The sequence below is a fragment of the Leisingera sp. NJS204 genome, assembly GCF_004123675.1.
Classification (GTDB): Bacteria; Pseudomonadota; Alphaproteobacteria; order Rhodobacterales; family Rhodobacteraceae; genus Leisingera.
Window position 1 is genome coordinate 4,103,482 of sequence record NZ_CP035417.1, and the last position, 55,453, is coordinate 4,158,934.

Annotated in this window: 54 protein-coding genes, 3 tRNA genes and 1 pseudogene (2 of these 58 running past the window's edge); 23 read left to right on the forward strand and 35 right to left on the reverse strand. The window is 59.1% G+C overall.

The genetic code is table 11. From position 1 onward, the window contains the following. The 5 genes from rsmG to ETW24_RS19965 all read right to left on the reverse strand — a co-directional run. A protein-coding gene (gene rsmG / locus ETW24_RS19945) for a 16S rRNA (guanine(527)-N(7))-methyltransferase RsmG (RefSeq protein WP_129372660.1) crosses the window boundary here: on the reverse strand, positions 1-125 show its beginning. The gene continues 493 nt to the left of window position 1, outside the view; only the first 125 of its 618 coding nucleotides appear in the window; its start codon is at positions 123-125; its stop codon lies off the left edge, out of view. Then, complete coding sequence (mnmG, locus tag ETW24_RS19950) at positions 122-1,996, reverse strand: tRNA uridine-5-carboxymethylaminomethyl(34) synthesis enzyme MnmG (protein WP_129372661.1); 1,875 nt, start codon at positions 1,994-1,996, stop codon at positions 122-124. The genes rsmG and mnmG overlap by 4 nt, the downstream gene beginning before the upstream one ends. A gap of 13 nt (positions 1,997-2,009) precedes the next feature. Continuing rightward, positions 2,010-3,296 carry a tRNA uridine-5-carboxymethylaminomethyl(34) synthesis GTPase MnmE gene (gene mnmE, locus ETW24_RS19955; RefSeq protein WP_129372662.1) on the reverse strand — a complete coding sequence of 429 codons (1,287 nt, stop codon included), beginning with the start codon at positions 3,294-3,296 and terminating at the stop codon, positions 2,010-2,012. Positions 3,297-3,327: 31 nt separating this feature from the next. Further along, a complete protein-coding gene (rho, locus tag ETW24_RS19960; protein WP_129372663.1) occupies positions 3,328-4,599 on the reverse strand; it encodes a transcription termination factor Rho in 1,272 nt (423 codons plus the stop codon). A gap of 174 nt (positions 4,600-4,773) precedes the next feature. Continuing rightward, positions 4,774-5,229, reverse strand: coding sequence for a CopD family protein (locus ETW24_RS19965; protein WP_129372664.1), 456 nt, complete (start codon positions 5,227-5,229; stop codon positions 4,774-4,776). Between the two features lie 409 nt (positions 5,230-5,638). Here ETW24_RS19965 and ETW24_RS19970 point away from each other — a divergent pair, with 409 nt between their 5' ends. Genes ETW24_RS19970 through dnaQ form a run of 4 tightly spaced genes read left to right on the forward strand, consistent with a single transcriptional unit; the run spans position 5,639 to position 8,376 of the window. Next, positions 5,639-6,238 carry a Maf family protein gene (locus ETW24_RS19970; RefSeq protein ID WP_129372665.1) on the forward strand — a complete coding sequence of 200 codons (600 nt, stop codon included), beginning with the start codon at positions 5,639-5,641 and terminating at the stop codon, positions 6,236-6,238. Beyond that, a complete protein-coding gene (locus tag ETW24_RS19975; protein ID WP_129372666.1) occupies positions 6,235-7,068 on the forward strand; it encodes a shikimate dehydrogenase in 834 nt (277 codons plus the stop codon). Before ETW24_RS19970 ends, ETW24_RS19975 begins: the two co-directional genes overlap by 4 nt. Continuing rightward, on the forward strand, positions 7,065-7,658 hold the full coding sequence (gene coaE / locus ETW24_RS19980; RefSeq protein WP_129372667.1) for a dephospho-CoA kinase: 594 nt from the start codon (positions 7,065-7,067) through the stop codon (positions 7,656-7,658). The genes ETW24_RS19975 and coaE overlap by 4 nt, the downstream gene beginning before the upstream one ends. Then, positions 7,651-8,376, forward strand: a complete 726-nt coding sequence (gene dnaQ / locus ETW24_RS19985; RefSeq protein WP_129372668.1) for a DNA polymerase III subunit epsilon — start codon at positions 7,651-7,653, stop codon at positions 8,374-8,376. Before coaE ends, dnaQ begins: the two co-directional genes overlap by 8 nt. A 72-nt stretch (positions 8,377-8,448) precedes the next feature. Here the strand turns inward: dnaQ and secB are convergent, their stop codons facing one another. Continuing rightward, positions 8,449-8,937: a protein-export chaperone SecB gene (gene secB, locus ETW24_RS19990; RefSeq protein ID WP_129372669.1), complete on the reverse strand. Its 489-nt coding sequence runs from the start codon at positions 8,935-8,937 to the stop codon at positions 8,449-8,451. 56 nt (positions 8,938-8,993) lie between these two features. Further along, positions 8,994-9,494, reverse strand: a complete 501-nt coding sequence (locus tag ETW24_RS19995; protein WP_129372670.1) for an FxsA family protein — start codon at positions 9,492-9,494, stop codon at positions 8,994-8,996. Positions 9,495-9,609: 115 nt separating this feature from the next. On the opposite strand from ETW24_RS19995, the gene ETW24_RS20000 reads away from it, so the two are divergent. From ETW24_RS20000 to ETW24_RS20010, 3 genes are read left to right on the forward strand one after another with little or no spacing between them, the layout of a single operon-like run. Beyond that, positions 9,610-10,266 carry a Tim44/TimA family putative adaptor protein gene (locus ETW24_RS20000; protein WP_129372671.1) on the forward strand — a complete coding sequence of 219 codons (657 nt, stop codon included), beginning with the start codon at positions 9,610-9,612 and terminating at the stop codon, positions 10,264-10,266. Next, positions 10,263-11,315: a murein transglycosylase A gene (mltA, locus tag ETW24_RS20005; RefSeq protein ID WP_129372672.1), complete on the forward strand. Its 1,053-nt coding sequence runs from the start codon at positions 10,263-10,265 to the stop codon at positions 11,313-11,315. The genes ETW24_RS20000 and mltA overlap by 4 nt, the downstream gene beginning before the upstream one ends. Continuing rightward, positions 11,316-11,903 carry a Smr/MutS family protein gene (locus ETW24_RS20010; RefSeq protein WP_129372673.1) on the forward strand — a complete coding sequence of 196 codons (588 nt, stop codon included), beginning with the start codon at positions 11,316-11,318 and terminating at the stop codon, positions 11,901-11,903. 6 nt (positions 11,904-11,909) lie between these two features. Here the strand turns inward: ETW24_RS20010 and ETW24_RS20015 are convergent, their stop codons facing one another. The 4 genes from ETW24_RS20015 to hslV all read right to left on the reverse strand — a co-directional run bounded on the left by ETW24_RS20015 (position 11,910) and on the right by hslV (position 16,063). Continuing rightward, the gene (locus tag ETW24_RS20015; protein WP_129372992.1) at positions 11,910-13,025 is read right to left on the reverse strand and encodes an alpha/beta hydrolase; all 1,116 of its coding nucleotides are present in this window, start codon (positions 13,023-13,025) and stop codon (positions 11,910-11,912) included. A gap of 78 nt (positions 13,026-13,103) precedes the next feature. Next, the gene (gene hslU, locus ETW24_RS20020; RefSeq protein WP_129372674.1) at positions 13,104-14,414 is read right to left on the reverse strand and encodes an ATP-dependent protease ATPase subunit HslU; all 1,311 of its coding nucleotides are present in this window, start codon (positions 14,412-14,414) and stop codon (positions 13,104-13,106) included. A gap of 13 nt (positions 14,415-14,427) precedes the next feature. Next, positions 14,428-15,498, reverse strand: coding sequence for a hypothetical protein (locus ETW24_RS20025; protein ID WP_129372675.1), 1,071 nt, complete (start codon positions 15,496-15,498; stop codon positions 14,428-14,430). 1 nt (position 15,499) lies between these two features. Next, positions 15,500-16,063 carry an ATP-dependent protease subunit HslV gene (gene hslV / locus ETW24_RS20030; RefSeq protein ID WP_129372676.1) on the reverse strand — a complete coding sequence of 188 codons (564 nt, stop codon included), beginning with the start codon at positions 16,061-16,063 and terminating at the stop codon, positions 15,500-15,502. Between the two features lie 220 nt (positions 16,064-16,283). Here hslV and ETW24_RS20035 point away from each other — a divergent pair, with 220 nt between their 5' ends. Continuing rightward, positions 16,284-16,475: a DUF1127 domain-containing protein gene (locus tag ETW24_RS20035; RefSeq protein ID WP_129372677.1), complete on the forward strand. Its 192-nt coding sequence runs from the start codon at positions 16,284-16,286 to the stop codon at positions 16,473-16,475. 52 nt (positions 16,476-16,527) lie between these two features. Here ETW24_RS20035 and ETW24_RS20040 read toward each other — a convergent pair whose 3' ends face one another. The 10 genes from ETW24_RS20040 to regB form a co-directional block, all read right to left on the reverse strand. After that, positions 16,528-16,899 carry a Lin0512 family protein gene (locus ETW24_RS20040; RefSeq protein WP_129372678.1) on the reverse strand — a complete coding sequence of 124 codons (372 nt, stop codon included), beginning with the start codon at positions 16,897-16,899 and terminating at the stop codon, positions 16,528-16,530. After that, a complete protein-coding gene (locus ETW24_RS20045) occupies positions 16,896-17,243 on the reverse strand; it encodes a Lin0512 family protein (protein ID WP_129372679.1) in 348 nt (115 codons plus the stop codon). The genes ETW24_RS20040 and ETW24_RS20045 overlap by 4 nt, the downstream gene beginning before the upstream one ends. A gap of 157 nt (positions 17,244-17,400) precedes the next feature. Then, positions 17,401-17,721, reverse strand: a complete 321-nt coding sequence (trxA, locus tag ETW24_RS20050) for a thioredoxin (RefSeq protein ID WP_027256960.1) — start codon at positions 17,719-17,721, stop codon at positions 17,401-17,403. A 62-nt stretch (positions 17,722-17,783) separates the two neighbouring features. Next, entirely contained in the window at positions 17,784-21,137 is a 3,354-nt protein-coding gene (gene addA, locus ETW24_RS20055; protein ID WP_129372680.1) for a double-strand break repair helicase AddA, read from the reverse strand. Next, positions 21,134-24,067: a double-strand break repair protein AddB gene (gene addB, locus ETW24_RS20060; protein ID WP_205877306.1), complete on the reverse strand. Its 2,934-nt coding sequence runs from the start codon at positions 24,065-24,067 to the stop codon at positions 21,134-21,136. The genes addA and addB overlap by 4 nt, the downstream gene beginning before the upstream one ends. Then, positions 24,057-24,749: a nucleotidyltransferase family protein gene (locus ETW24_RS20065; RefSeq protein WP_129372682.1), complete on the reverse strand. Its 693-nt coding sequence runs from the start codon at positions 24,747-24,749 to the stop codon at positions 24,057-24,059. The genes addB and ETW24_RS20065 overlap by 11 nt, the downstream gene beginning before the upstream one ends. Then, entirely contained in the window at positions 24,749-25,747 is a 999-nt protein-coding gene (locus ETW24_RS20070) for an aminoglycoside phosphotransferase family protein (protein ID WP_129372683.1), read from the reverse strand. Before ETW24_RS20070 ends, ETW24_RS20065 begins: the two co-directional genes overlap by 1 nt. Next, positions 25,744-26,220, reverse strand: a complete 477-nt coding sequence (gene tsaE / locus ETW24_RS20075) for a tRNA (adenosine(37)-N6)-threonylcarbamoyltransferase complex ATPase subunit type 1 TsaE (RefSeq protein ID WP_129372684.1) — start codon at positions 26,218-26,220, stop codon at positions 25,744-25,746. Before tsaE ends, ETW24_RS20070 begins: the two co-directional genes overlap by 4 nt. Before the next feature lie 49 nt (positions 26,221-26,269). Further along, positions 26,270-27,817: a PAS-domain containing protein gene (locus tag ETW24_RS20080; RefSeq protein WP_129372685.1), complete on the reverse strand. Its 1,548-nt coding sequence runs from the start codon at positions 27,815-27,817 to the stop codon at positions 26,270-26,272. An 89-nt stretch (positions 27,818-27,906) separates the two neighbouring features. After that, a complete protein-coding gene (regB, locus tag ETW24_RS20085) occupies positions 27,907-29,301 on the reverse strand; it encodes a sensor histidine kinase RegB (RefSeq protein ID WP_129372686.1) in 1,395 nt (464 codons plus the stop codon). 116 nt (positions 29,302-29,417) lie between these two features. Between regB and ETW24_RS20090 the strand changes: the two genes are divergently transcribed. Next, the gene (locus ETW24_RS20090) at positions 29,418-30,038 is read left to right on the forward strand and encodes an SCO family protein (RefSeq protein ID WP_129372687.1); all 621 of its coding nucleotides are present in this window, start codon (positions 29,418-29,420) and stop codon (positions 30,036-30,038) included. Between the two features lie 80 nt (positions 30,039-30,118). Next, on the forward strand, positions 30,119-30,673 hold the full coding sequence (locus ETW24_RS20095) for an ActR/PrrA/RegA family redox response regulator transcription factor (RefSeq protein ID WP_129372688.1): 555 nt from the start codon (positions 30,119-30,121) through the stop codon (positions 30,671-30,673). Positions 30,674-30,676: 3 nt separating this feature from the next. Here the strand turns inward: ETW24_RS20095 and ETW24_RS20100 are convergent, their stop codons facing one another. After that, a complete protein-coding gene (locus ETW24_RS20100; RefSeq protein ID WP_129372689.1) occupies positions 30,677-31,273 on the reverse strand; it encodes an HD domain-containing protein in 597 nt (198 codons plus the stop codon). 234 nt (positions 31,274-31,507) lie between these two features. Here ETW24_RS20100 and ETW24_RS20105 point away from each other — a divergent pair, with 234 nt between their 5' ends. Together ETW24_RS20105 and ahcY are read left to right on the forward strand one after the other, a co-directional pair. After that, positions 31,508-31,822 (forward strand): hypothetical protein, encoded by a 315-nt coding sequence (locus tag ETW24_RS20105; RefSeq protein WP_129372690.1) that lies wholly within the window; start codon positions 31,508-31,510, stop codon positions 31,820-31,822. 151 nt (positions 31,823-31,973) lie between these two features. Beyond that, entirely contained in the window at positions 31,974-33,362 is a 1,389-nt protein-coding gene (ahcY, locus tag ETW24_RS20110; protein ID WP_129372691.1) for an adenosylhomocysteinase, read from the forward strand. 74 nt (positions 33,363-33,436) lie between these two features. Here ahcY and ETW24_RS20115 read toward each other — a convergent pair whose 3' ends face one another. The 6 genes from ETW24_RS20115 to tsaD form a co-directional block, all read right to left on the reverse strand. Then, complete coding sequence (locus ETW24_RS20115) at positions 33,437-34,084, reverse strand: DUF899 family protein (RefSeq protein WP_129372692.1); 648 nt, start codon at positions 34,082-34,084, stop codon at positions 33,437-33,439. Positions 34,085-34,387: 303 nt separating this feature from the next. Continuing rightward, positions 34,388-34,783, reverse strand: a complete 396-nt coding sequence (locus tag ETW24_RS20120) for a DUF1761 domain-containing protein (RefSeq protein WP_129372693.1) — start codon at positions 34,781-34,783, stop codon at positions 34,388-34,390. A gap of 46 nt (positions 34,784-34,829) precedes the next feature. After that, a complete protein-coding gene (locus ETW24_RS20125; protein ID WP_129372694.1) occupies positions 34,830-35,252 on the reverse strand; it encodes an EVE domain-containing protein in 423 nt (140 codons plus the stop codon). After that, the gene (locus ETW24_RS20130) at positions 35,252-35,524 is read right to left on the reverse strand and encodes a YciI family protein (protein WP_027256944.1); all 273 of its coding nucleotides are present in this window, start codon (positions 35,522-35,524) and stop codon (positions 35,252-35,254) included. Before ETW24_RS20130 ends, ETW24_RS20125 begins: the two co-directional genes overlap by 1 nt. Before the next feature lies 1 nt (position 35,525). Continuing rightward, a complete protein-coding gene (locus tag ETW24_RS20135) occupies positions 35,526-36,488 on the reverse strand; it encodes an NAD(P)H-dependent glycerol-3-phosphate dehydrogenase (protein ID WP_129372695.1) in 963 nt (320 codons plus the stop codon). Further along, positions 36,485-37,582, reverse strand: coding sequence for a tRNA (adenosine(37)-N6)-threonylcarbamoyltransferase complex transferase subunit TsaD (gene tsaD / locus ETW24_RS20140; protein WP_129372696.1), 1,098 nt, complete (start codon positions 37,580-37,582; stop codon positions 36,485-36,487). The genes ETW24_RS20135 and tsaD overlap by 4 nt, the downstream gene beginning before the upstream one ends. 88 nt (positions 37,583-37,670) lie before the next feature. On the opposite strand from tsaD, the gene ETW24_RS20145 reads away from it, so the two are divergent. Genes ETW24_RS20145 through ETW24_RS20155 form a run of 3 tightly spaced genes read left to right on the forward strand, consistent with a single transcriptional unit; the run spans position 37,671 to position 41,238 of the window. Continuing rightward, on the forward strand, positions 37,671-38,381 hold the full coding sequence (locus ETW24_RS20145; RefSeq protein WP_254695657.1) for a uroporphyrinogen-III synthase: 711 nt from the start codon (positions 37,671-37,673) through the stop codon (positions 38,379-38,381). A gap of 51 nt (positions 38,382-38,432) precedes the next feature. Beyond that, positions 38,433-39,752 (forward strand): hypothetical protein, encoded by a 1,320-nt coding sequence (locus ETW24_RS20150; protein WP_129372698.1) that lies wholly within the window; start codon positions 38,433-38,435, stop codon positions 39,750-39,752. 10 nt (positions 39,753-39,762) lie between these two features. After that, the gene (locus ETW24_RS20155; protein WP_129372699.1) at positions 39,763-41,238 is read left to right on the forward strand and encodes a heme biosynthesis protein HemY; all 1,476 of its coding nucleotides are present in this window, start codon (positions 39,763-39,765) and stop codon (positions 41,236-41,238) included. A 142-nt stretch (positions 41,239-41,380) separates the two neighbouring features. Here ETW24_RS20155 and ETW24_RS20160 read toward each other — a convergent pair. Both ETW24_RS20160 and ETW24_RS20170 read right to left on the reverse strand, forming a co-directional pair. Then, positions 41,381-41,467 (reverse strand) — tRNA-Leu (locus tag ETW24_RS20160). A 579-nt stretch (positions 41,468-42,046) separates the two neighbouring features. Then, positions 42,047-43,066: an IS110 family transposase gene (locus ETW24_RS20170; protein WP_129372700.1), complete on the reverse strand. Its 1,020-nt coding sequence runs from the start codon at positions 43,064-43,066 to the stop codon at positions 42,047-42,049. A gap of 173 nt (positions 43,067-43,239) precedes the next feature. Between ETW24_RS20170 and ETW24_RS20175 the strand changes: the two are divergent. Next, positions 43,240-43,824, forward strand: a pseudogene (locus ETW24_RS20175) (transposase); the annotation flags it as partial. A gap of 68 nt (positions 43,825-43,892) precedes the next feature. On the opposite strand, the gene ETW24_RS20180 reads toward ETW24_RS20175, so the two are convergent. Beyond that, positions 43,893-43,968 (reverse strand) — tRNA-Thr (locus tag ETW24_RS20180). 38 nt (positions 43,969-44,006) lie between these two features. Further along, on the reverse strand, positions 44,007-45,059 hold the full coding sequence (locus tag ETW24_RS20185; RefSeq protein WP_129372701.1) for an AraC family transcriptional regulator: 1,053 nt from the start codon (positions 45,057-45,059) through the stop codon (positions 44,007-44,009). Positions 45,060-45,184: 125 nt separating this feature from the next. On the opposite strand from ETW24_RS20185, the gene ETW24_RS20190 reads away from it, so the two are divergent. After that, complete coding sequence (locus tag ETW24_RS20190) at positions 45,185-45,628, forward strand: cupin domain-containing protein (protein ID WP_129372702.1); 444 nt, start codon at positions 45,185-45,187, stop codon at positions 45,626-45,628. Positions 45,629-45,639: 11 nt separating this feature from the next. Beyond that, complete coding sequence (locus ETW24_RS20195) at positions 45,640-47,127, forward strand: flavin-containing monooxygenase (RefSeq protein ID WP_129372703.1); 1,488 nt, start codon at positions 45,640-45,642, stop codon at positions 47,125-47,127. Positions 47,128-47,223: 96 nt separating this feature from the next. Here the strand turns inward: ETW24_RS20195 and ETW24_RS20200 are convergent. Next, positions 47,224-47,310: transfer RNA gene (locus tag ETW24_RS20200), tRNA-Leu, on the reverse strand. A gap of 217 nt (positions 47,311-47,527) precedes the next feature. Between ETW24_RS20200 and hemN the strand changes: the two genes are divergently transcribed. Then, a complete protein-coding gene (gene hemN, locus ETW24_RS20205; RefSeq protein ID WP_129372704.1) occupies positions 47,528-48,883 on the forward strand; it encodes an oxygen-independent coproporphyrinogen III oxidase in 1,356 nt (451 codons plus the stop codon). Between the two features lie 325 nt (positions 48,884-49,208). On the opposite strand, the gene ETW24_RS20210 is transcribed toward hemN, so the two are convergent. Beyond that, the gene (locus ETW24_RS20210; protein ID WP_129372705.1) at positions 49,209-50,000 is read right to left on the reverse strand and encodes a formylglycine-generating enzyme family protein; all 792 of its coding nucleotides are present in this window, start codon (positions 49,998-50,000) and stop codon (positions 49,209-49,211) included. Positions 50,001-50,077: 77 nt separating this feature from the next. After that, positions 50,078-51,202, reverse strand: a complete 1,125-nt coding sequence (nirK, locus tag ETW24_RS20215; protein WP_129372706.1) for a copper-containing nitrite reductase — start codon at positions 51,200-51,202, stop codon at positions 50,078-50,080. A 305-nt stretch (positions 51,203-51,507) separates the two neighbouring features. Here nirK and ETW24_RS20220 point away from each other — a divergent pair, with 305 nt between their 5' ends. The 4 genes from ETW24_RS20220 to ETW24_RS20235 form a co-directional block, all read left to right on the forward strand. Next, positions 51,508-52,344 carry a flagellar motor protein MotB gene (locus tag ETW24_RS20220; protein ID WP_129372707.1) on the forward strand — a complete coding sequence of 279 codons (837 nt, stop codon included), beginning with the start codon at positions 51,508-51,510 and terminating at the stop codon, positions 52,342-52,344. Positions 52,345-52,468: 124 nt separating this feature from the next. Further along, a complete protein-coding gene (locus ETW24_RS20225) occupies positions 52,469-53,776 on the forward strand; it encodes a flagellar hook protein FlgE (protein ID WP_129372708.1) in 1,308 nt (435 codons plus the stop codon). Positions 53,777-53,822: 46 nt separating this feature from the next. After that, a complete protein-coding gene (gene flgK, locus ETW24_RS20230; RefSeq protein WP_129372709.1) occupies positions 53,823-55,271 on the forward strand; it encodes a flagellar hook-associated protein FlgK in 1,449 nt (482 codons plus the stop codon). 3 nt (positions 55,272-55,274) lie between these two features. Then, positions 55,275-55,453, forward strand: partial view of a flagellin gene (locus ETW24_RS20235; RefSeq protein ID WP_129372710.1) — the 5' end (the start) only. The gene runs 826 nt beyond the window's last position; only the first 179 of its 1,005 coding nucleotides appear in the window; it begins with the start codon at positions 55,275-55,277; the stop codon falls past the right edge of the window.

A 55,453-nucleotide genomic window follows, 5' to 3' on the forward strand; every position in this document is an offset into this window, starting at 1 on the left:
AAGCTCGATTTCGAAACAAGATTTATTTTCGGATTCCACTTTTGTATAACCTGTTCAAAGGCTTCAAGCCTCTGCAATGTTTCACGTGAAACATCAAGTCCTTGAGGAAGTATCCCATTTTTCACGCGGATTTCCCCTCTCTTGGAAGGCCACGACGCAAACGTGCGAGCAAAAGCGCAAGCGCAGCCGGAGTTATTCCGTCAATGCGGGCGGCTTGCGCCAGGGTTTCCGGTCTGGACTGAGACAACTTACTTTGCAATTCCTTGGAAAGACCGTCAATTCCTTCAAATGAAAATTCGGCAGGGAAACGATATCCCTCATCCTTCTTCATCGCAGTGACTTCCCGTTCTTGGCGTGCAATATAGTTGGCGTAGAGAGCATCGCGCTCCAACTGCCGACGATTTTCCATCTTTACACCTGCCAAATCCGGCATCAGTGGAATGACGTCTTCAAAGGAGACTTCAGGAAACGCAAGAACGTCCATTCCGCTACGGCGGTTTCCATCTTGGTTAACCCGTATTCCGGCTGAGGACACCTCCTTGGGTGTGAATTTATGTGTCTCCAAGATGTTCCGACCCGACATTAGACCGTCATTTTTCTCCTGAAACGCAACCCGCCGGCCATCGCCAACACAACCCAGTTCTATAGCCATGGGCGTTAGCCTTTGGTCCGCGTTATCTGCCCGTAAGGACAGGCGAAACTCAGCACGGGATGTGAACATCCGGTAGGGCTCAGTGACACCGTTTGTGGTGAGATCATCGATCATTACTCCGATGTAGCTGCTTGACCGGCCAAACGTAACAGGCTCTTCTTCCCGCGCCATGCGCGCAGCGTTCAAGCCGGCAACCAATCCCTGTGCTGCCGCTTCCTCGTACCCGGTTGTCCCATTTATCTGCCCGGCCAAGTACAAACCTGGAATGTCCTTCAGGGACAGGTCCAGCTTCAATACGCGTGGGTCTACATAGTCATACTCAATGGCATAGCCGGGCTGAAGGATAGTTGCTCTCTCAAGTCCCTTGATAGACCGGACATACGCCTCCTGAACGTCTTGCGGCAAGCTTGTAGAGATGCCATTGGGGTAGACTTTGTGATCCGAAACACCCTCTGGTTCCAGAAAGATCTGATGCGATTCCTTGTCAGAGAAACGGACAATCTTGTCTTCTATCGACGGACAGTATCGTGGACCAACACCTTCGATATGGCCGCCGTACATTGCTGACCGCTCCAGGTTTTTCCGGATGATGTCATGTGTCTGTGTATTGGTGTGAGTAATTCCGCAGGAAACTTGCTTAGCGCTTATTGCTCTTGTCATAAATGAGAAGAAGACAGGATCATCGTCCCCTGGCTGGGCTTCCAGACTATCCCACTCGATTGTACGTCCGTCCAGTCGGGGCGGTGTACCCGTTTTCAGCCGGCCTAGCGGCAGTTCAAAGCTGTCCAGGCGTTCCGCTAGCCGTACGGAAGGCCTGTCACCAATCCGGCCTCCAGGTTTGGAGATGTCTCCGATGTGGATGACGCCTCGCAGGAATGTTCCGGAGGTGAGAATAACTGCCTTTGCTGGAACTTCACTTCCGTCAGCCAGCACAGCCCCGGTCACGGCTTTTCCCGACATGAGAAAATCAGTTACTTCACCTTCGAGAATATCAAGGTTCGGTTGCGCTTCGGTTAGCCTCAGGATTTCTTGACGGTAGATTGTTCGGTCTGATTGCGCTCTTGGCCCTTGAACCGCTGGTCCTTTTCGACGATTCAGGAGACGGAATTGTATCCCAGCTAGATCAGCAACACGGCCCATTACACCGTCAAAGGCATCAATTTCCCGGACAAGATGCCCCTTACCCAACCCGCCAATAGCAGGATTGCAAGACATCACACCAATTCCACTACGGCTCAGTGTGATCAGTACCGTTTTCGCACCCATTCGTGCGGCAGCGTGAGCGGCTTCCGTGCCGGCATGGCCACCACCAACGACAATCACATCATACTTCGAATGTTTCACGTGAAACACTCCTTCACTTTCCCAGGCAGAAGCTCGAGAAAATCTCATCCAGGAGATTTTCCACTCCGATCCGGCCCACTAGCGTCTCCAGCGCTCGGATCGCCGAGCGCATTTCTTCGGCGGCAATATCATAGAATTCCGAACCACGCGACAGGATAACCTGTGCTTCGGCCAAACTAACCAACGCTGAAAGCATAGCATCCCGGTGTCGGGCGCGAGTCGCAATTCCGGCCTGAGTTGAGCGCTCTTTAAGAACCGATGAAATGTGTTCGACAAGCCTGTCGATACCCTGACCAGACCTGCCTGAGATCGCATCTGCCGCGTTTTCGCGGAGGTCAGCCTTTGGGAGAAGACGGATATCACCATTCTCCATCTCGACGTCTAAAATGTCATCATCTTCCGCCAAAAATACGCGCATATCCGCATCTTCCGCGCGTTTCCGCGCTAATGCGATGCCAATACCCTCAACGTGATCGTCGGTATCCCGCAAACCTGCAGTGTCCAGTAAAGTGACTGGTAAGCCGGCCAGATCCATACGCACTTCGATAATATCGCGGGTGGTTCCGGCAAACTCAGACGTGATCGCCGCCTCGCGGCCGGCCAACGCATTCAACAGTGTGGATTTTCCGACATTGGGTGCGCCGATAATGGCCACTTCGAACCCGCTGCGGATTCGCTCTGCAATTTTCACCCCATCTGTCTCTCTTTCGAGGCCGGCCTGAACATTAGACAGCAGCGCAGAGACTTCCGGCGTTACATCAACCGGCACTTCTTCGTCAGCGAAATCAATAGTTACCTCGATCAAGGAAGCCGCGCGAATCAGACTGCTGCGCCAGGTTTCAGCCAATTTTCCAAGCCCGCCGGCAAGAACAACCTGTGCCTGCTTGCGCTGTGCCTCGGTTTCCGCGTCAATCAGATCCGCGAGCCCCTCAACCTGAGCCAAGTCCAGGTTACCGTTTTCCAAAGCGCGCCGGGTGAATTCGCCCGGATCAGCCATCCGCAAACCAGTAAAGCGGCCTAGGTTTTCCAGCACCGCTGATACAACAGCTGTACTTCCATGCACTTGAAACTCAACAGTATTTTCCCCAGTGAAACTCTTGGGAGCCGTAAAGCTAAGCACCAAAGCTTCATCCAAGCGCTCACCTGAGTCGTCGTGTAAAACACGCAGGCTTTTGTCCCGCGCCGGCAAAACGCCTCCGCAAAGCTGCGCGCCGGCTTCATGCGCCAAAGGACCTGAGATGCGTATTACCGCGACTCCGGCCTTCCCTTGTGCGGAGGCCAGCGCAAAGATCGTGTCCATGGGATGGCCCTTTTTTACTCGCCCGCCCCGATCAGGTGTTCATCGAGTCGAAGAACTCGGTGTTCGACTTTGTCTGCTTCAGCTTGGACAGCAGGAACTCAATCGCATCTGTGGTTCCCATCGGGTTCAGAATGCGGCGCAGCACAAAGGTTTTGGCCAAATCGATCTTGTCGACCAAAAGCTCCTCTTTCCGGGTACCGGACTTGAGGATGTCGATGGCAGGGAACACCCGCTTATCCGCAATCTTACGGTCCAGAACGATTTCCGAGTTACCGGTGCCTTTGAATTCTTCGAAAATCACTTCGTCCATACGCGAGCCGGTATCGATCAGCGCGGTGGCGATGATGGTCAGCGAGCCACCCTCTTCGATGTTCCGGGCAGCGCCAAAGAACCGCTTGGGCCGCTGCAGGGCGTTTGCATCAACACCACCGGTCAGAACCTTGCCTGACGAAGGCACAACAGTGTTAAAGGCCCTACCAAGTCTTGTGATTGAATCCAGAAGGATAACAACATCTCGTTTGTGCTCTACAAGACGTTTGGCTTTTTCGATAACCATTTCGGACACCGCTACATGGCGTGTGGCAGGTTCATCAAAGGTGGAAGACACTACTTCGCCCTTCACCGAACGCTGCATGTCCGTCACCTCTTCCGGGCGCTCGTCGATCAGCAATACGATCAGATAACACTCAGGATGGTTCTTCTCGATCGAATGCGCGATGTTCTGCAGGATCACCGTTTTACCGGTCCGCGGCGGCGCCACGATCAGCGACCGCTGGCCTTTGCCGATCGGTGCCACCAGGTCGATCACCCGCGCCGAGCGATCCTTGATGGTGGGATCCTCGACTTCCATCTTCAGCCGTTCATCCGGATACAGCGGCGTGAGGTTGTCAAAGGCGATTTTGTGGCGTGCCTTCTCAGGCTCTTGAAAGTTGATCGAGGTAACGTTGGTCAGCGCGAAGTAGCGCTCTGTCTCCAGCGGCGCCTTGATTTGGCCGTCAACAGTGTCGCCGGTACGAAGAGAGTATTGGCGGATCATGTCGGGTGACACGTAAATGTCGTCCGGTCCCGGCAAATAGTTAGCCTCAGGCGACCGCAGGAAACCAAAACCGTCCTGCAACACTTCGAGCACGCCGTCACCGCTTATATCCCAGCCCTCATCCGCGCGTTCACGCAGGATCTGGAACATCATCTCGCCCTTGCGCATTGTCGAGGCGTTTTCGATCTCCAGCTCCTCAGCCATAGCCAGCAGAGACTTGGGGCTTTTTGCCTTGAGATCAGACAGATTCAGGGATTGCACGGTCATATAGATACGGCCTCTACTCCCCCGCTTACTCAGGGGTTGGTCACACGACAGGATTGGAAAACACGGTGGCCCGGACGGGCCCGTTGAGTGCCATACATAGGGACTCGTTTCAGATGAGTCAAACGCCGGCTGCAGGCGTTCCGGGGTTGCCAGGCCCCTTGCCGCGCCTCTGCGTTAAAATTTGAAGATCACCGAGACAATAATCACCACCATCAGGACGGTTGGCACTTCGTTCATCATTCGGAACTGCCGGCCCGACAGTCTGTTTTTCCCTGCAGAAAAGTCGCGATAGCGGAACAGCAGCCAATGGTGGAACCACGTCATGGCGATCACGGACACGCCCTTGCTCCACGGCCAAACATAGCTCCAGTCAACAATCCCTGGAGTCAGCACGATAAACAGCCCTGCGGCCCAAGATACGTACATTGCAGGGCGCATGATGATCCGGAGGAGCTTCTCTTCCATTTGCAGAAAGATCGGCACTGTGTCCTGGACCTTCTCTGCCTGCTCCACGTGATACACGAACAAACGGGGGAGATAGAATAGCCCTGCCATCCAGCTGAGCACAGCCATGATGTGCAGTGATTTGGCATACGGGTAGAGCGTGAACATCAGGTCGCTCAGGTCCATGGGCAGTTCTCCCCGGTCAGATCTGATCACCCTAATAATTAAAGATATATTAGAAGGATGATGTTTTTGTAGTGTGCATGGATTCCGGTGGATAAGTGAATCCTCCTCCGCTTATCCCCAGCAGGGATAAGATTCCAGATGGGACGGGACAGGAGGCATGAAGTTTTTTTAACGCCTTAGAAATAAGGTGCATTCATGCTGTGTTCGTTCTTCGATGCTTGGGGATAACGCCGGGATGATCCGGGGAGAGCCGGCATATCCACGAAAATAAAGTTATCCTGCCCCACAAAGGACGACTCAGCGAATTGAATCCCGGAATTTGCGTCAAGCCCTGGAGTCTTTACTTAACCGCGGAAAACCATACAAAACGTCCTGAAACCGTCTGCTTCTTTCCCACGGGGTTTTCCACATGACTGCCCACATAGTGCTGGCTTCAGGTTCCGAAATCCGGGCGCAACTGCTGCGTCAGGCCGGGATAGAATTTGAAACCGATGTCCCGCGTCTGGACGAGCAGGCGATCAAGTCCGCGCTCTTGGCCGAAAAGGCACTTCCGCGCGATGTCGCCGATGCACTGGCAGAAGCCAAGGCACGCAAGATCAGCGGCAAGCGTCCCGGAAAGCTTGTGTTGGGATGTGATCAGGTTCTTGATTTCGAAGGAAGGCTTCTTTCGAAACCTGTCAGTGCCGATGAAGCGGTGGCTCAGTTGAAGGAGATGCGGGGCAAACGGCACATGTTGTTGTCTGCCGCCGTGATTTACCGCGACGGTGAGCCCATCTGGCGCCATGTCGGACAAGTCCGTCTGGTCATGCGGAAATGCACCGATGCATATCTCGAGGATTATGTCGCCCGGAACTGGCAAAGCATCCGCCATGCGGTGGGTGCATACAAGCTGGAGGAAGAAGGTGTGCGGCTGTTTGCCAGCATTGACGGCAGCTACTTTAATGTCTTGGGCTTGCCGCTGATGGAGCTTATCAGTTACTTGGGTTTGCAAGGGGTAATCGAGCAATGACAATAGCAAAAGTCCCGCTCGCCGGCGTGATCGGCTGTCCGGTTGGACACTCCAAGTCCCCGCAGCTGCACCGTCACTGGCTGAACACCTATGGTATTTCCGGCCACTATGTGCCGATGCATGTGGAACCTGATGATCTGGCCGAGACCGTCCGGCTGATGCCTAAAATGGGGTTTGTTGGTGCAAATGTCACCATTCCGCACAAAGAAGCGGTAATGGAGATTGCGGACAAGGTCACAGACCGGGCTAAATTGATCGGCGCTGCTAACACGCTGATCTTTCGCAGGGATGGAACAATCCTGGCTGACAACACTGACGGCTACGGCTTCATCACCAATCTGCATCAGGGAGCGCCGGATTGGGACCCGCAATCCGGCCCAGCAGTTCTGTTGGGTGCTGGCGGCGCCTGCCGCGCGGTTGTTGCCTCACTGCTGGAAGCCGGAGTGCCGGAGATCCTGCTGACCAACCGCACCCGCGGCCGGGCTGACCAGTTGCATTCGGACTTCGGCAACCGTGTAAGGGTGGTCGAATGGGTACAGGCCGGCAATGTGATCGAGGAGGGTGCGCTGATTGTGAACACCACCTCTTTGGGAATGGTCGGTAAACCGCGTCTGCGTGTTCCAATGGATGGATTGCAGTCGAATGCGGTTGTGACTGATCTGATCTATGCGCCGTTGAAAACCGACTTGCTGCAGACGGCTGAGGATGCTGGCTGCACTGTGGTTGACGGGCTGGGCATGCTGTTGCATCAGGCGGTGCCAGGGTTCGAACGCTGGTTCGGACACCGCCCCGATGTGGATGCCGCAACGCGGGCGGCGGCTTTAAGATGAGCTTCAGCCTCGGCCTTACCGGCTCTATCGGAATGGGCAAAAGTACCACTGCCAAGCTGTTCGCCGCCGGGGATTGTGCGGTTTGGGATGCAGATGCAGCCGTGCATCGGCTTTACAGCGCCGGAGGCGCAGCGGTTCAGGCAATGAAGACAGCTTTTCCTGATGCGATCAGGGATGACGCGGTAAACCGTGCTGTGTTGAAACGTATCATCGGGGAAAACCCTGATGCACTGAAGCATATCGAAGCTATTGTGCATCCGCTTGTCGCACAGGACCGGGCAGAGTTCCGCAAAGAAGCGCAAAACGATATCCTGGTCTTTGACATTCCACTGCTGTTTGAAACGGGTGGTGATGCAGAAATGGATGCGGTTGCTTGCGTGTTCGTGGATGCAGAGACACAAAAAGAACGGGTTCTTGCCCGCGGAACGATGACGGTTGAGCAATTCGAGCATATCCTGCAGAAGCAGATGCCGATTGAGGAAAAACGCGCCCGCGCCGATTACGTGATAGAAACGGACACGCTGGAACACGCCCAGGCGCAGGTGGCAGCAATCCTCGCAGACATCAGGAGCAAACAGGTCAATGCGTGAAATCGTTCTTGATACCGAAACCACCGGGTTTGACCCGTTCTCCGGCGACCGGATTGTTGAAATCGGTGCGGTAGAGCTGTTTAACCACATGCCCACCGGCAAGACGTACCATGAGTATATCAATCCGGAACGGATGATGCCGGCCGAGGCGTTTTCGGTTCACGGCATCGGTCCAGACCTGCTGGAGCCGCCGCAAAAGCCTCAACCCGGCGCGGTGACGCTGCGGGACAAGCCGGTTTTTGCCAAGGTTGGGCAGAGTTTCCTGGATTTCGTGCAGGACTCAAAACTGGTCATTCATAACGCCAGCTTCGACATGAAGTTCCTGAACTACGAACTGGACCGGATGGGCCTGCCAACACTGCCGATGGATCAGGCGCTCGACACGCTGGCGATAGCGCGCAAGCGGTTTCCCGGCTCGCCGGCGACGCTGGACGCGCTGTGCAGGCGCTTCAATATCGACAATGCCAACCGCACCCTGCACGGGGCACTGCTCGACTCTGAAATCCTCGCCGATGTCTATCTGGAGCTGATCGGCGGCCGCCAGCCGGATTTTGGCCTGTCTGCACAGTCGGCTTCCGGCACTGCAAAGGTGGAAGATGACTGGCGCCCTGCCCCTCGCCCCTCGGCATTGCCCCAGCGGATCACCGCAGAGGAGCTGGCAGCGCATGAGGAGTTCGTGGCAAAGCTGGGTGAAGAGGCTTTGTGGAACGTCTCCTGATCGGGGCCAGATCCGCAAATGAAAAACGCCGCTGAAACCCAGCGGCGTTTTCTATTCCGAATATCAGAAACTTTATTGGGTAGGGGCCGCTGTTGCCGCTTCGGTCTGACGGCGGGCCAGTTCGTTGCGATAGATCGCCACAAAATCAATGTTGTCCAGGTTCAGCGGCGGGAAGCCGCCGTCGCGGGTGACGTCCGACACGATGCGGCGCAGGAACGGGAAGGTCATGCGCGGGCATTCGATCAGCAGGAACGGATGCAGTTGGTCTTCCGGCACGCCGGCGATGTTGAACACGCCGACATATTCCAGTTCCAGAACAAACAGGACTTCGCCGCCTTCCTTGTTCTTGGATTCAACAGTCAGTTTGGTGACAACTTCATACTGGTTCTCGGCCGAACGTTTTTTTGCATCCAGGTTCACCTGAACGCTGACATCGGGTTGCACGTCGCCGCCGGTGCCTTTTTGCGCCATCACGTTTTCAAACGACATGTCGCGGATGAACTGACCCAGAACGTTCATCTGGACTTGCGGCTGCTGCTGGGCTTCGCCGTTTTCGGCCATCGGGATACTCCTGAAAATTTGCTTTTGACCGTGCTTAGCAGCTTGGTCCGGGTAGCTCAACGGGGGCCGTCAACCCAGCCTGACGGGGTGTTTGGACGTTCACCTTGGGTCACATCTTCATAATCTCCGTCAATGATATCATCCGGCTTGCCGGCGGTTCCAGGGTAGTTGCGGCCCTGCATGCTGCCGGGCCCCATCTGGAACTGCGCCACTGTTACTCGGGCCCGAATGTAGCGGTAAACTGCCAGCCGCACCGGCGGTATCAGCAGGGCAAAGCCAAAGGCGTCGGTAAAGAATCCAGGGGTCAGCAGCAGCGCGCCGGCGAACAGGATCATAGCCCCGTGGGCCAAAGGTTCAGCCGGATCGGACATTTTCTGAAACGACGACCGCAGCTGCCCCATCGCCATGCGGCCCTGGGTTTTCACCAGCCAGGTGCCCATCACGGCGGTCAGAACCACGATAGCCAGAGTCGGCCACAGCCCGATGGCGCCCCCGACTTGAATAAACAAAGCGATTTCAATGATGGGAACCATCAGAAAAGCCAGGAAGAGATACATGCGGGTTTCCTTGCGATCATACACCCGGGCGGTAGACTTGCCCCCGCCCGTCACCTACATAAGGTCTGACCGCTTTGGTTTCAAACAAAGCACGAACGCCTAGCATGAGGTATCCATGGAGTCGCCTGTGATTCAGCTTTTGGTTCTGGCCGGTATCGCCGTGTTTCTGATCTTGCGCTTGAAAAGCGTACTTGGGACACGCGAAGGTTTCGAAAAGCCACCGCTGCCGCAATCCGAAGCGCGGAGCCGCCGCCCCGATCTGGAAGTGATCGAAGGCGGCCCGGACCGCGACATCACCGATTATGTGGCCGAAGACAGCCCGCAAGCCCAGGCCCTGGCTGCGATGAAGCGGGTTGAGCCATCCTTTCAGGTCCAGGAATTCGTTCAGGGTGCACGCGGTGCATACGAAATGATCCTGATGGGCTTTGAGCATGGCAATCTGGACGACATCCAGCCGTTCCTGGCCGAGGATGTGTTCGAAAGCTTTGTAGACGCCGTTGCGCAGCGTGAGGATCAGGGGTTCAAGATCGAGGCTGAGTTTATCGGCGTGCGTGAAACCTCCCTGGCGGATGCCTCGCTCGACACACAAACGGGCCGCGCTGAGATCACCATGCGTTTTGTTGGTGAGATGACCTCCGTTGTCCGCGACCGCGGCGGTGATATTGTCGAAGGCGACCCCAAGGCAGTGAAGCGTCAGAAGGACACCTGGGTCTTTGCCCGCAACATGGGCGTCGATGACCCCAATTGGCAGCTGGTAGCGACGGACGCATGATTGCGGCGCTTCGGGGGGTACTTGGGGCAGCTGCAATCGCAGGTGCCGCGATGACCGCCTCCGGGGCGCAATCAGAAGCCGTGTCCAGCATCCTGGACTTTGCTCAGCTGGATGGCTGGGCAAAAGACGACCATGATCAGGCACTTCAGGTTTTTCTGGGAACCTGCAAGGACTTAAAGGATCCCGACTGGATTGCCTTGTGCAAGGCAGCGCAATCGCAGACCCCCGAGGGGGCGAGAGCGTTTTTCGAACTGTTCTTCCGCCCGGTTCTGATTGAGGATGGCAATCAGGCTCTGTTCACCGGCTATTTCGAGCCGGAACTGAACGGTTCCCGCTACCCCACAGGCCGGTTTCGCTATCCCGTCTACAAGATGCCGCCCGAGGCACGCGGCACCGGTTCGTGGCTGCCCCGGCGGGACATTCTGACCAGTGGTGTCATGGAATCCCGCGGGTTGGAGATTGCCTGGGTGGATGACCCGGTGGAGCTGTTCTTTCTGCAGATCCAGGGTTCTGGCCGGATCCGCTTGCCTGATGGCTCTATGATCAGGGTGGGCTATGGCGGAGCCAATGGCCACACTTATAAATCTATCGGCAAGGAGTTGGTGCGCCGCGGTGTCTACAACGCCCATCAGGTCAGCGCCCAGGTGATCAAATCCTGGGTCCGGCGCAACCCGTCGGACGGCAAGGAGCTGCTGTTCCACAATCCGTCTTATGTGTTCTTTCGCGAAGTGCGCAAAGTGGCTGCCTCCAAAGGGCCGCTTGGCGCTATGAACCGCTCGGTCACGCCAATGCGCACCATTGCCGCCGATCCCGCATACACCCCGCTGGGTGCGCCGGTCTGGGTGGAAAAGGACGGGCATATGCCGCTGCGACGCCTGATGGTGGCGCAGGATACCGGATCCGCAATAAAGGGCGCGCAGCGGGCTGATATTTTTGTCGGCACAGGTGATGAGGCCGGCGAGACCGCCGGAACCATGAAAGACCCTGGGCGGATGGTGGTTCTGCTGCCGATCCAGCGGGCCTATGCGATGCTGCCGGAAGACCTTTGAATGACACGGCGGAAACTGACAGGAGATGAGATCGACCTCTGGCACAAGGTCGTTAAACACGCAGAACGTATACATCCGGGCGCGCATTCCACGCCCCCTGCTCCGCCGATGCCGAAACCCAAACCGGTTAAGCACCCTGAGCCGAGATTGGATCCGTTTGAGATTGGAAGCCGCGCCAAGCCCAAACCGCTGAAACACGATCTGAAGCCTTCGATTGCCCGCAGCCTGGCCGGCAATCCGGTGCAGATGGATGAGAAATCCTTCCGCCGTATGAAGCGCGGCAAACTTAGGCCGGAAGGCAAGCTGGACCTGCACGGCATGAGGATCGACTCGGCGCACCCTGCCCTCACCCGGTTTATTCTGTCTGCCCAGGCCTCCGGAAAACGGCTGGTGCTGGTGATCACCGGCAAGGGCAAGGATCGCGATGAGCCAGGCCCGATGCCGGTCCCGCGCGGGGTGCTGCGCCACAAGGTGCCGCAATGGCTGTCGCTGCCGCCGCTGGCGCAAGCAGTGATGCAGGTCACCCCTGCCCACATCAGCCATGGCGGTGAAGGCGCCTATTACGTTTATCTCAGACGCAGCCGCTGACGCCGCTTATCTGTTGTCCGCGGGCGTGCTTTCCAGTGCAACCTTGATGGTGCTGTCCTGAATAACAATCTGACCCGGCAAAATCTTTTGCAACAGGTCCTGGTTGTGCGTGAATGTGTCTGCGGTTTCCCGCGCACCGTTCAACAGGGCAATCAGCGCCGGGGACGAGGCTGCCACAAAATGCTGCGATTCCGCTTCATCTGCAAAGGCTGTGGTGTCGATCACTTCCACCGGCAGACCGCTGACTGCGTCAATACTGTCCAGATTTCCCAGTCTTTCACGGCCATTCAGGCCGCGCAGGCGCTGTGACAGTGTCAGGACGTTATCTTTTCGTGAAACGAAAATAAGGAACGGCTGCGGCACCTGCGTGAATCTCTGCATCTGGGATTTGAACACGTCGACATCCAGATCGGGTGACATCAGGATGACACCGCCCAGGTTCTGCGCTGTCCAGCCAGGCGTTTTGATCTCCATCTGGCGCAGGGTTTCCATCGTGAGCAGCCCGCCCATGGAGTGGGCAACAACCACAATCCGTTCGACCGCGGACGCGCGCAGATTGCGCAGGAGTGCCTCCAGCCCGTCGCGGGCAAACAGCACGCTGTCGCCATCATAGGCATAGCCCAGCGGACGGCCCTTGCTTGGCCAGGAATAGATGACCGTTGCCCCGGGAACATTAATGTCGTGGGTCAACTGGGCAGCACGGAAAGCGGTCTCGGCCTGGGTGGAATTGAAACCGTGAACAAAAACCGTGACTTCGCGCTCCTGTTTGGGAAACTTTGCCAGCTCTTGCTGCAGCCGGGCGGAAAAGGCTGCCTCTGTCGCAAACGTCTTTCGTCCTGCCATGGTGAATTCAGTGGAAGGGTCCGGGTTTGCGTAGCCGAACTTCAGCGAACCGGGCTTATGATCCGGCGGGATTGAAACTGTGAGTTCAAGCAGGCTGACTCCATCGGTGCGCTCTGACCCAAAGGTGCCGTCCGGCAGCGGTTCGCGGTTTGTGGCTGCGAAAATGGTCTTGGGACTGCCCAGTTCCAACGCCTCAGGAACTGTTGGTGTAAAAGATCTGTCAGTACAGGCCGCCAGAAGGACCATGATCACACCGGAAATCAGGCGCAGCCCGTGCATAATGTTCACCTCAATCAATTGGCGGCAGGCTACTCCACCTGCCGCCAAAGTCCAGTGGCCGCAACGTTCTCTGGCAATTTAGAGCACGTAACGGCTGACATCAGCTGAGCGGCCAAGCTCGCCCAGATTTTTCTTCACAAAACTTGCGTCCACAGTGACCGCTTCGCCCGAGCGGTCCGGCGCTGTAAATGACAGCTCCTCAAAAACCCGCTCCATCACCGTGTACAGCCGCCGGGCGCCGATGTTTTCCACGGTCTGGTTTACTTCGGCGGCAATCTTGGCCAACGCGGCGATACCGTCTTCGGTAAAGGTTACCTCAACCTCTTCCGTGCCCATCAATGCAGTATACTGGAGGGTCAATGCGTTGTCGGTCTCGGTCAGGATACGCACGAAATCCGCTTCGGTCAGCGCCCGCAGGCTTACCCGGATCGGCAGACGGCCCTGCAGTTCCGGCAGCAGGTCCGAGGGTTTGGCAATATGGAACGCGCCGGAGGCAATGAACAGGATGTGGTCGGTCTTGACCGGTCCGTGTTTGGTGCTGACGGTGGTGCCTTCGATCAGCGGCAGCAGATCGCGCTGCACGCCTTCGCGGCTGACGTCGCCGCCGCGGGTCTCCTGGCGGGCGCAGACTTTGTCGATTTCGTCCAGAAAAACGATGCCGTTCTGTTCCACCGATTCCAGCGCGATGCGGGTGACGGTTTCATCGTCCAGCAGCTTGTCTGCCTCTTCGCTGATCAGCACCTCATAGCTTTCGGAAACGGTCATCTTTTTGCGGGTGGTGCGTCCGCCCATCGCCTTGCCGAACAGGTCGCCCAGGTTCAGCGCACCCATATTGCCGCCGGGCTGGCCGGGGATTTCGAACATATTGCCCATCGGGTTGGAGGTGTCTGCAACATCCAGTTCGATCACTGTGTCGTCGAGTTCGCCGGATTTCAGCTTCTTGCGGAACATTTCGCGGGTGGCTTCGCGCGCGTCTGAGCCGGCAATGGCTTCCAGCACTCTGTTCTCGGCAGCTTTCTGGGCGTTGGCTTTCACATCCTCGCGCATGAATTCGCGGGTCTGGGCGATGGCGCTGTCTGCCAGATCCCGGATGATCTGCTCCACATCGCGGCCCACATATCCGACCTCAGTGAACTTGGTCGCCTCAATCTTGATGAAGGGCGCGCGTGCCAGCTTGGCGAGACGACGGGAAATTTCAGTTTTGCCAACACCGGTTGGGCCGATCATCAGGATGTTCTTCGGGTATACCTCATCCCGCAGGTCATCAGCCAGCTGCTTGCGCCGCCAGCGGCTGCGCAGGGCCACGGCCACGGCACGTTTGGCTTCTTTCTGGCCGATGATGAAACGGTCCAGCTCAGAAACGATTTCGCGTGGGGTCAGATCAGTCATTGGTACTTCCGTTTCAGTGGGATGGCGGCAGCCGGTCAAGCGGCAGCACGCCAGACAAGAGGGAGAGCAGCGCAGCACGGATATGGCTCCAGAAAGCCCCCAGAGCGACCAGGAACACGCCGAGCGCCAGGATCGTAATGGCGGTGCCTTCACCGTTGAAAACAGTTCCTGCAAGGGTAACGCTATAGCCGATTGCGGCAATCAGGAACGAGCGCCGGTCAATGATGATTGCGATCATGGCAAACAGCAGCAGCACACCGAGCAGCAGCATGTTGGAACCTGCGGTACCGGCGTCCAGCAAGCTGAGCGCAATAGTATTCACCAGGGCCGGCGCTGCAACGACGTGCAGCCAGAAACCTTGGGCCGAGCGCCTGGTTACCCGGTGCGGATCGCTGAGATCAAAGGCCATGGCTGCAGTAAATACAGCAAATCCGACGGCCAGCGTGATCCAGGCAAACGGCCCGCTGGCCGACAGCAGGAATAGGTCGCTGATGCCGGCAGGAGTGCCTGCCTGTATCGATCCTGATAAGAGGGCGAGAACAAAGATACCCAAGGCGATCAGTGCCATGGCAAAAGGAACGCGAAAGCGCAGCCAGAAAACAGCAATGGCAACGGTTGCCAGCGCAAATGGCAGCGGCAGGCTCGAAAAATCGTTCTGCGCGATCATGAAGGGCTGGGAGTAGCCAGCAGAAAAACCGGTACCGGCGTTGCCGGCCCACAGAAGCGAGAGTGCGATCGCGGGTGCCACCATCCGGCGGCGGCGGATGAAGTATTCAGACAGCATCCAAAGCACGGCTGCACCGGCGATGGCCGAATAGACGGCCTTGTCCTGATAGCCGCCGATTGACCCGGCCAGATCAACCGCTGTGAAGGCCATCCAGCCAGAGGCCAGGATTAACAGCCCGATCACAATGAAGATTTCATTGAACCCCTTGAACAGTTCAAAGGGTTCATCGCCAGGCGCCAGATTCTCCCGTGCGCCTCTGCGGCTGTGCGCCAAAGCCAGAAGCGAGGCAGCTTGGGCCTCGGTCAGCAAGCCGGACCCTACAGCAGCCCGCAGATCAATTTGATCTATCTGGGTCATATCAGCTTTCCTGGCCTATGCTCTCAACTGTGAGGTTGCCATTGGTGTAAACGCAGATTTCAGCAGCGATGGCCATGGCATCGCGGGCCACAGCTTCGGCGGATTTGCCGCTGTCCATCATGCCGCGTGCTGCTGCCAGGGCAAAATTTCCGCCGGAGCCGATGGCAGCCACGTTGTGCTCAGGCTCCAGCACGTCGCCGGCACCGGTGATCACGAACATGTCGGCACCATCGGTGACGATCAGCATGGCCTCCAGTTTCTGCAGGTATTTATCGGTGCGCCAGTCCTTGGCCAGTTCCACGCTTGCCCGCGCCAGTTGGCCTGGAGTGGCCTCGAGCTTGGCTTCCAGCCGCTCCAGCAGGGTGAATGCATCGGCTGTTGATCCGGCAAATCCCGCCACCACGTCAAACCCGCCCGGGGACAGGCGGCGCACCTTGCGGGCTGTGCCTTTGATCACCGTCTGTCCCAGCGACACCTGGCCGTCGCCGGCGATGACAACCTGGCCATCCTTCTTCACGCCGATGATGGTGGTGCCGTGCCAGCCGGGGAATTGATCGTCTGCCATTTGTGCCTCCGCTTTATTGCCCTCTATATGGAACCATCCCACCGCCGGCACAAGAGAACGCGCAAAGTCCACTGCCCGGCAGCAGCTGCAGGGCTGTTCACTGCTATGCAGAAATTGCAATCCGGGGCTGATGAACCGGCAATTGTGAGACTCAGCTGCACATCCTAAATGGGGCTCACAACCGGCACAGGGTCGGCTGTTTCTCAGAAGGACTAGCGCTATGACTACCGCAAACATCTATGCGCCGCTCGGAGCAGTCACCGTTCTCCGCGTGGTCGACACATTGATCAACGTGAAAACTGCTCTCGTGGAATGGAACGAGAGCCGTGAAACCCGCAAGGCTTTGGCCCGGTTGTCGGACGCTCAGCTGGAAGACATCGGCATGAACCGTGCTGATATCGCCAATATCTGATATCAGATGATCAGCAGTTTTGAATGAGCCGCCCGTTATCGGGCGGCTTTGTTCATTTTTGGATGCTGGTTTTATACTTGCCAGCCTGATCCGGCAGCCAGGCCTCGATCGCAGCCGTGGCGACCACATGACGCGTTCCGGCTTCTGCATCCTCTACATCCAGCCCGCCCATCACGGCGCGCACACTGGCGCGGCCCCGCGGCAAATCCTGGGCCACCAGATCGCAATCCACTGCTTCCGGCTGCTTCACACCGATCGTCACGTCCACCCGCATTTCGCCGTGATCAATCCCGAGCTTAGCAAACAGGGTGATCGACGAATGGTGCAACGCGTCCTGCACCGCACGGCGGGCGGCCTTGGTGTAATCCTGGCCATACAGGTCATTGCCGGTGCCCATTTCCAGGATGATGCGTTTTTCGGTCATTCCGCTGCCTCCATGTCAAAGGACACAATCACGGCCGCATTGGCGATTACCGTGCAGCCGCCGTGGGGCTTTTCGATATTGAGACCACCCTTCACAACCCGGATGCTGGGCTGACCATAGGGGAAAATCCCCAGCAGCGCATCCTTGTCCACGGCTTCGGGTTTCTGAACGCCGATCTCTGCGTCGATGATCATGTCTTCTTTCTGGAAATCAAACAGTTCCGCCATGCTGACGGAGTTGTGCCACAGCGCGTCCTTGATCGCGCGGCGGGCAGCTTCGGTGTAATCTTCGCGCCTGAGCGATGTGCCCATGCCGAATTCCACCAATACCCGGGTCTTGGCCATAGTGCCTCCTGTATCTGTTCCGGGCCGGACCGTTACAGGCAATGGAGGCAATGGAAAGAGCCAGTTTACCGTCCGCAGATACACCAGCGTATGCGTGCAAAAGAAAAGGGCTGTCCCCGCGGGGACAACCCTCTGAAATCCGCAAAAAGGATCAGGCTCAGATCGAGTCTTCGATCCAGCTTTGCAGCGCAGCTTTGGGGGCGGCGCCGGCACGGTTCGAAACCACTTGGCCGTCCTTGAAGATAAACAGCGCCGGAATTCCGCGCACACCCATGGCGGCGGCGGAGTTCGGGTTGTTGTCGACATCGACCTTGGCAATTTTCACCTTGCCGCCGAATTCTGCGGCAAGTTCCTCCAAAGCGGGGCCAATCTGCTTACAGGGACCGCACCACTCAGCCCAGAAATCCACCACAACGGGGATGTCGGAGTTCTTGACTTCGGCGTCAAAAGTGGCGTCGGTGACGGCTACGGTGGACATATGCATGTCTCCATGAGTGTGTGGCAACTGGAGTTGGAACCTAGGTACGGCTTAACTGATCGTCAAGGTTCCATCCGCCGCAGAAGCGCGCCTGTCACAAGCTCGTGCGGCAAATGCATCAGGGTTGCATTGCAGGTCCAAAGCAACGCGGTTTCAATGGCGTGATCCGGATAAACCTGTGCAAGCGCATGGGCATAGGCGCCCATCTGCCGCAGCAGGCCTTCGGGGCATCTTTCAGGCGTTTCGGGTACAGTTGCGTTGGATTTGAAATCCACTGCCAGGACTTTTTCCGGGGTTACGATCAGTCTGTCGATCACCCCATGCAGGCGCGAACCATGCAAATCTGCTGTAATAGGCACCTCGGCCAGAGTGTCCGGCTTGAAAATATGAATCAAATCAGCGTTTGTGAGAACGGCTGAGGCTTCGGCCAGAAGTTCGCCGCTGTCTTCTGCATCTTGCAGAAGGTTTTTTGCTAGCTCCGGCCAATCCCCTTCGGATCGGCCGGGCAGATGCTCCAACAGCAGGTGCAGCCTGCTGCCGCGGGCTTTGGCGGCCTCCTCGTCCAAGCCCTGATCCCCCGGCAATGCCTTGGCTCCGCCCAAATCCGAAGGGCTGAGCGCCGGATCCGGTGCTGCGTAAGGTCTGGCCAGCCGGGTAAAGACTTCCGGCAAGATGTGTTTCTCAACGTCCTGGGCAGGCGTTTCTATGAGCGGCAGCCCGTCCCAATCACCGTGTTGCAAACGTAACCCGGTGCCGCCTTCGGTTTCAAATTCCACTGCTCCGCCGTCCCGCAGTGCACGTTCCGACATACGGTACCAACTGTCGTTCTGCTCACCGGTGTCGCCGGCTGCGGCGACGATCAGCCACTTTTCTGCCCGGGTTAGAGCCACATACAACAGGCGCAACCGTTCATTTTGAAGTTTATCCTGCGCGGCTTCACGGGCGGCCAGCATAGTGGCTGGCATCTGGTCTTTGGGCAGCTTCCAGACCGGGGTGCCATTTGCCAGCATGATTTCAGCATCGCGCGGCGCTTGGCGTTTGGCTGTATCCGGCAGGATCACAATAGGCGCTTCCAGGCCTTTGGAGCCATGCACTGACATCACCCGGATCATATTGCCGGCGGCACCCATCTGGCGTTTGATTTCGAGATCGTCGGTCTGCATCCAGACCAGGAACCCGGTAAGACTCGGCACATCGGTGCGCTCATAAGCCAGTGCCTGCGACAGCAGCGCGTTGATGCCGTCCTCGGCTTCCGGCCCCAGCCGGCCCAGCAGTTTCTGGCGGCCGCTGTGGCGTGTCAGGATGCGTTCGATCAGATCATAGGGGCGCAGGAAATCAGCATTGGCGCGCAGGTCGTCCAGCACGGCCATGGTTTCGGGGAACGCCCCTGCCCGCTCGCGCAGCGCCGGCCATAGGTACATTGCCTCACGCCGGTGGGCGAGGTCGAACAGCGCTTGTTCATTCCAGCCGAACAGCGGCGACTTCAGTGCTTCCGCCAATGATAAGGAGTCCTCCGGCAGGGCCAGGAACCGCAGCAGCGCTGCGATGTCCTTCACCGCCAGTTCGGCACCTACTTTCAACCGGTCGGCGCCGGCAATGGGCAGTTCGGCCTTCTTGCAGGCACGGATGATCTCAGAGAACAGATCAGACCGGCGCTGCACCAGGATCAGGAAATCACCTGCCTGCACCGGCCTGCGCTGGAAGGTGCCGCGTTCAGCACCGTCCTCAGGGATTGTGACGCCGGTGCCGATCATCTGTTTGATCGACTGGGCGATGCGTTCCGCCAGGATCACTGTGTGATGGCGGCTGCTGGGCCGGTCAACGGGGCTGGTCCAGTCCGGATCCTCGTCATCCTCGACCTTCCCGACCGCTGGCCAAAGATCCACCCGGCCCGGCAGGTCGGATTTGAAAGCCCGGTGCAGTGCGTCCTTGCGAAAACCTGCGCGCGGGCTGTCCCGGAACACCAGATCCACCAGTTTCAGGATCGCAGCAGAAGAGCGGAAAGAGAAATCGAGCGATGCATCCTGCAGCCCTGCCCCGGTTTCCGCCAGCCGGTGCCCGAATTCCTGCTGCATCCGGTCAAAGGCATCCGGATCGGCGCCCTGAAAGGAATAGATCGACTGTTTCTTGTCGCCGACCACAAAGATCGTGCGTTCGACATCCGAGCGCGCACCAACGCCGGCAGTGAATTCCTGCGCCAGCTTCTCAATCACGTCCCATTGCACCGGGCTGGTATCCTGTGCCTCGTCCACCAGAATGTGGTCGATGCCGCCATCCAGCCGGTACAGCACCCAGGCTGCAACGCCCGGATCGTTCAGCAATTGCCGGGCCTTCAGGATCAGGTCGTCAAAGTCGAGCCAGCCACGCAGCTGTTTGCGGTGCTCATACTCCGGCAGGAAGGCGGCGGCAAAGCGATGCAGATCATGGCTTTTACGTGCGGCAGCCAGGGCCAGGCGTTTGGTGCGGGCATCTTCGACCCGCAGCATCAGCGGTTCCAGCTGGTCCATAAGTGAAAGATGCGATTCGCGTAGCTTTTTGGTTGGGAATTTATCGATTTTGGCGGTGAACGGCTCTTTGGCGCTGGCGCCGGTAAGGAAGATGCTTTCCAGCGTGCTCAAGTCGGCAAGTGCCGGCTTGGTTATGCCTGTCAGCTTTGCAGCTGCCTTTTGATCGGTCGCACCGCCCTGCCCCAGCATCTGGCGGGTGCGCTGCAGCAGTTCTTCCTCGCCGCCTAAATACACCAAGGCCTCCAGTGCGGCTTCGTCAAAACCTTCAGGCAGCTCAAACAGCTCCAACAGCCCTTCCCAACCCAACGGCTGGCCGAAATCGGCGCGGCGCTGACAGATGGAGGATGTCAGGGTCTCGAAATCGCTGTCGCTGACATGGCGCGCCAGTGAGCCCACCAGAGGTGCCTCGGACCCTTGGGCAAAATCCTCCATGATTTCCGCACGCAGCAGCTGGCCCGATCGGTCGTCCATCTCTGAAAATTGCGGGCTGACGCCGGCCTCCAGCGGGAAACGGCGCAGAAGCGAGGCGCAGAAGGAGTGGATGGTCTGGATTTTCAACCCGCCTGGCGTCTCAATCGCGCGGGCAAACAGGGTGCGGGCCTGTGCCAGGTCGCCGGCGCCGGTGTTGACCTCGCCCAGCTCCGTCAGTGCGGCGATCAGCGCCGGATCCCTCAGCATCGCCCATTCGCCCAGCCGTTTGAACAGCCGGTTCTGCATCTCGCTGGCGGCGGCCTTGGTGTAGGTGAGACACAGGATGTGCTGCGGCTGCACGCCCTTCAGCAAGAGCCGCGCCACCCGGTCGGTCAGAACTTTGGTCTTGCCAGAACCTGCATTGGCCGCCAGCCAGGTAGAGGCATCGGGACGGGCGGCGCGGAACTGCGCCTCGGAGGCGGCGTCGCGGATGGTCATGACAAATTCTCCGGCTGCGGCGTGGCGCTGCGATCCCATTCGCCGTAACGCGCCAGGTGGTCATAGTCGCCGGTAATATCGTCGCGATACACCATGCGGCGGCTCGAATAGCCTTGTTCAGGCTCGAAATAGGCCCCGATCAGAGTGTGCAGCTCGTCCCACACCTTGGCCGGCGGTTCTTCTTCCAGCGGCGCACGCACTTCTTTCATGCTGGATCCAAGCCCGATGAACAGGGCGCGGGCCACTTCTGCCGGGCCAAGCCCGTCAAAGGCGCCTTGCTCGGCCATGGCGGCTTCGATCAGCAGTTGCTTTTCGAACTTCTTTTGCTGCGATTCCGAGGGCGGCGCGCCAGTTTTGTAATCATAAAGATGCAGAAACCCGCGGTCGTCCATGTCGATCCGGTCGGCGCGGCAGGCGATGGTAAAATCCAGAGGGTCCAGCCGGGTGCTGCCTGTGGCCTCAAAGGCGACCGGTTTGGCACGGGCCTGGCGTTCCCGCTCCGCCAGCACAAAGTCTCCGGCGATCTTGCGGATGCGGCTGTGCCACAGAATGCGCGCAACCGGCCAGGGGACGTGGCTTTCCAGCAGCTGGCGGGTTTTGTCGATCAGGTGACCGGCAGTCAGCAGGGAAGGATCCGTTTGGGCTTCCTTGATGAACTGCTCAAACACCTCATGCACCACAATACCGCGCAGCAAGGCGTCCGGCTCTTGCACCAGAGGATTCAGAGGCTTCAGCCGCAGTACGTGCTTGGCATAAATCGCATAAGGGTCGCGGATCAAGCGGGGGATTTCCGTGATTGTGAGCCGGCGCGGGCGGGCGGTAACCGGTGGCCTCGGCGAGGGGCGCGGCACTTGCGGGATCGGTGTCGGCTGCTCCAGAGTCTCTGCCCGGCCGAGCCACTGGCGGCCTTTCGTCCGCATAGCTTCCAGCGCATCCCGGCCGCCCTGATCCGGCAGTCCGGACAAGAGGTTGGTCAGCCGGTTCAGCCAGCGCGAGGGCACGGTGTCTGCTTCTTCCGAGCGTTCGGCGCGCGTCAGCCAGACTTCGGGTGCAGCGATGGCCTGTTGAAAATCATGCGCTGACAGGCCGATGCGGCGTTCGGGCAGCAAGAGGCGGGCCTGGTTGCGCAGTTGCCGGTTCAGCCAGGGATCGGGGCTGGCAGCCTCTGGCCAGCTGCCCTCGTTAAGGCCGCCAAGGATCACCAGATCAGCGCCCTGTACCCGGGCCTCCAGCGTGCCCCAGATCATGATTGAACCATAGGGCGCATCGCGGTCGCGCACCTCGCCCTGGCTCAGCAGCGCACCCAGCAGATCGGCAAAATCGCGGGCGGACATGTCGCCGCCATAGGGGGCTTCGGCTTCCAGGTTTTCAATGCAAGAGCGCGCGGCCTGACCAGCCTTCTTGTCCCACAACGTACTGCCGCCGTCTGATCGGCTGCCGGCAGCGATATGTTCAGCTTGCTCACGCAGCCGCCGGACCCAATCAGTCAAGGGAAGGGTGCCTGCGATCTGCTGATCTGCGAAACAGACGCTGAGCCAGGACGTCCAGCCTGGGGTCAGATTGCGTCCCTTTTCAAATCCGGCAAAGGCTGCGGCATCGGGGAAGGGCGGACCGTTTCGGCGCAGGGACAGTTCAAGCTCGCGGGTTTGGCGCAGGTGATTGCCACGGTCCGCGCCATCGTGGGTCAGCGGGTGTTTCAGCAGTGTCAGCAGGCTGTCGCATGCCAGCGGTTTGCAGAACAGACCTGCCACATGGCGCAGGAAACGGCCCGGCGGCGACAGCTGCAGGGGCTGGCCGGCAGAATCGTCAGGAAGGATATCCCAGCGGTCCAGCGCTGCCGAGACCTGGCGGGTCAGCATCCGGTCCGGAGTAATAAGCGCGGCGGTTTGCCCGTCTTCCGCCGCTTGGCGCAGTCGAAGAGCAATGGCGAGCGCTTCGGCGCGGGGGGTGGGGGCCTCGATCAGGGTAACGTTTTCTGTGGCCGGTTTCAGACCAGACAGATTTGGTCCTTCGCTCATCCAGGCATCGGTCACCGGGGCTGGACGCAAGGCAAGAGAAACCAGCTGGTTGCGTTCACAAGAGACTGGCGGTGCATCAGTCCAGCGCTGCACGTCGCCAGGTGAAAGTTCCAAGTCTTTCAATAATTTGTGGAACCGGTACTGTGGATGATCCTCCGAGATCATCGGATCATCCAGCCTGTCCCAAACATGATCCGGCTGGTCAAAGTCAAAGCCGGGAAGCACCACCGCGCCTTGCGGCAGCCGGGCGATGGCCTGCATCAGCATCAGTGTCGTCCCGCGCGAGCCGGTGGAGCCGGCCAGGATCACTGGATGCGGCGGCGGGTCCTCCTGCCATTGCCCGATCAGGTTCAGCACCACCTGCCGCTGCCGCGCCTGGGCATCCATCGCACCTTCATGCAGGCCAGTGAACTCATCGGCGATTCCGATAAAAGCCTGCGCCCGCGCCCAGTGACCGGACATGTCCGCAACATCCAGATCGCGGATTGCGTCGGTACTGACGCCTTCGCCCTGCATCTCGTCGATCAGCGCGGCAAGACTGTCGGACAAGTCATAGAGCGATGCCCTAGAGGCCAGGTCGGGCTGCGCATCCAATAGTTTTGCGATCAATTGAGACAGTTCCAGCCGCCGCCGCAGCGGTGGCAAAGCGGGCGGCAGCCCGTCCAGTGTGGCGCGTTTTGCCAGATCAGTCAGCAGCAGCATGCGCGGCAGCAGCAGGGCGGGGCCATTGTCGAACAAGGTGCGGACACGCCGCGCCATACGGGAGGTGTTGATGATCAGCTCAACCTTCGCCAATGCCTCGGGCGGCTGGTCCTGGCTGCGGATGCGCAGCCCGTCGGTCAGTGCATACGGGAAGTCGACACCGCAGGGCAGGGCGAAGACGCGCGGTTTTGCGGAAGGTTCAAACATCATCTGCGGCTACCAGATCCTCGGCCAGTGTGATCCCCTCTGGATGGCCCACATCGCACCAGCGGCCAGGATATTCCAGAGCAAACAACCGGCCTTGAGCGGCCATCTGGTTCCAAAGGAGATTCAGTGAAAACGCTTGTTCCTTTACCTGATCCAAGCCGCCGGTCTTCAGGATCTGAACCCCGCCATAGACTAACTTTCCGCCACGGCTGATGCGGCCGTCGGCATCCGCCGAGAAATCCCCGCCACCGGTGCGGCCCGCTGCACGTTCCAGCGGCACACAGACCAGCAGTGCGTCCATGCGGTCCGGGTCCCATGCCTGCAGGGCCAAACTCAATGGGTTCGGGCCCTTCCATATGGCGTCGGTATTCATGGTGAAAACCGGCCCGTCTCCCAACAGCGGCAAAGCCTGGCGCAGACCGCCGCCAGTGTCGAGAATCTCGGGGGATTCGAGACTGATGCGTACACTATGAGGCTCTAAAAAGGTCCTTAACGGCTCAGGCTTGTAATGCAGGTTTGCTGCTATCCGGGCTGGCCGGATGGCTTGGGCGAGCTCCAGCGCATGGGCGATCAGTGGCCGTCCTGAGACTTCGATCATCGGTTTCGGCTTGTCGCGGGTCAGCTCCCGCATCCGGGTTCCAAATCCAGCGGCAAACAGCATGACGGCATCAGGGACGCGCTGCATCAGGGCCTCAGCCTATCCAGATTGTCCGGGGTTGGGGGCGGCAGGCCTTCACGCAGCAGATCCGCAACCGGAGCCAGCGCAGGATGCTCCAGCCCGCGAATGAAATGGTCCCACACCCGCGGGATCAAGTCCACGTAATGAGGTTTGCCGTACTCCAGGCTGAGCCTGGCAAAGACACCGAGGATACGAAGATTCCGCTGCACGCCCAGAACGGTATAGGCGGTGCGGAAACCAGACTCATCCACTCCGGTGGCAGAGATATAGCGATCAATCATCTGCATCTCGATGGCGGCCGGCACGTCGCGGCGGGCATCCTGCAGCAGCGACACCAGATCATATGCGCAGTGGCCGGCGCGGGCGTCCTGAAAGTCCAGCAAACCGACACGCGCCACCCCGTTGCGGTCCGGCAGCCACAGCAGGTTTTCGGCGTGGTAGTCACGCTGAACCAGAACAGGATCGCCTTTGACAGTTTCACGCAGGATGTCTTCGAATTGATCCTCGAACCTGGATTGCAAGTCAGGATCATGGCCGCCGAGGATACCGTCGCGGTACTTCAGCAGCGCCAGACCGGCCATTTCTGCCATCATTCGCGGGCCATATGGTTCAAGATCCGGCGTGGTTGCGTGATGCAAGGAAACCAGCGCATCGGTGGCCGCCTTATAGAGTTCCATTTCCAGCGCCGGTTTCTGAAGAACGACGCGTGCGAAAAGGTCATCACCCAGGTCTTCCAGCAGCAAAAAGCCATTCTCAACGTCCTGTGCCAGGATCTCCGGGGCGCTGAGACCCTGGGCCCGCAGGTATTCGGCAATGCGGATGAAAGGGCGGACATCTTCGCCCTTTTCCGGCGGCGCGTCCATCAGCACAACGGTCTTACCATTGTCGGCCGTCAGCCGTTCATAGCGCCGGTTGGAGGCATCGCCGGCCAGCGGACCGCGTTGCCAGCCGCCATAAGACGTAGCTGAGAGAAATCTTTCGCACAGGGTGTTGCGGTCAGTCATGCGCAGATGCGCTCCATCATGGGCCGCCATTTCATGTCGCTCCAGCTAAGCGTCAGACGGCGGCGGTCTTCATGTTCCGGATCCAGCGCCAGTTTCAGGCGAATGGCGTGGGCGGGGGTCAGTTCGGCCAGCCGGTCGGGCCATTCGACCAGGCAGATGGCGCTGTCGAACGCTTCGATCAGACCCAGTTCTTCCAGCTCATCCAGAGACGACAGCCGGTAAAGGTCGGTGTGCCACAGCTCACCGGCGGGCACGTCATAGGTTTGCACCAGAGTAAAAGTAGGTGAAGGGACGTCCTCCGGCACATCCATAAGCGATTGGATCAAATGGCGGGCGAAATGGGTTTTACCGGCGCCGATCACCCCCTCCAGCAACAGGCAATCGCCGGGGCGCAGGGCCCCGGCGATCTGTGCGGCCAATCGGGCCGTATCGTCCGGTGAGTTCAGCGTGCAGGACGCAGTTTCTGTTGTCATGGCGCTAGAATGGCGCCGCCGCCGGTCTGCTGCAAGCCGGTTTCCGGGCCTAGCCCTTGCTGATAGCGGGGAAGCGCTGCTGGCCTGCCGGCAAGGCCACAGTTTCCGGTGCCCGGAAGCTGACCATTGTAGCACCGTTCTGAATTGCGGAGACTTTGCAGACCATGCGCGTGCCATCACGCAATTGGACATGGGACCACCAGGCTTCGCGGCCGTCTCCGCCGGCAACAAAATCGCGGATCTCACCCCAGACAGGGGTCGGCGCACAGGTGTCCTGCCAGATCCGGCTGGCATCCATGATCGAGACTTTGGCAAAGCTGGCCTCAGGGTCCATTGACCAGAGGCTGCCATAGGCACTGTTAGAGAAGGTCATGCTGCCATCGCTGGCAAAGACCGTAATCGCCTCATCCATCTGGTCCATGATTGACTGGCCCATCTCAAGCTCTGAGCGGAACTGGCGGGTGAGTGTGACCTCGGCGGTGATGTCTTCGAACAGGAAGGCAATGGCGCCGTCCGGGTGCGGCCGGCCCGAAACCTTGTAAACGGATCCCGAAGGCAGCGACCAGGTTTCCTGATAGCGGCCTTCAGCGGCGGCCTCCAAGAGGTCGGCCATCTGGTGGCGCCAGCTGGAATAGCTTTTGGGTTCCGGCATCATCCGCTGGTCGCGCAGGCGGTCGAAGAAGGTCAGAAGATTGGGCCGCGAGCTGAGGAAATTGGCGGGCAGGGCAGTGAGGTCGATCAGCACCGGGTTGAACAGCACCAGCTGGCGGTTGCGGTCAAAAATCGCAAGGCCGATCGACAGCTGGGCAAACGTCTTGGCCAGAGTCTGCACGAAATTGCGCTGGGCAACCTCGGCGTCGACCACGGCATTCACATCCACCGCGTGACACAGCCAGCCGGCTTCGGTTTCTGTGGTGGAAACGTTATACCACAGTTTTTTGTTGCTTTCCGGCAGCGGGATGTAGATCCGCTCCGGCTTGCCGCTGTTCATCGGGTCGTGCAGATCGGTGAACAGCGGCTCGGCAAAGTCGGCATTGCGGCCGCGGATCTTCTGGCTGAGGTCGTCATAAGCGAGGTTGGACCAAGTAACGTTGCCCTCCTCCGACTGCAGCCAGACCGGGTAGGGCGCCTGATGCACGGCAGCGCGCAGGGTGGTCAGTTCCTGATCCAGGGATTTGTTCTGTTCTTCCAAGGTGCTGCGGCGCAGCTGCACGCGGGTGACCCCGTCGATCCATTCGCAATGCGCCTCGCGGCTTTCGGCGGAGGCGGTGCCGGAAAGCACGAGCGGGCCGACATCCTTGAGGAAACCCGGTGACTGCGGCAGGCCCGGGTAGCTGCGGGCCAGTTGGTCGCGCAGCATGCCCCAGTCAAAGTTCTCCGCCTGGTCGCCAATGAATTTTCGCGCGCCCGAAGACCAGCCGATCAGGCTGTTTTCGTCAAACAGGAACACCGCATCAGTGCGGCCGTCGCCGGCCAGCAGATCATGTTCCATGCCATTGCGGCGCGGATCAGGTGACAGCCACCAGACCGCCGCCGCCGCGGTTGCAGCACAAAGCGCTGCCAGTACAAACCATTCGATCGAAGCGAAGTCCTGCATGTCGTCCTGCCCAGTTCAGCTCTCGTTTACCCGCATGGTTCCCTAATAATGGTTAAATCAAGTTTAATTGGTTGCCCAAAAGTGAATAGTTAAATTTCTAAAGGTATATTTTTCCCAATGACAGGGCCGCCGTCTGCCATGGCGTCGATTTTTTTGCGTGGCCAAGCAACCTCGACAATGGCGCCGCGCCGTTCACTGTAGGGGCTGAGGGTTTGGAAAGGGTCTGCGCCATTGGCGAATCTCAACTGTGCACCGGTACGCTGCAGCAGCGTTTTGGCGATGAACAGGCCCAGGCCCATGCCCTCGTACTCGGGCCGCTGCTTCAGTTCGTTTTCGCCTCGGCGGCGGCGCACAAACGGATCGCCAATTCGGCCCAGCAGATGCGGCGGAAATCCCTGGCCGTCGTCGCAGATCCGCAAAATGATCCGGTCGTTGTTCCAGGCAGCATCTATCCAGACGGTGGAGTGGGAGAAATCCACTGCATTCTGTACCAGGTTGCGCAACCCGTGGATGATCTCGGGCTTGCGCATCACCGTTGGCTGCTGGAAGTCACCTCCCTCCAGCGGCTCCTCATGGTAGATGACGGATTTGCCGCGGTTCATGTGCGGCTCTGCCGCTTCGGTCACCAGGGTTGAAAACGGCGCCTGTCGCAAATGCAAATCGTCATTGCCGACCCGGCCCATGCCGCGCAGGATGTCGCGGCAACGGTCGGCCTGTTCACGGATCAGCGCGGCATCTTCACGCAGGTCAGGGCGGTCGTCCAGCTCTTCGATCAGCTCGGCACTGGCGAGTTTTATGGTGGCCAGCGGTGTGCCCAGCTCATGCGCCGCTGCCGCCACCACGCCGCCCAGATCGGTCAGCTTTTGCTCGCGCGACAGCGCCAGCTGGGTGGCGCTGAGCGCATCCGACATAGAGCGCATTTCGTTGCTGACCCGGAAGGAATACGCGCCGATGAACAGAATGGCGATGACAATGGCGATCCAGTTGCCGAAGATGAACACATCGGGAATGCGCAGGATGAAACCTTGTTCGGTGCGCAGTGGCAGGTGGAACTCTGCCATCAGGGTGACAAGAATGACAGCGGTGGCACCGATGATCAGGGTGGAGCGCAGCCCCATGACGGCGGCGGAAATCGTCACCGGCCCCAGCACCAGCAAGGCAAAGGGGTTGTTCAGCCCGCCGGTCAGATACACCAGGAAGGCCAGCTGCAGAAGATCGAACAGCACCATCAGGAAGTTCTCGAACTCGGTCAGGCGTTTGTTTTCCGGAAAAGCGAAGATGGCGATAAGATTGCCTGCGGCTGAAATGCCAATTGCCAGATAGCACAGGCCCAGCTCCAACTGCAGGTTAAAGCGGTACTGCGCCACGGCAATGGCGGTGATCTGTCCGGCAATGGCCACCCATCGCAGCAGGATCAGGGTCCGCAGCCGGATCCAGTGGCTGTGTTCCTGGCCGCTTGTCAGCCTGAAGATGCGATCGCTCATATGGTTCGTTGCTCCCGCAGATGTGACGCCGTGCGCCAGTTGCATCGGCTGTATTTCTTGATAGGTCTGGCGCCGCAAACGATCAACAACCCTTCCCTTACGAAAAGTGTGATCTCATGACCCGCGTCTATGCTCTTCTTGCTGTTGCTTTTGTTGCTGCCCTTGTGGGTGGTGCCTGGTTTATGACCCGCGGAGGGGCTGGAGGCGACAAATTCGCACAGTGCCGCAGCAGCCAGATCGCCGGCGGCACCGATACCATCGGCGGGGCGTTCGAGCTGGTCAATGCCAAGGGCGAGACTGTCACCGATAAGGATGTGATCACCGAGCCGTCGATTGTCTACTTCGGCTACACCTTCTGTCCTGACGTCTGCCCGATGGATTCAGCCCGCAACGCGGATGCGGTCGATGTGCTGGCAGAGCGCGGCATCAGCGTGACGCCGGTGTTCATTTCCATCGACCCGGACCGCGACACCCCTGAAGCTGTTGGCGATTTCGCCGAAAACCTGCATGAAAAGATGATCGGTCTGACCGGGTCTCTGGACCAGGTGAAGGCCGCCAGCAAGGCGTATAAGACCTACTTTAAGAAGAACGAAGGTGACGAGGATTACTACCTCGTCGACCATTCGACCTTTTCCTATCTGGTGCTGCCCGAGGACGGCTTTGTGGAATTCTTCCGCCGCGATGAAACGGCGGAGCAGATGGCCGACAAGACTGCCTGCTTCATCGAAAAAATCTGAGGCAGGATAGCTGTTTGACCTTTCCCCCTGCCCGGACATATTCTTGCGTTAACAGACAAAAACTTCGCGGAGGACCGGGCATGGCCGAAACTGCTCTGCAGGATATTGGACCCGACAAGACACTGCTGCTGGTTGATGATGACGAGCCGTTTCTGCGGCGTCTGGCCAAGGCAATGGAAAAGCGCGGCTTCTCAGTAGAGACCGCGGGGTCGGTTGCCGCAGGCAGTGCCATTGCAACGGCCCGCCCGCCGGCCTTTGCGGTGGTGGATCTGCGGCTGGAAGACGGCAATGGTCTGGATGTGGTCGAAGTGCTGCGGGAAAAACGCCCGGATAGCCGCGTTGTGGTGCTGACCGGCTATGGCGCCATCGCCACGGCTGTCGCAGCGGTCAAGATCGGTGCGACAGATTACCTGTCCAAGCCGGCCGATGCCACCGACATCATGAACGCTTTGCTGGCCAACGAGGATGTGCTGCCGCCGCCGCCGGAAAACCCGATGAGCGCCGACCGGGTGCGCTGGGAACATATCCAGCGGATCTATGAGCTGTGCGACCGAAATGTCTCGGAAACCGCACGGCGGCTGAACATGCACCGCCGCACCCTGCAGCGTATCCTGGCCAAACGCAGCCCGCGCTAAAGCTCAGTGCTGCTTCATCAATTCCGAGTGGCGGCCTAAAAAAGCCACCCGGGTTTCCAGTGGCGGGCGCAGAACGATATTGAAACCCTCGACGGTTTCCGGCTTTGGACGTCCGAAATAGCGGCTGGCCTCTTTCTCTGAAAAACCGGCGATCTGCACCGCTTCCATCCAGGCGCTGATCTTGTCGGCCCGCTTGATTTGCGCCTTCACAGTCTTGGGCAAGGCAGCGGGCAGACCAAACCGCAGGTGAATGGCTGCCGTCAGCCGCAAGTCCAACTCGCCATATCCCGGCCCCACCGCAGCTTTGACCGGAGAGATCATATCCCCGATCACATATTCCGGCGCATCATGCAGCAGCGCTGCCAGCCGCCACTTGACCGGCGCCTTTGGGTTCATCCGGGTGAAAAGGTCCTCAACCAGCAGCGAATGTTCAGCCACGGAATAGGCAAAATCCCCCATTGTTTGACCATTCCAGCGGGCAACAAATGCCAGCCCATGGGCGATATCCTCGATCTCGATGTCCACCGGTGTCGGGTCCAGCAGATCCAGGCGGCGGCCGGACAGCATGCGCTGCCATGCGCGGGCGGGTTTTGCGGGCATGAGGGTTTCCTGTCGCTGCACTTACCCCTTTGACTAACCGTTGCGCGGCAACCGGGCAATGCTTGCCGGGTTTGGCTGCCGGATGCCTGAACACAGGCAAAAACGGAGTGTTTATGGCTTGTGAGTTTGAAACGGGCACTGCGCGGCCCAATATTATAGGTATACAAGGGGCACCGCCCCCTCTCTGCGGCAACCCCTTTTCGTGACGTGACACGCAATGGAAAGGAGTTTGTCATGTTTAAGCGTCTTCTTGGTATTTCTCTGTTGTTCGGTATGGCAGCGACGGCGCCGCCAGCCTTGGCAGCCAGCTGCGGCGACCGCGAGGTCATGACCCAAAAGCTGGAAAGCGGATACTCCGAGCGGCTGACCGCCGGCGGGTTGCAGAAAAGCCGTCCTGAGGCCACTGTGATCGAGGTCTGGTCATCGGATGAAACCGGAACTTTTACGGTTCTGGTCACACATGCGAACGGGGTCAGTTGCGTTGTTGCGACCGGTTCCTCATTCTTCCACATTTCGGGAAAAACGCCGGACCCAGGCACGCCAAGCTGACATTGGCCGCCTGACAGGCTCCCCCCAACAGCCTGCTCCACCATAAAAAGCCAGGGCCATAAGCTCCGGCTGCGGGTATCTTCGTTGAATATCAACAATTGCAGTGCTAGGCCCTCCTGCAACTGTACTTGCAACTGGATTGGAGCTGGCAATGGCCGGGGATTATATCGTCAAGGACATCGCGCTGGCCGGGTTCGGCCGCAAAGAGCTGGACATCGCCGAAACCGAAATGCCGGGACTGATGTCCCTGCGCGCGGAATACGGCGAAAGCAAACCGCTGAAAGGCGCGCGCATTGTCGGCTCGCTGCATATGACCATCCAGACGGCTGTGCTTATTGAGACGCTGGTGGCGCTGGGTGCCGATGTGCGCTGGGCGTCGTGCAACATCTTCTCGACCCAGGACCACGCTGCCGCGGCGATTGCCGAAGCAGGCATTCCGGTCTTTGCGATCAAGGGCCAGTCGCTGGAAGAGCATTGGGATTATTTGGATAAATCCTTCATGTTCGAGGAAGGCCCCAACCTGATCCTCGACGATGGCGGCGATGCCACCCTTTATGTTCTGCTGGGCGCGCGTGCCGAAGCGGGCGAGGATATTATTCCCGTGCCGCAGTCCGAAGAAGAAGCGGTCATCAAGGTGCAGATCCAGAAGCGCATGGAAGCATCCCCGGGCTGGTTCACCAAGACCCGCGATGCGATCCTGGGTGTGTCCGAGGAAACCACCACCGGCGTCCACCGTCTCTATGATCTGCAGAAGAACGGCCAGCTGCCGTTCCCGGCGATCAACGTGAATGACTCGGTCACCAAGTCGAAGTTCGACAACAAATACGGCTGCAAGGAATCGCTGGTTGACGGCATCCGCCGGGCCACTGACACCATGATGGCCGGTAAGGTCGCTGTGGTCTGCGGTTACGGCGACGTGGGCAAGGGCTCTGCCGCCTCTCTGCGCGGTGCAGGCGCCCGGGTTAAGGTCACCGAAGCGGACCCGATCTGCGCCCTGCAGGCCGCGATGGACGGTTTTGAAGTGGTGCTGCTGGAAGAGGAAGTCGGTTCCGCCGATATCTTCATCACCACCACCGGCAACAAGGACGTGATCCGCATCGAGCACATGCGCGAGATGAAGGACATGGCGATTGTCGGCAACATCGGCCATTTCGACAACGAAATCCAGGTTGCCGCGCTGAAGAACCACAAATGGACCAACATCAAAGAACAGGTCGACATGATCGAGATGCCTTCGGGCAACCGCATGATCCTGCTGTCCGAAGGGCGCCTGTTGAACCTTGGCAACGCCACTGGCCATCCAAGTTTCGTGATGTCGGCCTCGTTCACCAACCAGGTGCTGGCCCAGATGGAGCTGTGGACCCGCGGCGACCATTACAACAACGATGTCTACATTCTGCCCAAGCATCTGGACGAGAAAGTCGCCCGCCTGCACCTGGGCCGCATCGGCGTTAAGCTGACCCAGCTGAGCTCTGAGCAGGCGGCCTATATCGGCGTCAAGCCCGAAGGCCCGTTCAAGCCTGAGCATTACCGCTATTAAGCGGTTCCTCTTTTCAAAAAAATCAGTGCCGCCGGAGCAATCCGGCGGCGCTTTTTTTGTTGCCGGACCGTGGGTCAGAGCTGGCTGGGCATATGGTCGCCGCGCCCCTCAGGGGTGAGGTCGAACAGGTTCCACATCGGCCACAGCGCATCGACATGGCGCGGCTGCCAGGGGCTGGGCTCAAAGAGCATCTCCGATCCCCAGAAATGCCGGATGCCACCGTCTGATCGGGTAAAGACATGCAGCATCGGCAGCTGCGCGCCCTCGCTGCTTTCACCCAAATAGTCCTGCTGATAGCTGCTACCCGCAGCAGAATAGAGCGGCAGATCCTGCCAGCCCTTTGCGATCTGCAGTGCTGCAAGCCGTTCCGGCGATGATTGCGCGACAACCGCGAACCCCAAGCGCGCCTGCACATGGGACACTTGCCCGCGCCAGCCATCCAGAATCGCTGCACACATCGGGCAGGCGGCCTCGCTGTCCGGCCCGTACATCAGGGAATAAACGGCTAGGGTACTGTGCTGGCCGAACAGGTCCAGCAGGGATGCCGAAGCGCCGCTTGTGCTGCGGAATACATAAGTCTCTGCAACCCGCCCGCCGGCAGGCAAAGCCCGTCGCAGGGCGGCAACTTTTTCGGTTTGCGCGCGCAAAGCGAGCTCAGCTTGCAACAGTTCATTGCGGGCTGTGCGGTAGGCGGCGCTCTCGTTGGGGATGCTTACAGGCATTGCGTGCCTTTCCTGACTGGTAATCCTATTATTTAACTATAATGTTAAATAATATTGCGATCTGTCAAGAGGCTTCACAGTTTCCGCAATGAGACCCGGTATTTTGTTCCCGGCTGCCAGCGTCGCTGATTTAGCTCGCATTGTCAGGGTTATTGATTTGCGGAATCGTGTTTCAAAGAGCTACATATAAGACACCGGCCAGGACGGCCAGGTACCAGATTTTCAAACGCGTGTGGTGGATAGTGGAGCACGCGGGGTGGAAGGGAAGGTCCTGATTGTCCTCAGGTCCTTCCCTTTTTCAATTCAGAACAGGCTCAGCACCAAGCCAGCAATTGCGCAGGCCAGCGTCGCATAGCCGCCATCAATCAGCGTCAGCTTCACCGGCCGCATCCCATACATGTTGTTCAAGGCAATCCAGGGGCTGATGAAGAACAGTCCGACACCTGCACCGCCAATCAGGCCCGCGCCCAGGGTTTCGATGCCGGACAGGGTGAATACATGGCGCATCATGCCAACAACGATCAGCTGCAAGAGAAAAGCCATCGCAAAAATCATCGGGCTCTGACCGCCCTTCGGTTTTCCGTCTTCATCACATTCAACACCAGCGGCCTCGACCCATGGTTTGGCGAGGGCGCCGTAATATCCTGCCCCCAGCGCAAATGCTGCCGCAGCCGCCGCGATCACACTTATGAATTCCATGCTGTTCTCCTCAATGGTTTCAGCCATTTAGGAACAGATTGGCAGATCAGCTGGGATCTGTCTCCCCCAGCGCGCAGATGGTGGCCCATTCCGCGCCGCTCACCGGCTGCACAGACAGGCGGGAGTTCTTGACCAATACCATTTCTTCCAGCTGCGGGTCGGACTTAATCTGGTCCAATGAAACCGGCTTAGCAAAAGGCCGCACCGCTTTGATGTCGACGCACTCCCAGCGGTCGTCTTCGGTGGTGCTGTCAGGATGGGCCTCGGCGCAGACCTCAACAATGCCGACCACGGATTTTTCTTTCTGCGAATGATAGAAAAAACCGCGGTCGCCGATCTTCATTTCGCGCATGAAATTGCGCGCCTGGTAATTGCGCACGCCGTCCCATTCTTCACCCGCATCCCCTTTGGAGACCTGGTTGTCCCAGCCCCAGGTAGAGGGTTCGGATTTGAACAGCCAGTAGCGCATCAGCCGATGACCTTTTTCCAGGTGATCAATTCCACAGCTTCAAACAGGCCGGCCTTGTTGTATGGGTCGCTTGCCGCCCATGCCTCGCCTGCAGCCATGTCTTCGACATCCAGAATAACCAGGGAACCGGCCATATTGCCATCCTGATCCAGCAGCGGACCTGCCTGCGCTACGGCACCGGTGTCGTTGATATAGGCCAGATGGGCGTCGCGGTTGTCGAGACGGGTCTGCAAGTGGCCGGGCTTGTCACGGGCAATCAATGCGATGAGCATTTTATTCCTCTTTTAGTGGTCTTTTAAGCAAATGTGCCGCTGCTTCGCTGATCGTCAAGCGCTGATCGAGCAAATTGGTTACCGTGAGCGTGACCGGCATGTCCAAATTCATCCTCTGCGCCTGCTCCGCGACCGCCCGCGCGGTGGCTGCCCCTTCGACCGTGATGGTGGAGTCGAAATCCTCCTCCCGGCCAATGGAAAGCCCCAGGCGGTAGTTTCGGGACAGGTCGGAACTGCAGGTCAATGTCAGATCACCAAAGCCCGAAAGCCCGGCCAGAGTTTCAGATTTTGCACCGCTGGCCAGCGCCAGGCGTTGCATTTCAGCATACCCGCGCGTCATCAGCGCGGCGCGGGCACTGTCGCCCAACCCGGCCCCGATGACCGCTCCGCAGGCAATTGCCATCACGTTTTTCAAAGCGCCGCCGATTTCTGCGCCAATGGTGTCCGTCGTGCGGTAGAGCCGCAAGTTGGCGGTGGTCAGTTGCTCCTGCAGTGCCTTGCCCTGCGCTGGGTCGTTGCAGGCAAGGGTTAGAGCGGTTGGCAGCCCGCGCGCAATATCCGCGGCAAAGCTCGGCCCCGTCAGCAGCGCTGCGCTGACATTCGGGAGAACTTCCTGGATGACCGCCACCGGGCCGAGGCCAGAGTCCAGCTCGATCCCCTTGCAGCAAGCGACAAGTGTCTTTCCAGTCAAGTGATCCTTGTGCTGTTCCAAGGCGCCGCGCAGCGTTTGCATCGGTACCGCCAGCAGCAGGACACCGGACTCGCAGGCTTTCCCGATGTTGGATGTGATCAAAAGGTTCTTGGGCAGTTCAACGCCTGGCAGCCGGGTGCCGTTGCGGCGGCTGTCCTGCATTGCCTGAGCTTTCATCGCGTTGCGCGCCCACAGGGTTACCGGTCCATTGCCTGCCAGTGAGATTGCCAAAGCTGTGCCGAAGGCGCCGGATCCCAGTACAGAAATGCTCATGCCTTGGCTCCCTTTCGGCCCGATCCGATCAGTGCCGGGCTGCTTTGATCCAGTGGCCAGCGGGGGCGGGCGGTCAGGTCCAGCCCGTCGCGGGCGCCCGCCTTGAACCGTTCCAGCCCGGCATAGGCGATCATCGCGGCGTTATCAGTGCACAGCTGCAGCGGCGGAGCGGTAAAGGCGGCGCCTGCCTCGGCGCAAACAGTCTCTAATGCGGCGCGAATGGCGGTATTGGCTGCAACGCCGCCGGCAACGGCCACGGTTGGTTGCGCAGGATGCTCTTCCAGATACAGGCGGATAGCGCGGCGGGTTTTTTCGGCCAATGTGTCGACTACAGCGGCCTGGAAACCGGCGCACAGATCGGCCCGGTTCTGCCGGGTAAGGCCGCCTTTTTCCGACGCGATTTGGTCACGCATCCGCATCAATGCAGTTTTCAGGCCTGAAAAGGACAAGTTGCAATCCGGCCGGTCCAGCAAGGGGCGGGGAAAGCGGTAGCGCTTGGGATCGCCGTTTTCAGCCTCTGCCTGCACGGCGGGTCCGCCCGGTTGCGGCAGGCCCAGCAGGCGGGCGGTCTTGTCAAATGCTTCGCCCGGGGCGTCGTCTATGGTGCCGCCGAGGCGGGTGAAATCCTCAGGCCCGCGCACCAGCAAGTATTGGCAGTGCCCGCCAGAGACCAGCAGCATCAGGTAAGGGTAGGCAATCCCGTCTGTCAGCCGCGGCGTCAATGCATGGCCTGCCAGATGGTTCACGCCCACCAGCGGCAGGCCGGTGGCGGCAGCAATCCCCTTGGCGCACATGACGCCTGACATCACTCCGCCGATCAGCCCGGGGCCGGCCGTCACGGCGACCGCATCAATGTCTTTCAAGGTCAGCCCGGCGCCAGCCAGAGCATCCAGCACGCAAATGTCTAGTTTCTCGGCGTGGGCACGGGCAGCAATCTCAGGCACCACGCCGCCAAAGGCACTGTGCAGCTCGGCCTGGCCGAACACGACCGAAGACAGAACCTCGGGCTGGGCGCCCTCCGATTGCCGCACCACCGCGGCGGCGGTATCGTCACAGCTGCTCTCCAGCCCCAGAATTGTCAGGGTCTTTGTCATGGCCTTACCGTTGCATCGCTTTGCCGCCGGGGCTACCACCTAAGCGGATTGCAAACAATCCCGGGAGCCCGCGATGGTGCCTTTGCTGATGACACGCCCGCTGGCGGCGGCAGAGCGGTTTGTGGCCGGGCTGCCCCAAGAAGCCCGTGCCGGGCTGCAAGTGATATATGCGCCGCTGATGCAGATCCGGCTAATACAGGCGCAGATCAGCCTGGGCAGAATGAAAGGCGTGATCTTCACTTCGGCTAACGGGGTGGAAGCCGCTTCACGTGAAACTGCGGCGCGCCTGCCGGCTTTTTGTGTCGGTGAGCGCACGGCCAAGGCTGCGGCAGAGGCCGGCTGGCAGGCGGTGAGCCTGGGGCAATGCGCGGATGAATTGGTCGAAAGAATGCTGCAACAGCCGCCGGAAGCACCGCTGTTGCATCTCCGGGGCGCCCATGCGCGGGGCGGGATTGCGCGGCGGCTTACTGATGGCGGTATCCCCTGCCGTGCGCAAACCGTGTATGATCAGGTTCTTCTATCGTTGTCAGAGGAGGCGCAGGCGGTGCTTTCTGCGCAGAAAGATGTGATCGTGCCGCTTTTCTCTCCCAGAACGGCGAGTCATTTTGCCAGTCAATGCGGGGATGCTGCGCATTTGCACCTGATTGCGCTGAGCCAGGCTGTTGCAGAACCATTGAAAAGCTTGAATTGCAAGGTGTTGCGCGTAAGTAAGGAACCTGATGCCCAAGCCATGGCAGAGGCTGTCTTTGATGCCGCAGCCCAGCTGTCCCGGCTTGAGGGCAAGGGGCGCGCAGAGTAGTGTCCGGCGTGTTCGCAGGAATGTATTTTAGGAATCGAGGGGGAGGCCGGCGTGGCTGACAAGAAAAATCCGGAAGACGTGATTGAGCCTGGCCCCGGTGAATCCCAACCGGTTGAAGGCACCGCTGAAGCGCTTCAACAGGATGTGATTGACGAAAGCGCCGCCGAAACGGTTGACGATTCTCAGGATACGGAGTTCGCAGTTTCCGAGACCGAGACCGAGACCGAGACCGAGACCGAGACCGAGACCGAGACCGAGACCGAGACCGAGACCGAGACCGAAATTGCGGCTTCTGACTGGGAGGCGGCTCCGGAAGAAAAGGCCGCCTTTGAAACTGTGGAGCCAGTTGCTCACGCAGAGCCGCCCCGCGAAATCGAACGGGTGGTAGAGAAGCGCGGTGGATTCGGCTCAGCTGTGCTGGGTGGCGTCGTGGCTGCGGTCATTGGGTTTGTCGTCGGCCAGGGCGGCTGGCTTGATAGCGTTCTGCCGGCTTCATTGCAAAACCGGGGCACAGATTTGACGGCTCTGGAAACCGGCCAGTCGGACCTGCAGGCGTCTTTGGCCGCGCTGAAGCAGCAGGTTGAGGCCAGCCAGCCCCCGGACATATCGCCCCTTACTGCGCAGGTCCAAGCTCTTGCCGCCGACATCGAACCGCTGAAAACCGCGCAGGCCCCGGATGCGGTGCTGCGTGCGGATCTGGAGACTTTGACCGCCCGCGTTGCCGCGCTGGAAACCCGGCCGCTGGAAGGCGCCTCGCCCGAAGCTGTCGCTGCGTTTGAAGCTGAGCTGGGCAAGCTGCAAGACAGCTTGGCTGCGCAGCGTTCCGAAGTCGAACAGATGCTGGCAGACGCCCAGGCTATGGACGCGGCAAGTGCTGACGCCGCGCGGATTGCCAGCGCCCAGACGCAGCTGGCGCAGCTGCGTTCTGCCTTGGACACCGGTAACAGCTATGCGGCCAGCGTGCAGGAGCTTGCCACCCTCGGCGTTGATGTTCCGGCAGCCTTGTCCGGTCCTGCGGAGAGCGGAGTAGCCTCGCTGTCTGCCTTGCGGGACGGGTTCGCCCCGGCTGCCCGCGAGGCGCTGGCCTCTGCCCGCGAGGAGACAAAGGACGGCAGCGGCCTGCTGGATTACGTGAACCGCCATCTGGGTGCCCGCTCTGTCACTCCGAGGGACGGGGACGATACGGATGCGGTCCTGTCCCGCGCCGAAGCGGCTGTGGCCGCGGGCAAGCTGCAGGAAGCATTGGCAGAACTTTCTGCCCTGTCCGCCACTGCCCGCGCTGCCCTGTCCAGCTGGGAAGCCGCTGCAAATGCGCGGGTGGCAGCCGTGACTGCCGCCACTGATCTGGCCCAAAGCCTGCAAGCCAAATAAGGAAGCCGCCATGCTCTGGTCGTTGTTGAAGATCCTCGTTTTCGTCGCGATTATCGCGCTTCTGGCATTTGGCGCGGGTCTGCTGATGGAAACTGCCGGCGGGGTGCAGATCACCGTAGCCGGCACTGAATATACTCTGAGTGCGCTGCAATCGGTGATTGCGCTGGGCGTACTGGTCTTTGGAGTCTGGCTATTCCTTAAGCTGCTGTCGCTTCTGGTTGCCACGCTGCATTTTTTGAATGGTGATGAAACCGCCTTGTCACGGTATTGGGACAAGGGGCGCGAGCGCAAAGGCTATCAGGCGCTGGCCGATGGTCTGATGGCGCTTGCCTCAGGCGAGGGGCGTCTGGCGCTGGCCAAGGCGGCGCGGGCCGAGAAATACCTGCAAAAACCGGATCTGACGGATCTGCTGGTGGCACAGGCCGCGGAGATGAGCGGCGACACTCGCAAAGCGGCCGAAGCCTATAAGCGGCTGCTGTCGAACCAGCCGACCCGCTTTGTCGGTGTGCGCGGGATCATGAAGCAGAAGCTGTCCGAAGGCGACACGGAGACAGCCCTCCAGCTGGCCGAGAAAGCACTGGCTCTGCGTCCCAAACATGAGGAAGTGCAGGATACGCTTTTACGTCTGCAAGCCCAGGCCGAGGATTGGGCCGGTGCCCGCAAGACACTGTCCACCAAGCTCAAGACCGGCACCCTGCCGCGCGATCTATTCAAACGCCGTGATGCGGTGCTGGCGCTGTCGGCCTCCAAGGGAATCCTGGACGAAGGCGCGACGGTCGAGCAGCAGGAGCAGGCAATCGAAGCCAACCGATTGTCGCCGGATCTCGTGCCTGCCGCGGCAATGGCCGCCCGTGCATATATCGCCAAGGGCAAGAAACGCCCGGCGGCCCGGCTGTTGAAAAAGACCTGGGAAACCCAGCCGCATCCCGATCTGGCCCATGCTTTTGCAGAAATCGAGCCGGAGGAAAGCGCCGCCGAGCGCGTCAAACGTTTTGATCAGCTGGCCCGGCTCAAACCGCAGGATGACGAGACCCGGCTGATGATGGCCGAACTGAACATTGTCGCCGAAGACTTCCCCGAAGCCCGCCGCTGGCTGAATGATCTGGCCGAGCGTGCACCCGACGCCCGCGGGTTGACGCTGATGGCTGCGATTGAGCGCGGCGAAGGTGCCGGTGACAAGGTTGTTCAGGGCTGGCTGGCCAAGGCACTGACCTCTCCGCGCGGGCCGCAATGGGTCTGTGATAGCTGCAACCATATTCACGCGGAATGGGCGCCGGTTTGCGAGCATTGCGCCAGCTTTGACACCCTCTCCTGGAAGCGGCCGGAAACACCGGAAGTTGCCAGCCTTGCAGCAGCACATATGCTGCCGCTGATTACTGGCGCGCCGGAAGAAAAGGCCTCGGAGGCTGTGGAAGAGGCTGAGGTTCTGGAATCCGGTCAGGAACCAGTGTCTGAGTCCCAGGAGCAGATCAAAGAGCCTAATTGAGACAGCATATATAGCAAGGAATGGCGGGATTTCCTGCCGTTCCTTTAGCTCTCAGTGATGGGCGGCCATCAGCCTGCAGAAACAAGCAAACCCGAGGAAGCGGCGAGTTCCGGGCTGGAACGAAGTGCATTTTTTCGGGGGATGGTGCCCAGGAGAGGACTCGAACCTCCACGTCCTTACGAACACTAGCACCTGAAGCTAGCGCGTCTACCAATTCCGCCACCTGGGCAGGTGTCGTGGGACCGGCGTATAAGCGGAGTCGCAGGCAGCGTCAAACAAAAATGGACCGGCCTGCCTGGCAAAACCCGGACTTCAATAATCACGACCGTATATTGCACAAGTTAAGACGAAGTGGCCGTGGAATTCCGCCAGTTCCTAAGGCGGATCGGCTTGTGAGCAAGGCCATCATGATGGCAAGAAACATACACAGTATGAGGCCTGGCCCTGGCTGTTGAAGGGGCTTGTCATCAGCCGGCCCAAGCAGGTGTGTGACGCCGGTACTGAATGCATTGCAATGCGGCACGCGCGGACGCAGCGGAAACCTCGCAGTAGCGGCGAACGGCATGTGTGGATGGTCCCTGCATAGCAAGACATTTTTGAGGTGATTTGCGCCATTGTCAGAAGCAGTCATGTGTCCGGCCTGTTTGCGCGGCTTCGGCCGCTGGCCCTGAAGGGTTCCGTAAACCAGGTCCCTATCAGCAATGCGGGCTATTGTGCCCGTGCCGTTCGGCGGGGTGTCCTGGTTTTTACGGCTGACTTTTGCACCATCACTTCGTAGGTCTTGCTATCTCGCTGTTATCAGGCCCTTTCAGAGGGTTCTCGGCATGTATGGCTTGTTCTTTGTCAAAACCGCCCAGACGATCCTTGCGGTCTTGTTCGCCATGGCGACAGTTGCCAAGCGCGCAGGCTTGCGTTCCAAAAGTGCGGCGAGCCATTTGTTCGCCCGTTCTGGGTGGGATTTTGTCTGCCTGACCAGAGAGGTCATTCCTACTACAAGCAGTTGGCGCAGATATTGGTCGCCCATCTTCGTGATCCGACCCAATCGTTCCTTTCCTCCGCTCGATCGATTGGCCGGCGTCAAACCAAGCCACGCCGCAAACTCGCGACCGTTCTTGAATTGGTGCCCGCTGCCGATACTCGCAGCGATCGCAGAGGCCGTAACCACGCCAACGCCCGGAATGGTCTGCAATAGACTGACGCGGGCATCGCGTTTGCCTTCAACTCTCAGACGGGCTTCATACCGGCGCACCTGTCCGTGCAGAACTTGCAGCTGCCCGCACAGATTATGGACCACGTCTTGCGCGATCTCGGGCAGGCCCGGTTCGGCACGCGCCAGCACGCCCTGCGCAAAACTGAGGAGCCGTGTGAGGCCTCTGGCGATGTAGACGCCGAACTCTGCCAGCATGCTGCGCAAGGCGTTGACCAACTGTGTGCGTTGACGAACCATGAGATTGCGCGCTCGATGCAGAGATAGCAGCGCCTGCTGGTCGACCGATTTAATCTCTACAAACCGCATCGTGGGACGAGTAACTGCTTCGCAGATTGCTTCGGCATCGATAGCGTCTGACTTTCCAAGCTTCACATAGGGTTTAACGTACCTGGGCGGGATCAGCCGAACCTCATGGCCCAGCCTGGTTAACTCACGCGCCCAGTAATGACTTGTGGAGCAGGCTTCCATGCCGACAAGCCAAGGATCAAGTCGCGCGAAGAACGGCAGCGCCTGAGCCCGGCGTAAAGGCCGGTTAAAAGCGACCTCGTCACATTCCGTGATCCCGTGAACCTGAAAAATGTTCTTGGCGAGATCGACTCCGATTGTTGCAACTTGCATTGGGTGGCTCCTCTCGTAAGCAGGCAATCACACCTGCACTATGGCGCCTTACGACGCCGGTTGGAGCAGGGGTCATCCACCCCATCAGCAGGGTCTGGATTTCGTTGAAAAACTCCTCCTTGATTGGGGGATCATCGCTGCTTCAATCTTCGTGCTGGCAGGAGGATTGTGCGATGATGGGACCGAAGCAGGAAGCACAAACTGCGCTGTTTTATGAGTTCTCGTTGGAGGGTCATGTTCCTCAAAACCACCTGCTGCGTTCGATTGATCGCTTTGACGGTCTGAGCAGTATCCGTGCGCATTTGGCAGATTTCTACAACCATACAGGCCGCCCCTCTATTGATCCAGAACTGTTGATCCGCATGCTGTTGGTTGGTTACTGCTTCGGCATTCGCTCTGAACGGCGCCTTTGTGAAGAAGTGCATTTGAATCTGGCATATCGCTGATTTTTCCGCCAGGATCCGACCGGTAACATTCCGGATCATTCGACCTTCTCCAAGAACCGCCATGGTCGCTTCCGGGAAGGCGGTCTGCTGCACCATGTATTTGAAACGACGGTCGCGCGCTGCATGGGCGAAGGGCTCGCCGGCGGTCAGGGTTTTGCGGTGGATGCGAGCTTGATCACTACAGACGTTCAGAAGCAGAACTCCAGCCATCCCGAAGATTGGGAGGCCCGAGCGGCTGATCCCAAAGATGCGCCTCGCGCGGTGCGCGAATATCTCGACTCTCATGCCGATGCCGCTTTTGCTTCAGCCGCCAACGACCAGCAGAGGCAAGGCTTCTGACGAGAATGGCAGAACTATCTGGGCTTTTCAGGAGGGTTTTTTGGTGCCGGTGATAGGACTCGAACCTACGACCCCATCATTACGAATGACGTGCTCTACCAGCTGAGCTACACCGGCGCCGTTTTCTGCCTGTAGCGGAAAACAATGCTGCCCGTTTAAACGCTGCTTGAATACCGCGCAAGTGGGGAACCTGCGGGTTTTTCTGGTTTTCCCCGTACAGCGCAGGTAGTGCTGGGCAGCTCGCCAAACCGGTCGCGGTAGTGCTGGGAAAACCGACCTAAGTGAGAAAAGCCGCAGTCATATGCAATGCTGCTGACCGGCGTTTCAGGAGGCCGGGACAACAGAAGATAGCGAGCCAGATCCAGCCGTAAATCGCGCAGGTACGCCACCGGCGTCAAACCAAAAGTCTGACGGAATCCGGTTTGCAGGCTGCGGATACTGCATCCTGCTGCGGCGGCTATTTCTAAAACGGTTACAGGATCTCCTGCATGCGTGTGAATGAAGTCCCGTGCACGGCGGATCTGATGGCTGCTGCCGGCCGCTGTCCGCGGTGACAGAAGATGGCAGATGTTGCTTTGCTGATAGGTCAGGAAGCCCAGGATCAGCTGCTCTTCGATCAAGCTTTGCTGCAGGCGGCTCCAGGTGCCGAACCCTGCCTGCGCGTCAGTGGCGTGGACACAGGCGGCAAATTGACGTGCCCAACGGTGCAATGGCCCTTTTGAGACGGGAACGGCTGTGTTGAAAATCACCGCTTCGGCCAGAGTAAGCCCGGCAGCGCGTTCCGCGATTTCATGCAAAGCTTTCCGGTCGATCTGCATAAGCAGCATCCGGCAATCGGAATGCCAGGTCATCCGGGTGGCCCGTGTCGGGTTCAGCACAGTGGCAACGCGGCAGTCCGAAACCTCGGTTTCTGCTCCGTTGGCCACTTGCGCATGGCCGCTGACCGGTACCTGCACCAGATAGAAATCCTGCAGCTCACCGGGGTCGATCTGCACGGTGGATCCATAGCTGAGGTAATTTAGAGAGAGGTGCTGTCCGCAGACGTGGTTGTGGCGGGTACCAAAGCCACGGGCCAGCCCCGCCGGTTCCAGCCGGTGATCGCAGAATTTTTGCGCGACAAGCGAGCGGGCCTCATCAATGTCGCGGCTGTGGAATTGCCGCCACGCGCGCAAGGGCTCGCGCCTGGTTGATGCCTGTTGCGTAGTCATTGGCGCAGCCTAACACGGTTACCCGGTCAGGCAATCATGGCAGGCTGCGCTATTTTGCGCATTTTGGATAATCCTTTTGCGGAGCCGCCCCTAGGCTGCTGGGAGGAGAAAAATGGGAGGAAAGCATGGCATTGGATCGGGGAATTACCAAGGCGGCCGAGGGGCTGGAGGGCCTGTCCTGGAACGTAGTTGGCCACACCTACACCCCCAAGCTGCACAGCGAAAACGCGTTCATCTGGCACGCGCTGATCCCGGACGGCACATTTGTGCCGCCGCATATTCATCCTGCGCAGGATGAGTGGATCACCCTGTTGGAGGGTGCGCTGGAGGTGGAATTCGGCGGTGATGTTTTTCGGGCCGGGCCGGGCGACACTGTGCGGATGCCGATGGGAGTGGCGCATGGCATCTTTAACCGTTCGGGCGCTGCGGCCTCTTGTGTTTTTGGGGTAGCTCCGTCGCGCAAGCTGTTCGATTTGTTTTGTGCGCTGGACGGCGTGACCGACCCGGAAGAACTGGTGCGGATCTCGGCGCTGCATGAGGTCGACTTCCTGCCGCCTCCGGCGGAATGAGGGAGCGGAACATGGTAAAGCGCAAAACGGTTGCCGTGATCGGCGGCGGAATAAGCGGTCTGGCTGCAGCCAAAGCCTTTGCGGAAAAGGGGCATCAGGTTCTGGGGTTTGAACGCAGCCATGACCTGGGTGGAGTATGGGAGCCATCGCGCTCCTATCCTGGGGTGCAGACGCAGTCGCCCAAGGAACTTTATTGCTATACCGACCACCCGATGCCGCAGGAGTACCCTGAATGGCCCAAGGGGCCGCAGGTGCATGCCTATCTGCATTCTTACGCTCACAAGCACGATCTGCACCGGCATTTTCGGTTGAACGCCGCTGTACAGGAGATGGACCGGCGCCCGGACGGGCGGCCGGGCTGGCGGCTGGTGGTCGAGACGGACGGCGAAACCCGCGTGCAGGACGTGGATTTCGCTGTCGTCTGCACAGGCCAGTTTTCGGAGAAGAACATCCTTAGCCATCCCGGGCAGGAAGATTTTACGGCGCAAGGCGGGGATGTTATGCATTCCTCGGAGTACCTCGACCCTGGCCATGCGCGCGGTAAGCGGGTGGTGGTGCTGGGCGGCTCAAAGTCCGCCACCGATGTGGCGGTGAATGCAGTGCAGAATGGTGCGCGGCAGGTGCATCTGGTCTACCGGCAGAATGTCTGGCGGATTCCTTACTTCGTCGGCGGCATCAATTTCAAGAAGCTGCTGTATATGCGGGCCCAAGAGGCACAGTTCAACGGTTGGGGCCGCAGCTGGCTGCACAAGGCAATCTATAGCCTGGCGAAACCGTTGATCTGGGTCAATTTCCGTGGGTTAGAGACGCTTTTGAAGCTGCAACTGGGGCTGAAGAAGTGGGATATGGTGCCCGATGTGCCGATCGAACAGGATGTATCCTGTTCGGTTCCGATTGTGACGCCGGGTCTGTTTGAGGGATTCAAAAGCGGCTCGATCATTCCGCGGCGCACAACGATTTCGCGGTATGAGGGCGATGAGGTGGCGCTGGAAAACGGCGATAGAATCGGCGCTGACCTGGTGATCTCGGCGGTGGGCTGGAAGCTGGGCATCCCCTATCTGGCCCAGCGGCATCTGGACAAGCTGATCGAGGCTGATGGCCAGTACCGGACCTACCGGCTGTCGGTGAACCCGGACTTGCCGGAGATGGGCTTTGTCGGTTTCAACTCCAGCTTTTGCACGATTCTATCGGCGGAGCTGGTGGCGAATTGGCTGGTCCGCTTTGCTGACGGCAAGCTGGAGAAACAGCCCTCGCGGGCAGAGATGGAGGACAACATCCAAATGATGCTTGATTGGCGCCGCAAGGAACGGCCTGCCGCGCAGATCTATGGCGGACTGTGCTCGGCACCGTTCCATTTCAAGCATTTTGACGAACTGCTGATGGATATGGGGGCGGCGCAGTGGAAGCGCTCCAACCCGCTGGTTGAGCAATTTGCACCACCGGATGCCAGCGCTTATGGCCGGTTTCTGGCGACGGCACCGCAATACACGGCGGCCTGAAATCTGCCCTTGTGCCTGCTGGAAACGGCGGGCGCATTCACGCTTAAGCAAATGGCTATCTGCAACTGCGAAGTGCAGAGTTTTTTCTTCGGGGAATGGTGCCCAGGAGAGGACTCGAACCTCCACGTCCTTACGAACACTAGCACCTGAAGCTAGCGCGTCTACCAATTCCGCCACCTGGGCAGGTGTCGTGAGACCGGCGTATAAGGCGGTTTGCCGGGGGCGTCAAACGGAAAATGCACGTGGACGCCGGATTTCTGAAGGAATCACAGATATATGTTTTTTAGGTTTTAAATCATCGTGTTGAAGAAACGACTCTGGCGCGGCAACAGACGTCAAAACAACGTCTGATTTGATCCTGCGCAAAGTGGAGGTGATTGAAAAGGGGCATACCAAAGTCATGAAACAGATTGACCGCCTCCAAGCCCTTGGGCTGTTCGACAGCCGGGTGCCCCGCTACACATCCTACCCAACCGCGCCGGTGTTTACAGCAGCCGTCGGCGCCGCGGATCAGGCCCGCGAATTGCAGGCGCTGGATCCGGGTGTGCCGGTTTCCGTTTATTTGCATATACCGTTTTGCGAGCGTCTGTGCTGGTTTTGCGCCTGCCGCACACAAGGTACTCAGACGCTGAGCCCGGTGGAAAGCTACATTGGCACGCTGGAGCAAGAGCTGAAACAGGTGGCGCCTTTGCTGCCAAAAGGGTTGCGGATGGGGCGGATGCATTGGGGCGGCGGAACGCCGACCATTCTGCCGCCCGTTTTGATCCACCGGCTGGCGCAAGCGGTGAAGGCAGTGTTTCCGCAAACCGAAGACTGGGAGTTCTCAGTGGAGATCGACCCCACAATGGTCGACCGCGACAAAATAGCAGCGCTGGCGGCAGAGGGCATGAACCGCGCCAGCATCGGCATTCAGGATTTTGATCCGCTGGTGCAGCAGGCAATTGGCCGCGAACAGCCGTTTGACGTGACCAAGGCCTGTGTCGAGGATCTGCGCGCGGCGGGGATCACCTCGTTGAACGCTGATCTGGTCTATGGCCTGCCGCATCAGACCCAGGCACGGATGGCGGACACGGTGGAAAAAGTGCTGAGTCTGGCTCCCGACCGGCTGGCGTTATTTGGGTATGCGCATGTGCCTTGGGTTGCAAAGCGGCAGAAGCTGATCAAGGAGGAGACGCTGCCGGACGATCTGGCGCGATACCATCTGGCCGGCCTGGCAGCTGAAAAATTCGCCGCGGCGGGTTTTGCCGCCATTGGCATCGACCATTTTGCCAAGCCCGGCGACGGGCTGGAGGCAGCAGCCCGCACCGGACATCTGCGCCGCAATTTTCAGGGTTACACCGATGACACCTGCCCGACGCTGATTGGATTCGGCGCATCGTCGATTTCCCGTTTTGCCGGCGGCTATATCCAGAACGCAGCTGCCACGCCTGCGTATGTGCAAAGGGTCGAGGCAGGGCATTTGACTGGCGCCCGTGGCCATGTGATGAGCGATGAAGACTTGCTCCGCGGCCGTGCTATCGAGATGCTGATGTGCGAGTTCCGGCTGAACCGGGCAGAGCTGAAGCAGCGTTTCGGAAGCCTTGCAGCGATGCTGGATGCGGAACTGGCACAGATCGCGGCGCGGTTCGGCGATCTGGTGCACTTGGATGATGCGGCACTGACGATCCTGGCCCAAGGCCGGCCGCTGACCCGGATCATCGCAAGCTGCTTTGATGCCCATGTGCCTGAAGGGGTGCGCTACAGCCGGGCCTCTTGATCCAAAAGCCGGGCGCTCCCGCCTGTTACAGGGCCTCTTTCCAGAGGCCCCCCACAGTTGGGCGTGGCGCTGTGCTGGGGCACAGCGCGGCCTTCCCTATCAATGCAATTCGATTGCCGGCACCGGGGCTATGCGCTGCGCCCGGGCGCGGGTTCAATCTAGGCGGGAATTGAACATCAAAACAGGAAAATCCGTTCAAAGCAGATTGGTCCTTGAACGGTTTCGCAACAGAAGGCGCAGCGCAGCTGCCGGGCCCAAGGCTATAAAGGGGCTCCGGTGCATCCGGGGCTCCTGCGGGCGCGGGAGACCCCCTTCTGCTTAGCAGTCAGCCGTCCTTGACCAGCCGGAACCCCAGGTAATCCGGTGGCAATCCGACCGCGCAGCCGCCCACACTGGCGTCGCGTATGAAGTCGATCACTACGGCCCGGTGCCGGCCGCCGGTAATGCGTGCGCTGCAATATGGATCGCCATATGCGAGGCTGCCATCTTTGCGCAACTCGCCGTTCTGCATGCAGCCGGCAGTCCATTCCCAGATGTTGCCGCCCAGACCGCTGAGGCCGTGGCTGTTGGTTCCGGGTTCGGTTTTGGGATCCTGCGCCGGTCCTGGCAGGCCGCGCAGTGTCACCCCGCGGGCGTATTGGCGCAGCCAGCGTTGGGCCGGGTCGGTGCTATCCGTCTCAACCGAAGCGTCGCCAAAGATTTCAGCTGCAGCCAGTTGCCATTCCGCCTCATCCGGCAACCGCCACGGCTGGCCGGTCTTCTTTGAATACCATTGCGCGTAGGCGGTGGCGTCATGCCAGCTGACGTGTGTTTGCGGCCGGCTGCCATCTGCCGGGTTTGCATCTGCCCGCTTGCAGCCGCCGTCCGCCACGCAGGCGTCATATTCGGCATGCGAGACCTGATGTTTCATGATCTCGAATGCTGCCACTTGCCGCATCTGTTCCGGCGGCACCACGCTTTTGCCACCTTGGTGGAAATTGCCGATCGGCCGGTAACGGATTGTGGCCGCGGCAATGACGGCGGTTTCGGCATGCGTCGCCGGTTCCGGGGCGTATAGCCAAAGACCGGGAATGCTGATCGCGGCGGCCAGCGCAGCAGTGATTAGTTCGAATTTCATGGGTATGCTCCCAAGAAAACAAAAAATGGGCGGCCGCGTAATGCAGCCGCCCTTGAGAGATCACACCAGGCCCAAGCTTAGGAGCCGGAGTATTCGGTCGGGGCGACCACCTGTTCCATCAGGTCGTTATTCCATTCGCCTTCGACCACCACATGCGCGGTTGCGCCAAGGTTCACCGCCTCGATCAAGTTGTGGTTCACATAAGCGTAGACGCCCGGTTGCAGGAATTCATAGAGCGCAGCCCCGGCGGAGCCGCCGCGGATGAACCAGGTTTCCAGGTCGCGGTCCGGTACGTTGTTGAACTTGCCGGCCTCCCAGACCAGGTCGCCGTGGCCGCCGATCAGGTGCGGGCGGCTGTCGCGGTTGGCTTGGCTGTGGATGAACAGCACTTTCTCGCCCTGTTTGGCCTTCAGCGCGGTTTCACCGGTCAGCGCACCAACTGCGCCGTTGAACACCACGTGGCTGGGGATAAGCCCGTTCATGACTTCAAGGGTATCAGGGTAGCTTTCGCCTACATCCTCGTACCGCAGGTAGTCGCCGTTTTCGTCCTTGGGAATGTAGAACTCGTTTTCGCCAATATAGTAGACGCGGTCGTATCTGACTGGATCGCCATTGTGGTCTGAAAGCCCGTTTCGCGGCAGAACCATGATTGAGCCGGCCATGCCTGCCACGACGTGCCATGGGATCATCGGACCGCCCGGCGCACAGTGATAGACAAAGGTGCCGGGGCGGGTGGCCTTAAAGCGCAGCACGGTCTTCTCACCCGGGTTGACCAGGGTCAGCGCGCCGCCGCCCAGGGCGCCGGTGGCCGCATGGAAGTCGATATTATGCTGCAGCATGTTTTCCGGCGGGTTGATCAGGGTAAGCTCCACATAGTCGCCTTCATGGACAACCATCAGCGGCCCCGGAATGGAGCCATTGAAGGTCATGCCTTGCAGATAGGCGCCCTGATCGACTTCAATCTCCTTCTCGACGATCTTCATCTCGAATTCGACAATGCGCGGCGCACCCGGAGCCACCTGCTCGTGCTCATGCACGAAGGGCGGGGCAACCAGTTCGCGCTTGATACGCTGCAGGCTGGACAGGTCCGCCGGTGCAGCGGCCTCGTGGACAGTGGTGCCTTCAGCCTTGGCGGCTTTGGCGAGTACGGGCAGCGCTGCTACACCGGCTGCTCCCATCAATGCGGCTCTGCGGGTCAGCATAGTGTTCTCCTTTTTGTGTCTCATGTGCCGTGTTGAGGAGACTCTAGCGCTGGGCGCGCTTGGGCTGGTTGCTCTTGATCAACCTTTGATAAGATTGTTCGATGCCAAGATAAGTGGATTTTAAGATGCAGCAATTCCTGCCGGGGCTTTGCCATAGTGTTGCGGGCAACTTCCGCAAATGAACCGCCTGGTCTTGGCGGAAATTGCCGTGCGGAGGCACAGAACTGCCGGCAAGTTTAATTGTTAAGCCCAGTTTAACGCGCCGCCTGTTATCCCGGGGATGGGTGAAAATAGTGGTGGTGGATATGAGCGCACAAAGCAATGTGGCGCCCATTATCATCAAGAAGAAAAAATCAGGTGGTGGCGATGGCCATCACGGTGGCGCGTGGAAAGTGGCTTATGCCGACTTCGTGACCGCGATGATGGCCTTCTTTATGCTGATGTGGCTGCTGAACGCGACGACGGAAAAACAACGCAAGGGTCTGGCGGATTACTTCTCGCCGTCAATTCCGCTAAGCCGGGTCTCCGGCGGCGGCAATGGTGCGTTTCAGGGTGACAGCATGTTCACCGAGGAAATTCAGCCGCAATCGGGCACCGGGGCAACGGACATTAACCCTATGGATGCCCAGCAGGCGCAGGGGGATACCGGAGTCGAGACCGACGAGAAGCGCGAGGAAGAAGACTCCAAGTTCCGCGCAATCGAAGAACAATTGTCTGGACGTGGCGGCGAGAGCATGGTGACGGTTGCGATGGCCCGCCACATTGTGACCCGGGTCACTGACGAAGGGCTGATCATCGAACTTTTTGCCACAGAAGACATGCCGCTGTTCAAAGAGGATGCTGCTGAGCCTACGCCGTTGTTCCGCGATCTGGTCAGGATGATTGCCCGGGTGTCGGAAAATGTTACCAGCAATGTAGCCATCGGTGGCCACATCCGGTCCCATCCGGTTGTGCTGGCAAAGAATCCGGTTTGGGAGCTGTCCCACGACAGAGCCGACAAAACACGGACGCTGCTCGAATCAGGCGGACTGGCAGCAGGCCGGATTCACCGGGTGACCGGCCATGCCGACCGCAAGCTGGCGGTCGGAAACCCGATGGCAGCCCGTAATGACCGGATCGAAATCATCCTTTTACGCGAATAAGCCACTGAAAACATTGCGACAGGCGGCTAGCAGATAAGTCATATTTTATCTGTTAGCCGCCCGTTAATCGCTCCTGCGCTAGCTGTTGCATCCAGAATGATTAGATGCAGCAGAAAGGCGCGCTATGACCATTTCTTCGTCGCTGAACGCGGGTGTTTCAGGATTGAGCGCCAACGCCAGCCGGTTGGCTTCCATTTCCGATAACATCGCCAATTCCTCGACCCGGGGGTACAAACGGGTTGAAACAGATTTCCATTCCATGGTCCTGTCGAATTCAGGAGGCACCTATTCGGCTGGTGGTGTCCGCACCACCAATGTCCGCCTGATTGATGAGCGCGGCCCGCTGGTATCGACCAACAATGCCACTGATCTCGCCGTGCGCGGAAGAGGCATGCTGCCCGTGGCCTCGATCACTGAAGTGGAGGCTGGCGGCGACCCGTTAATGATGCTGACCACGACCGGGTCTTTCCGTACAGATTCCAATGGATACCTGACGACAGAATCGGGCCTGGTGCTGATGGGCTGGCCGGCGCTGGCTGATGGTACAGTGCCGGATGCGGCACGCGATACATCTGATGCGTTGGAACCGATCCATGTCGACCTGAACCGGCTATCTGCGGAACCAACAACAGAAATCAGCCTGACTGCCAACCTGCCCGCAGATGAGACAGATGTTGGAGCGTCAGGCGATCCCGTAGAACAGGTTGTTTTGTATTATGACAACATGGGCAATGCCGAAGAACTAACCATTACCTACACGCCCAATGTTGCGACACTGCCGGCAACGTCTGGCACCAATGAATGGACGATGGAGATTGTTGATTCGGCAACAGGGGCGGCCAATATCGGGGAATACACGCTGACTTTCGATGACAGCAGTACCACGGGCGGTTCTCTTGCGAGCGTGGCAACTGTTACCGGCGGTGCATACGATGGCGCCGCAGGGTCAGTGACAATTAACGTTGCGGGCGGGCCGGTCGAAATTAACATTGGCACCATCGGCGGCAACACCGGTATGAGCCAGCTCGGTGATGAATTCGTTCCAGGCACCACTGAAAAAGACGGCAATCCCGTTGGTTCCTTTGTCTCGGTTGAGATCAACGAGAGCGGTGAAGTCATAGCAGAATATGACTCTGGCGATACCAAGGTGATCTACAAGGTTCCTTTGGCAGATGTTTCCAACGTCAACGGTATGCGGGCATTGGATTCGCAAACTTACATGCCGACTGATGAGTCCGGGGATTTCTACCTTTGGGATGCCGGCGACGGGCCGACGGGTGAAATTCTGGGTTATGCCCAGGAAGAATCCGCTGTGGATGTGGCGACCGAACTGACGGATATGATCCAGACCCAGCGCGCCTATTCGTCCAACGCCAAGGTCATCCAGACGGTTGACGAAATGCTGCAGGAAACCACCAACATCAAGCGCTAATGCGCTTGATGCCCCCTGACATTGGCTTCACGAAAGCAGGCTGAACATGTCTATTTATTCCGCCCTGAACAGCGCGATGAGCGGGCTGACCGCGGCCAGCCGGTCCTCGCAAGTGGTTTCGGAAAACCTGGCCAACGCTTTGACACCTGGTTACTCGCGCCGGGTGTTGGATCTGAACAGCCCTGGAGCGGGTGTTCCCGGTGTCCGGGTCGGGCATGTTCAGCGCATCAACGACCCGGTTCTGATCACTAACCGCAGAGTTGCTGAGGCAGACTACGGCGCGTCCAGGATCCAGTCTGATTTCTACGGCCGGATGTCCGATCTGGTTGGCACAGTTGACGACGAGATGTCACTGGCCTCGCACCTATCGGATTTCGAGTCTTCATTGATTGAGGCAGTCTCTCGCCCGGATTCACAGCCCAGGCTGAATGATTTGGCCGTGAAGGCGAATTCGCTGGCCGACTCGATTTCCCGCACGGCTGAAGGGTTGCGGGATCTGAGGATCAACGCTGACAATGCGATCGGCTCTCAGGTTGAAACCGTGAACCAGGCGCTGAAGGAAATCGAAAAACTGAATGCCCGTATTATGGTCGTCGAAGCCGGTGGCATGGATGCAGTGGCGATGCATGACCAGCGGGATCAACTGGTTGATCAGGTTAACGAAATCATTCCAGTCAATGTCGTCCGGCGCGGTAATGGCCAATTGACGCTCTACTCAACCGGTGGGGTTATGTTGTTGGATGGCAAAGCGTCGGAGCTGAGCTTTACTCCGTCGCGGGATATCCTTCCGCACATGACACTGGGCAATGCACTGATTTCCGGCCTTGAGGTCAATGGCAAGGTGATTGACACCAGCCCGGACGGGCCACTTCGGGGTGGCATGCTTACAGCCCAGTTCGAAATCCGGGATGTAACAGCTGTGGAAGCGCAAGAGGATCTTGACACAATGGCCGCTGATCTGATCGAGCGGTTTCAGGATCCTGCACTGGATGCCACCATTGGCGTCGCCGACGCCGGCATCTTCACGGATGATGGCGGTTTCTATGACCCGGCAAACTTCGTCGGTATCTCTAACCGCATTGAATTGAATGATCTGGTGGCCTTGGATGGCACCGGAGAAACATGGCGGTTCCGCGACGGCCTATATGCAGCGGGTCAAGGTGATCCAGGTGATTCCAGCTTGCTGCAGGCTTACTCCGACACGTTGAACACCACCCGGACGGTATCTTCTGTCGGGCTAGGCACAGCGAACATGACAGCCTCGACGCTGAGTGCAAACCTGTTGTCGCGGTTCGCCCAGGACAATGAAACAGCGTCACGCGCATCGACCTTTGCGGCGGCCAGTTTCAACGAATTGAGCCAAGCGGAACTGGGGCTTGGCGTTGATACGGATGCTGAATTGCAGAACCTGTTGCTGGTGGAAAAGTTCTACCAGGCCAATGCCCGGGTGATCAGCGTTGTCGACGAACTTATGGATACACTATTGAGGATCTGACGCATGATTTTGAATTCCTATGGTGATATGGCGCAGCACCTCTTTCTCCGCAGCCGCAATGCGGAATTGCAGCAGAATATAACCACGCTCTCCGAAGAGTTTGCTACCGGAAAATCGTCCAACCTGACCGAGCGTCTGGGCGGTGACTATACCTATCTGGCGGATCTCGAAAACTCCTTGAA

What these genes read in the sequence shown, in the direction of transcription:
- ETW24_RS20120 (WP_129372693.1), bottom strand. Translation starts at nt 34,783, where the DNA reads ATGGAATTCATAAGTGTGATCGCGGCGGCTGCGGCAGCATTTGCGCTG.
- hslV (WP_129372676.1), bottom strand. Translation starts at nt 16,063, where the DNA reads ATGGCAGACGATCAATTCCCCGGCTGGCACGGCACCACCATCATCGGC.
- ETW24_RS20035 (WP_129372677.1), top strand. Translation starts at nt 16,284, where the DNA reads ATGACTACCGCAAACATCTATGCGCCGCTCGGAGCAGTCACCGTTCTC.
- ETW24_RS20025 (WP_129372675.1), bottom strand. Translation starts at nt 15,498, where the DNA reads ATGACCCAGATAGATCAAATTGATCTGCGGGCTGCTGTAGGGTCCGGC.
- ETW24_RS20170 (WP_129372700.1), bottom strand. Translation starts at nt 43,066, where the DNA reads ATGCAAGTTGCAACAATCGGAGTCGATCTCGCCAAGAACATTTTTCAG.
- ETW24_RS20135 (WP_129372695.1), bottom strand. Translation starts at nt 36,488, where the DNA reads ATGAGCATTTCTGTACTGGGATCCGGCGCCTTCGGCACAGCTTTGGCA.
- secB (WP_129372669.1), bottom strand. Translation starts at nt 8,937, where the DNA reads ATGGCCGAAAACGGCGAAGCCCAGCAGCAGCCGCAAGTCCAGATGAAC.
- ETW24_RS20090 (WP_129372687.1), top strand. Translation starts at nt 29,418, where the DNA reads ATGACCCGCGTCTATGCTCTTCTTGCTGTTGCTTTTGTTGCTGCCCTT.
- ETW24_RS20095 (WP_129372688.1), top strand. Translation starts at nt 30,119, where the DNA reads ATGGCCGAAACTGCTCTGCAGGATATTGGACCCGACAAGACACTGCTG.
- ETW24_RS20070 (WP_129372683.1), bottom strand. Translation starts at nt 25,747, where the DNA reads ATGACTGACCGCAACACCCTGTGCGAAAGATTTCTCTCAGCTACGTCT.
- ETW24_RS20015 (WP_129372992.1), bottom strand. Translation starts at nt 13,025, where the DNA reads ATGCACGGGCTGCGCCTGATTTCCGGTGTGATCATGGTCCTTCTGGCG.
- ETW24_RS20105 (WP_129372690.1), top strand. Translation starts at nt 31,508, where the DNA reads ATGTTTAAGCGTCTTCTTGGTATTTCTCTGTTGTTCGGTATGGCAGCG.
- ETW24_RS20190 (WP_129372702.1), top strand. Translation starts at nt 45,185, where the DNA reads ATGGCATTGGATCGGGGAATTACCAAGGCGGCCGAGGGGCTGGAGGGC.
- coaE (WP_129372667.1), top strand. Translation starts at nt 7,065, where the DNA reads ATGAGCTTCAGCCTCGGCCTTACCGGCTCTATCGGAATGGGCAAAAGT.
- ETW24_RS20155 (WP_129372699.1), top strand. Translation starts at nt 39,763, where the DNA reads ATGCTCTGGTCGTTGTTGAAGATCCTCGTTTTCGTCGCGATTATCGCG.
- hslU (WP_129372674.1), bottom strand. Translation starts at nt 14,414, where the DNA reads ATGACTGATCTGACCCCACGCGAAATCGTTTCTGAGCTGGACCGTTTC.
- dnaQ (WP_129372668.1), top strand. Translation starts at nt 7,651, where the DNA reads ATGCGTGAAATCGTTCTTGATACCGAAACCACCGGGTTTGACCCGTTC.
- ETW24_RS20000 (WP_129372671.1), top strand. Translation starts at nt 9,610, where the DNA reads ATGGAGTCGCCTGTGATTCAGCTTTTGGTTCTGGCCGGTATCGCCGTG.
- tsaD (WP_129372696.1), bottom strand. Translation starts at nt 37,582, where the DNA reads ATGACAAAGACCCTGACAATTCTGGGGCTGGAGAGCAGCTGTGACGAT.
- mltA (WP_129372672.1), top strand. Translation starts at nt 10,263, where the DNA reads ATGATTGCGGCGCTTCGGGGGGTACTTGGGGCAGCTGCAATCGCAGGT.
- ETW24_RS19975 (WP_129372666.1), top strand. Translation starts at nt 6,235, where the DNA reads ATGACAATAGCAAAAGTCCCGCTCGCCGGCGTGATCGGCTGTCCGGTT.
- rho (WP_129372663.1), bottom strand. Translation starts at nt 4,599, where the DNA reads ATGACCGTGCAATCCCTGAATCTGTCTGATCTCAAGGCAAAAAGCCCC.
- ETW24_RS20080 (WP_129372685.1), bottom strand. Translation starts at nt 27,817, where the DNA reads ATGCAGGACTTCGCTTCGATCGAATGGTTTGTACTGGCAGCGCTTTGT.
- regB (WP_129372686.1), bottom strand. Translation starts at nt 29,301, where the DNA reads ATGAGCGATCGCATCTTCAGGCTGACAAGCGGCCAGGAACACAGCCAC.
- mnmE (WP_129372662.1), bottom strand. Translation starts at nt 3,296, where the DNA reads ATGGACACGATCTTTGCGCTGGCCTCCGCACAAGGGAAGGCCGGAGTC.
- addA (WP_129372680.1), bottom strand. Translation starts at nt 21,137, where the DNA reads ATGACCATCCGCGACGCCGCCTCCGAGGCGCAGTTCCGCGCCGCCCGT.
- ETW24_RS20065 (WP_129372682.1), bottom strand. Translation starts at nt 24,749, where the DNA reads ATGCAGCGCGTCCCTGATGCCGTCATGCTGTTTGCCGCTGGATTTGGA.
- ETW24_RS19995 (WP_129372670.1), bottom strand. Translation starts at nt 9,494, where the DNA reads ATGTATCTCTTCCTGGCTTTTCTGATGGTTCCCATCATTGAAATCGCT.
- trxA (WP_027256960.1), bottom strand. Translation starts at nt 17,721, where the DNA reads ATGTCCACCGTAGCCGTCACCGACGCCACTTTTGACGCCGAAGTCAAG.
- ETW24_RS20125 (WP_129372694.1), bottom strand. Translation starts at nt 35,252, where the DNA reads ATGCGCTACTGGCTGTTCAAATCCGAACCCTCTACCTGGGGCTGGGAC.
- ETW24_RS20045 (WP_129372679.1), bottom strand. Translation starts at nt 17,243, where the DNA reads ATGGCCAAGACCCGGGTATTGGTGGAATTCGGCATGGGCACATCGCTC.
- flgK (WP_129372709.1), top strand. Translation starts at nt 53,823, where the DNA reads ATGTCTATTTATTCCGCCCTGAACAGCGCGATGAGCGGGCTGACCGCG.
- ETW24_RS20210 (WP_129372705.1), bottom strand. Translation starts at nt 50,000, where the DNA reads ATGAAATTCGAACTAATCACTGCTGCGCTGGCCGCCGCGATCAGCATT.
- nirK (WP_129372706.1), bottom strand. Translation starts at nt 51,202, where the DNA reads ATGCTGACCCGCAGAGCCGCATTGATGGGAGCAGCCGGTGTAGCAGCG.
- ETW24_RS20130 (WP_027256944.1), bottom strand. Translation starts at nt 35,524, where the DNA reads ATGCTCATCGCATTGATTGCCCGTGACAAGCCCGGCCACTTGCAGACC.
- hemN (WP_129372704.1), top strand. Translation starts at nt 47,528, where the DNA reads ATGAAACAGATTGACCGCCTCCAAGCCCTTGGGCTGTTCGACAGCCGG.
- ETW24_RS19965 (WP_129372664.1), bottom strand. Translation starts at nt 5,229, where the DNA reads ATGGACCTGAGCGACCTGATGTTCACGCTCTACCCGTATGCCAAATCA.
- ETW24_RS19970 (WP_129372665.1), top strand. Translation starts at nt 5,639, where the DNA reads ATGACTGCCCACATAGTGCTGGCTTCAGGTTCCGAAATCCGGGCGCAA.
- ETW24_RS20100 (WP_129372689.1), bottom strand. Translation starts at nt 31,273, where the DNA reads ATGCCCGCAAAACCCGCCCGCGCATGGCAGCGCATGCTGTCCGGCCGC.
- tsaE (WP_129372684.1), bottom strand. Translation starts at nt 26,220, where the DNA reads ATGACAACAGAAACTGCGTCCTGCACGCTGAACTCACCGGACGATACG.
- ETW24_RS20040 (WP_129372678.1), bottom strand. Translation starts at nt 16,899, where the DNA reads ATGACCGAAAAACGCATCATCCTGGAAATGGGCACCGGCAATGACCTG.
- ETW24_RS20225 (WP_129372708.1), top strand. Translation starts at nt 52,469, where the DNA reads ATGACCATTTCTTCGTCGCTGAACGCGGGTGTTTCAGGATTGAGCGCC.
- ETW24_RS20115 (WP_129372692.1), bottom strand. Translation starts at nt 34,084, where the DNA reads ATGCCTGTAAGCATCCCCAACGAGAGCGCCGCCTACCGCACAGCCCGC.
- ETW24_RS20010 (WP_129372673.1), top strand. Translation starts at nt 11,316, where the DNA reads ATGACACGGCGGAAACTGACAGGAGATGAGATCGACCTCTGGCACAAG.
- addB (WP_205877306.1), bottom strand. Translation starts at nt 24,067, where the DNA reads ATGATGTTTGAACCTTCCGCAAAACCGCGCGTCTTCGCCCTGCCCTGC.
- ETW24_RS20195 (WP_129372703.1), top strand. Translation starts at nt 45,640, where the DNA reads ATGGTAAAGCGCAAAACGGTTGCCGTGATCGGCGGCGGAATAAGCGGT.
- ahcY (WP_129372691.1), top strand. Translation starts at nt 31,974, where the DNA reads ATGGCCGGGGATTATATCGTCAAGGACATCGCGCTGGCCGGGTTCGGC.
- ETW24_RS20185 (WP_129372701.1), bottom strand. Translation starts at nt 45,059, where the DNA reads ATGACTACGCAACAGGCATCAACCAGGCGCGAGCCCTTGCGCGCGTGG.
- ETW24_RS20145 (WP_254695657.1), top strand. Translation starts at nt 37,671, where the DNA reads ATGACACGCCCGCTGGCGGCGGCAGAGCGGTTTGTGGCCGGGCTGCCC.
- ETW24_RS20220 (WP_129372707.1), top strand. Translation starts at nt 51,508, where the DNA reads ATGAGCGCACAAAGCAATGTGGCGCCCATTATCATCAAGAAGAAAAAA.